Genomic DNA, 55,477 nt, shown 5'->3' on the forward strand with positions numbered 1-55,477 from the left:
GGCTCAGATGCTGGTAGATCGGCACGATCCCGGCGGCGATCGCTTCGGCCACCGAGCGGAAGGCGACGGGCTTCCCGGACAGAGCGACGCTGCCGCTATCGGGCTTCACCGCGCCGACGATGATCTTCACCAGGGTGGATTTGCCGGCGCCGTTCTCGCCGAGCAGAGCGTGGACGCGGCCGGCGCGCAAGGTCAGGTCGGCGCTGCGCAGTGCGCAGGTCGCGCCATAGCGCTTGGCGATGTCGCGCATGGCGAGCGCGATCGCTGGCTCGATCGTCATCGGCAGTTCCCCGTTCACCGGTGCCTTGCCCAGGGCAGGTCCGGCGTTGACGAGACGATGAAGCCGTCGCCCGGTCGTCACAAACGAATTGTTCGGCGCTCATGCATGATCTAGTCTCATGCATGAGAGAGGTGCTGCATGCGAAAGAGGCGTCTGCCGCCATTGAATGCGCTGCGCGGTTTCGATGCTGCTGCGCGCCATCTGTCGTTCACCAAGGCGGCCGAGGAGCTGAGCCTGACGCAGGGCGCCGTCAGCCGGCAGGTCAAGGAGCTCGAGCTCCATCTCGGGCAGGAGCTGTTCCGCCGCTTCACCCGCAGGATCGAGCTCACCGCCGAGGGCGAGCAGTTCTTCCGGAGCGTCGAGAGCATGCTCGACGAGCTCGAGCGCGCCGCCGGCCGCTTCAGTCGGCGCAAGGACAGGGCGACGTTGACGGTGTCGGTGTTGCCGACGATCGCCTCGGTCTGGCTGATGCCGCGGCTTCACCTCTTCACCAGCCTGCACCCGCAGATCGAGCTGCGCGTCGTCTCGTCGATCGAGCCGGCGGATCTGCTCGCCCATGAGGCCGATGTCGCGATCCGCGTCGGCCGCCTGCCGGGTCGGCATTACGAGCGCAACCAGCCACGGATCGAGCTATCCATGCTGACGCGCTGGGACGGGGTCCATGCCGACGAACTCTTTCCCGATCGGCTGGTCCCGGTCTGCTCACCGGGTCTGTTAGGTGAGACGGACGTCACTCCGGCCGATCTGGTGCGCTGGCCGCTGATCCATACCTCGACGCGCCGCCATGCCTGGCCCGACTGGCTCAAGGCTCACGGCGTGCGCGCGGCGGTCGAGATCGAGCAAACGCTGCAGTTCGGGCATTTCTTCATGTCGCTCGATGCGGCGCGCCAGGGCCGTGGCATTGCCCTGGTGCCGGACATCATCCTGGCGCATGAGGAGGGCATGCGCGGCTTAACCGTTCCGCTGACCAGCGAGCTCGACAGCGCCGGAGAATATTACCTCCTGATCCACGAAAGCCGTTTCGACGATCCGCGCGTGCAAGGTTTCAGGAACTGGGCTTTGAAGGAGTCGTTCAAAGTTCGCGGCAATCCACCGAAGCTCATCCCGGCCTGACAGGGCGAAGGGTGGCGGCTGGCGATGTTGTGATCAGGCGGGACCAGAAGAGCAAAAAGCGCGGGAATATCCAGCGCTTGCGTGCGTCTCAAATCAAGTCATCTCTTTTGGAACGGATATTCCGAGCGACGCCGCGCTGCCGCTGCCATGCAGCAGGTACTGCCTGCCGCACAGGCCGTGAACCATGAAGAGGCGGCGAACACGCATGTTCCGCCATCGCAAGATGGTCAGGGCAGGTCGGGGCTGCTTATCCGCAGCGCCATTCGCTTCGCTCGGGACAAGCCTTCAGAACCGTCGAGAGTGAGAACAGGACGGTTGCGCCGCGGCCGCCTCGGCTGGGCGAATTGTAGCTCAGTGGTGCAGCAACGGTGAGGCCCGCCTCGACGGAATCGTTGAACCGCAGGCGCACGCCGCCACCCACCGCGGAGAGGGACTGGACGATGTCTTTCGGCACCGCATAGCTGCGAACGGCTCCCCCCTCGACGAAGCCGAAAAGCTGGACGTTCTTCAGGAAAGACAGAGCCGGCCGGTAGTCGTAGCGCAGCTCGGCCGAACCGGCGATGCCGTTGTCGCCGGCGAGCCAGCCGCTCTGGAAAGCGCGGCCGAAGGCGGCGCCGCCAAGATAGAATTGCTGCGAGATCAGCAGCGCCTCGGAGCTGACCTGACCGGAGGCCGCAAGCCTCATCGACCAGTTGCCGCCAAGGCCCTGATAGCGCGTCAGCGCGCCCTGCAGGGCGTAGAAGTTGCCCGAGCCGTCGAAGCGCGAGAGCAGCGGGTCGTAGCGGCGTGAGGCGCCGTCGATGCCGAGGCCCTTGCGCAGGCCGAGCGTGGCATAGGTCGTCCCTTGCCAATCATCGCGAAGGCGATAGTCGGCGGTCAGGCTCGCGATCCGCAGGCGGTCGCGGTAGTTGACGCCGAAGGCGCTCTCCTCGGTGACGTTGCTCAGCCCGAACCCTGCGGTGAGCGAGAGCGACTGCCGCTGTGTCTGCAATGCGACGATGGTCGCTCTGGCCTCCAGGTTCTCGGCATCGGACCGAACACGGTCGAGGCGACGCAGGTCGCCGGGCCAGACCACGCTGCGCGAGGCCGAGACGCCGACCCGCAGCCAATCGCCGCCGAGCGGTGCGTCATAGGAGATGCGGCCATAGCGGAGCTCCCGCGTCGAGCCCGGTACCGATGAGAGATTGACCGCCAGCGTATCGCCGGGGATGAGCAGCGAATTCAGCGCGGCGCCGAAATAGGCCTGCCAGGGGCCGACGGCATTCGAAGCCGCATTGTCGAAGCCCGCGGAGACGAACACGCTCCAGCTGTCGAGCATCACGGTCAGGCGAAAGCGTCCGGTACCGGTGCCGATCTCCTCCAGCGTGGTGTCCTTGACGCGCACGCCCGGCAGATCGTTGACGAGCAGGAGCCGGCGCTCGAGCGTCTCCAACCTGGCCGGCGTCTCCTCGCTGATCGGCGCCAGCATGCGGCGCGTGCCGAAGCGGTTAGCCTCGTCGCCCTGCACCACGAGCTCGCTGATGGTACCGGCGATGATCCGGATCGTGACGATGCCGCCCTTGATGTCCTGGGGCGGGACGATCGCGCGTGTCAGATGATAGCCGGCGTCGCGATGGAGCTGGCCGATCTGGTTCGCGAGGGCGGCGAGGCCCGTTTGTGAGATCGGCCTGCCGAGCCTGTCCCGATAGACGGCAGCGATATCGCCGGAATCGAGTGGACTGTCGCCTTCGATCCTCACCGCGGCAAGCGTGAACAGCGCCCGGTCTTCGCCGGCCGGTTGGTCGGGCGCGGATCTGGCAGTCGGGACCGAGATCCCGGTTTGGGTTTCCTGCAGCCGCTCGGCCCGCCGCTGCTCGAGACCCTGGTCACTGGGCTGGATTGGCGGAACCGGACGGAGGCTGCCCTGGGCATGCGCCGGTGCGATCAAGACTGGCGAACACAGAGAGAGCAGAAGTATCGCTGCCCGCAAGCTGTCGCTGCACAGCTTGTCCGCCCGCCGCCGTGCCATGCCCAGTACGCATCCGCCTTTTTGGGCTCAGCCAGCCTGCACCCCACCAAAATCGGTAAATAGACATGGTTAATCAAAGCTTAATACGGCCTTCGATTATAGACGACTACGCTAAGTCAGAATTCAGAACTGGCTGTTAGCAAAGGGGCATAGCTGGCTTTCACCTCCAGGATGGAGACCGCCTACCCATGCCGCGAGCGATCCGCATACTCTTCGCTGCGGGCCTTTTGGCCCTCTTGGAAGCGTTGAGCCCGAGGCCGGCTTTGGCGGAGGACAATATCTGGCAGGTCAGCAAGGTCTCGGGCGAAGCCTGGATCGCCGGGGCCGGCGTGCAGCCGGTCTCGCTCGGCCAGGCCACGACGCTGAAGCCCGGCGATACCATCCGCACCGGACGCAATGGCCGCGTCCTCCTGGTCCGCGGCGCCGAAAGCATGCTGATCTCGGCGAACGCGCAGGTCGCCGTGCCGACGACGAGTGGCTCGGGTCGCTCGACCATCCTCCAGCAGGCGGGCTCGATCCTGCTCGACGTGGAGAAGAAGAACGTCCAGCATTTCGAGGTCGAGACCCCCTTCCTCGCCGCCGTGGTCAAGGGCACGCAGTTCCGCGTCACCGTGACCTCGGGCAGCGCCAAGGTCGACGTTCAGCGCGGCCAGGTGCAGGTCTCGGATTTCCGCTCCGGTCAGTTCGCGCTGGTCCAGCCCGGCCAGGCCGCCAGCGTGGCCGGAACCGGGGCCGCCGGCCTCAGGTTCTCCGGCAGCGGGCAGTTCAATCCGATCCAGCAGGGAGCGCCGCGCACCCCCTCGATCCGCGCGATTTCCGTCCCGCGTGACGGCCTGTCGCGGCCGCCTGCGGCAGGCAAGGAGGAGCGCCGGGCCAGCGCCGGCGAGCCTTCGCACCGCGCTGTTTCCAGCAGCGGCGGGACCGTACGCATCGGCACGGCGCTGGGCGAGGTCAATGTCAACGTCCAGGCGGTGACCAAGGGCTTGGCGCGCAATGCCGATGCGACAGCCAATGCCTCCGGGCGCAGGCAGGGCACGACCTGGTCGACCGAGGACCTGTCGCCCGCCGGCAGCAACTCGAACAATGTCCAGCGCGTCGGCAGTTCGGAGCTCGGTCGCTCCGAGGCTGCGCAGACTCTGGCCAGCGTCAACGGCCAGGCGAACGCCAAGTCCAGCGGCCCCGGCAGCATCGGCAATGGCAGCGGTAACAACGGCAATGGCAATGTCGGCGGGAACGGCCGCGGCAACAGCGGCGACGGCCATGCCTCAGGCAACGCCGGCAACGGCAATGCCTCGGGGAACAATCGCGGCAATGGCCGCGACGGGAATGCCGATGGCAAGAACGGCAACGGAAACGGCTGGGGGAACAGCGGCGGCAAGCCCGGAAATGCCGGAAACAGCGGAAACGGAAACGGCAATGGCAACGCTGGCGGCAACAGCAGCAATGGCAACAACAATGCCGGCGGCAACGGCAACGGCAACGGGAACGGCGGTGGCAACGGAAATGGTAATGGCAACGCTGGCGGCAACAGCGGCAATGGCAGCAACAATGCCGGCGGCAACGGGAACGGCGGTGGCAACGGAAACGGTAATGGCAACGCTGGCGGCAACAGCGGCAATGGCAGCAACAATGCCGGCGGCAGCGGGAACGGTGGTCGAAACGGCAATGGCAATGGTGCCGGTGGCGTGAATATCGGGCTGAACCTCGGCGGCCTCAGCGTGAGGGTGAATCTCGGGCGCTGATGTCTTGACGAAATCGTCAGCTTTTCCGCGCTAGGGTCGGGATGACTGAACTCGATACCCGGCAGGGTGGCAGACGGACGTGACGCTGTATCGGCCACACCTGATTGCCTGCGGGCTGCTTGCGCTGGCCTGGCTGGTCGGCCTGCCCGCAGCATTCGCGGATCTCATCAGCGACAAGCGTTTCCTCTGGCCGAAGCGTCCGGCCAGCGAAACCATAGCGCTGGTCGAGATTGACGCCCCCTCGCTGGCGCGAATCGGCGTCTGGCCATGGCCGCGCCGCCATCATGCCAAGCTGATCGAGCAGCTCGAGACGGCAGGCGCCACCGAGATCCTTTTCGACGTCGACTTCAGCGCCCGCTCCAATCCCGTCGACGACGCGGCTTTCGCGGAGGCGCTGGCGAAGGCCGGTGGCTCCGTCGTGCTGCCGACCTTCCAGCAGAGAGCCGGCGACCTCAATCGCGGGCTGACATTGCATGTGAACCGGCCATTGCCGGAGTTCGCGGCTCACAGCTGGTCGGCCGTGGTGAATGTTCTGCCCGAGACGGACGGGCTGGTTCGCCGCTATGGTCTCGGCGCACGCATCGGCGAGTTCCTGCCGTCGTTCGGCGCGCTGCTGGTCGGCCGCCATGACGAGCAGGGCGCACCGTTCCGCATCGATTTCAGCATCGGCACCGATACGGTACCGGCCGTGTCCTACATCGCGGTCCTCGACGGCGAGCCACAGGCACTGGCGCGCCTCAAGGGGCGCAAGGTCATCGTCGCCGGAACGGCCGTCGAACTCGGCGACCGCTTCAACGTCCCCAATGGCCGCGTCATCCCGGGCTCCATGCTGCAACTGCTGGCTGCCGAATCGCTGCTGCAAGGTCGCGCCCTGCAGAGCACCGGCCTGCCGCTGTCGCTCGTCGGCATAGTCGCCATTCTCATGGGGATGGTCGTGCTCTGGCGGCGCACCAGCGCAAGGGCGCGCGTCGCCATCGTGTTGTGGGCGGCAGCTTCACTGGAGGTCGGGGCATTCCTCATCCAGACGACCTGGCCGATCATCGTGGACACGAGCAGTTGGCTCCTTCTGCTCGGCGCCTATCTGATCGCCATCGCGCTTCACGAAATCGACTTGCGCGGGCTGTTGCGCGGGATCGCCGAACGACGCTTCCAGCGTATCGCGATGTCGCTGGGCGATGGGCTCGTCTGCCTCGACGATCAAGGTCGCATCGTCTTCTGGAACCCCGGCGCGGCCAAGATTTTCGGCTATCCGGAGGCGGATGCGCTCGGCAAGCCTTTCACGGCCTGCCTTGCCGACCCGGAGCAACTCGCCCGCCTGCAGCATGCCGCGGCGGTGGACGACCACGTCCTCGATCTCGTCGGGCTCAGGCGCAACGGCGAGCGCTTTGCCCTCGAGGCGAGCGTCTCCAGCTGGCAGGGCACTGACGGGCGTCAGTTCGGCCTCGTCCTGCGCGACATCACCATCAAGCAGCGCGAGCGCGAACGGATTCGTTATCTGGCCGAGCATGACGACCTGACCGGGCTGCTCAACCGGCATGCGCTCGCAGAGCGTCTGGCAGCAGAGTTCGATAAAGGCGGCGCGCCCGTATCGGCCTTGATCTTGATCGGCATCGACCGCTTCCATCACTTCAGCGACATCCATGGCCGGGAATTCGCTGATCAGGTGCTTATCGCGTTCGCCGCACGGCTGCGCGCGCTGATGCCTGCCGATGCCGAGGCCGCTCGTTTCGCCGACGACGAGTTCGCTCTGCTTGCGCCCAAGGAGTTCGCAGCAGCAGTGGCGAATGACGTTGCGCGTGATTTTGGGTCTGCTGCTCTTGTCTTCGGCGAATGGCGCCAGCGGGTGGCGGTACGCATCGGCTATGCCGTGGCAGAATCAGGCTGGAGTGCCGACCACCTGATCGGAAACGCCCATCTGGCGCTCGAGGCAGCCATACTGGCCCGCGACGAGCAACCGATCGGTTTCGCAGCTGCCATGCGCGACAAGATCGCGTCGCAACTGGCGCTCGAAGCCGAGCTCCGCCTTGCCCTCGAGAAAAATCAGTTCGAGCTGTTCTACCAGCCGCAAGTACTCCTTTCGGATCGGAGCGTGATCGGGGCGGAAGCACTGATCCGTTGGCGCCATCCCGTGCGCGGGCTGATCCCGCCGGGGCAGTTCATTCCGGTGCTGAACAATTCTCCTCTATCCGATGCGGTTGCGAACTGGGTTCTGGCCACGGCTTGCCAGCAGTCCCGGCAATGGCAGATGGCGGGCACGCCGGTCCGGGTCGGCGTCAACCTGTCGCCCTCGCAATTGCAGGGCAGCGAGCTGCAGGACACGGTCGCCACGCTTCTCGACGAAACCGGCCTCGCGCCGGAGCTGCTCGAACTGGAAGTCACCGAAGACATCCTGATCGAGGATGCCCAAAAGGCGCAGAAGACGTTCCGCGAAATCCGTGCGCGCGGCGTCAAGATCGCCTTCGACGATTTCGGGACCGGCTATGGCAGCCTGAGCTATCTCAAGGCGTTCCCGCTCGACACGTTGAAGATCGACCAGACCTTCGTGCGTCAGCTGCTGAATGACAGCGGCGACGCCGCCATCGTCCGCGCCACGATCGATCTCGGCCGCTCACTCGGCCTCTCGATCATCGCCGAAGGTATCGAGGACCTCGAAACGGCCAATCGCCTCAAGGGCATGGGCTGCGACGAAGGGCAAGGCTATCACTTCGGCCGGCCTCTTCCCGCGCCTGAATTCGAACAGCTGTTTCTGGCGCGTCGGTCCGTCGCGTGATTTGAGCTGGCGGCCTGACTTGGCCTGACGAAAGCTCGCTCTTGGTCTGCCGGCGTAGGAACGTCCGGTTGCCGGCAGTTCGTCAACGAAAGCTCCTGGCGCATCGCCGATGCGATGGCGATTAGCGCGGAACATCCAACCACCTGAGAGCGAGGCTGCGACGATCGTGCGCTTTGGAACCTCTGGCGGACGGGATGCGTTTGCGTCATGATAGAACATATAGTGAACATGGAGGCTTGCTTGGCGCAGCTCACCACGCTTCAGAAGCTGGAAATCCTCAGCGATGCCGCGAAGTACGACGCCTCCTGCGCGTCGAGCGGGACGGCGAAGCGCCATTCGGTCGGTGGGAAGGGCATCGGCTCGACCACGGGCTCGGGCATCTGCCATTCCTATGCGCCGGACGGGCGCTGCATCTCGCTGCTGAAAATTCTGCTGACCAATTTCTGCTCCTATGACTGCGTCTTCTGCATCAACCGCAGTTCGAGCAACGTCCAGCGGGCGCGCTTTTCGGTCGAGGAGGTCGTGGCGCTGACGCTGAATTTCTACAAGCGCAACTATATCGAGGGCCTGTTCCTCTCCTCCGGCATCATCCGCTCGCCGGACTACACCATGGGCGAACTGGTGCGCGTCGCCGAGAGCTTGCGGCTCGATCACGATTTCCGCGGCTACATCCATCTCAAGCTGATCCCGAGCGCGAGCCAGGAGCTGATCGACCGCGCGGCCCTGTTCGCAGACCGGGTCTCGATCAATGTGGAGCTGCCGAGCGAAACCTCGCTCAAGCGCTTTGCGCCGGAGAAGCAGCCGCTCGACATCCGCAGCGCCATGGGCGGGCTCAAGCTCAGGATCGACGAGGCCGCCGCCGAGCGCGAGCGCTCGAAACGGGCGCCGGCCTTCTCGCCGGCCGGGCAGAGCACGCAGATGATCGTCGGTGCCGACGATGCCACCGACGCGACCATCCTGCAGCGCAGCGCCAATCTCTATAGTGCCTATGGCCTGCGCCGGGTCTATTACTCCGCCTTCAGCCCGATCCCCGACTCGTCGAAGCAATTGCCGCTGTCGGAACCGCCGCTGATGCGCGAGCATCGCCTCTACCAGGCCGACTGGCTGACGCGCTTCTACGGCTTCGAGGTCGACGAGATCATGGATGCGGCGCCGGGCGGCATGCTCGACCTTTCCGTCGATCCCAAGCTCGCCTGGGCCTTGCGCCATCGCGGCCGCTTTCCCGTCGACGTCAACCGCGCCGAGCGCGAGATGCTGCTGCGCATTCCCGGGCTCGGCACGCGCAGCGTCGATCGCATCCTCGCCATGCGCCGCTTCCGGAGCTTGAGGCTGGAGGATGTCGGGCGGCTGGTGCGCTCCTTGCGCGTGCTCCGGCAGTTCATCGTCACCAGCGATTGGCGGCCGGGCTCGGCGCTCGACGGCGAGCGGCTGAAGGCGCAGCTGGCGCCGAAGCCGCAGCAACTGGCGCTGCTCTGATGTACGTCGCGCGTCTGTCCCATCCAGCCGATTTCGAGGGCTGGCGCGGCTTCGCCCGGCGCTTCGCTCAAGCGCTGGTCGCACCCTCGGCGATCGACTGGCGCGTCGGCGATCACGACACCGGCCTGTTCGGCGAGGATGTGGTCGAGGGCGGCGACGGCAGGGCGCTCAGCGTGCCGCGCGCCTTCGTCGGGCTGGCGCAGCAGGTGATCTGCCATAGCGATCCCGCGCGCTTCGACCTGCTCTACCGCCTGCTCTGGCGCCTGCAGGAGGAGCGCGAGCTGCTCCAGATCGCCTCCGATCACGACGTCCATCGCGCCGAGGCGCTGGCGCGCTCGGTCCGGCGCGACATGCACAAGATGACCGCCTTCGTGCGCTTCCGCGAGGTCGATGACGGGGAGGGCGGCGAGGCCTTCGTCGCTTGGTTCGAGCCCGAGCATCACATCCTGGAGAAGGTCGCGCCCTTCTTCGTCGAGCGTTTCACGACGATGCGCTGGACGATCCTGACGCCGCGCGGGACGCTGCTCTGGGACGGGCGCGAACTCAAGCTCGGCGAGGCGGCGACGCGGGCGCAGGCGCCGACCAGTGATGCGATGGAGGAGTGGTGGCGAACCTATTACGCCAGCATCTTCAACCCGGCCCGGCTGAAGCCGAAGGCGATGAAGGCCGAAATGCCGGTGAAATACTGGCGGAACCTCCCGGAGGCCGAACTGATTGCTCCCCTGATCGCCGATGCCGCCAGGCGAACGCAGGAGATGATCATGAGCGCGCCGACATCACCCCAGAAGCGACGGCCTGCTCCGGCGCCGGACCTGGCCGCTGCCGACCTTTCGGCAATCGAGAGCTGGGAGGATGCGGCGTTCGCTGCGCGCTCCTGCCGGCGCTGCGATCTCTGGTGCGATGCGACACAGACGGTTTTCGGCGAAGGCCCGCGCAATGCGCCGGTGATCTTCGTCGGCGAGCAGCCGGGCGATCATGAGGATCTCGCCGGCAAGCCCTTTATCGGCCCGGCCGGCAAGGTCTTCGATCGCGCCATGGCGGATGCAGGGCTCGATCGCACCCGAGCCTATGTCACCAATGCGGTGAAGCATTTCAAATTCCAGCTGCGCGGCAAGCGGCGCATCCACGAGAAGCCGAATGCCGGCGAGGTCAAGGCCTGCCGCTTCTGGCTCGATCTCGAGCTCGGCTTCGTCAAGCCGCAGCTGGTGGTGGCGCTGGGCGCGACCGCGCTCAAGGCGCTGACCGGCCATGCCGGCCCGCTGGCGGCAGCACGTGGGCGCGAGCTTGCGCTGCCGGATGGGACGCCGCTGCTGGCGACCGTCCACCCGTCATATCTGCTGCGCCTGCCGGACGAGGAGGCGAAAGAAAACGAGACCCGGCGCTTCCTCGACGATCTCAAGCATGTCGGCCGCCTCGCGCCGGGCTTGCGCCTGCCGAGAGCGGCTTGACCGGGGCCAACGCCGCCGGCACGACCGGAGCGGTGTGTCAGCCGGCCGCCGGCTCGCTCGCCAGGACGTTCGCCCTCTGCATATCGGCGATCTCCTCTTCCCTGATGCCGAGCTCGCGAGCGATTTCGACATTGTGCTGACCGAGCAAGGGTGCGACCCGCTGGGGTGTCGTGTCACAGTCCGAGAACCGGAACGGCAGATTGGGAAGCCTGACTTTGCCGAGCACCGGATGGGTTTGCTCGAGAATCATGTTCCGGGCCGCGACCTGCGGATCCGCGAGCACCTGGTCGATCGTCTGCACGGGCGCGGACGGAACGGACGACGCGTCGAGAGCCGCAAGGCATTCGCGCGTCGTGCGTGCCGAGCTCCAGGCCTTCACCAGCGCGGTCGCCTCCCGGTAATGCGTTGCACGGCCGGTCGGCGTCGCAAATTTCGGGTCTAGCGCAGCGCCGCCGATCAGGCTCGCCAGTCGGGCCCAGGCGTCGTCAACCTGGGCGGCGATCACAATATAACCGTCCGAGCTCGGGAAGACGCCATAGATCGGCGTTTCCGGCGAATCCGAGCCGGTGCGCCTGGGGAGCTCTTCGCCATCGGAGAAGGTGTAGCGCTGCACGGCATAATCATGGATCGAGATCATGCAGTCGTAGAGCGCCAGGTCGATATGCTGTCCCTTGCCGGTCGCGACGCGGCCCAGCAGGGCGGCGCAGATTGCGGCGACGCCGTGCATGCCGGCATACATGTCGGCGATGGGAATGCGCAGCAGCGGCGGCGCCTCCCCGTCCGTGCCGAGCTGCGCCATGGCGCCCGATTTCGCCTCGGCGATCAGGCCGAAGCCGGGCCTTGCGGCATCCGGCCCGGTGTGCCCGTAAGCGGATACCGAGCAATAGACCAGCCGGGGATTGCGCGCCGAGAGAGCCGCATAGCCGAGGCCGAGTTTTTCCAGCGCGCCGGGGCGGTAGTTCTCGACGAACACGTCCGCCGTCTCGACCAGCTTCATCATCAGGTCGAAGCCGCGCCGGTCCTTCATGTCGACGCAGATGCCGCGCTTGCCCATGTTCTGCTGAAGGAAATATCCGGATTGCCCGTCCTTGAAATAGCCGTGCGCGCGGCCGGCGTCGCCGCCGCCCGGGCGCTCGACCTTGATGACGTCGGCGCCCATCGCCGCCAGGCAACGCGACATGTGCGGCCCCGCCAGGAAGTGGCTGTAGTCGATCACGCGGATTCCGCTGAGGGGCAGGGTCTGTGGCATCTCAGGCCTCCGGCCGCTTCAGGATCATCAGCTTGTGCTCGCCGGTCTGCACGATCTCGCCTTTCTGGTTGATGAGGTCGGAGGCGATCGACACGATCCCCCAGCCCGGCTTGCGGGTTTCGCGCATGGAGGCAACGCGATACTTCACATGGATCGTGTCGTCGGCGCGGATGGGCAGTTTGAAATCCCAGTTCCAGCCGAGCGAAGCGCCCGGCGGGAACTGCAGCGAGCCGCGCGTCTTCAGGCCGTCCGCCAGCGAGAGGCCGAAGAGGCCATGAGCGACGATGCCGCCGAAATGCGAAGCCTTGGCGAAGTCTTCGTCGACATGCACGGGCGTATGGTCGCCGGTCAGGTCGGCATACGCCTTGATCATCTCCTTGGTCACGGTGACTTCGGGCGTGATGCCTTCGTCGCCCACCTCGACCTCGTCGAAGTAGCGTTCATGCGCTTTTTTGGGCGGGCTCTTGGCGTCCATGGCAGACCTCAAAGCGTGGAGTAGACAGCGGGCGCCTCTGGGCCCGCCGGGAGAAGCTCGACGACGAAGCCATCGGGCAGCTTGAGCCAATGGCTTCCGCGCGGATCTGTGGTCACGTCGGAAAAGGCATGGGCGGCCGCAATGGCCGCCGCGACGTCGCCGCACCGGATCCCGACATGATCGGCATGGCCTCGCGCACCGTCGAAATCCGCAGCCGCGATCAGTTGCATGCCGCCGATCCAGACCTGCTTCGGATCCGCGCTGTCGCCGTCGACCTGACGGACTTTCCATCCGAAGACGGCCTCGAAGAAGCGGATATGCCAGGCAAGATCGCGAACGCGAATGGCGACATGTTCGAGATAGGCCTGTGTCGTCATGCGGCGACCGCCCGTGCCGAGATGCCCGTTCTCGTCTCGACGCCCTTGACCAGCGCGACCAGCGTCGCGTTCACCGGGGTCGGAACACCCATCCGGCGTCCTTCGCGGACGACGGCACCGTTGATGAAATCGATCTCGGTCCGCCGGCCGTTTTCGAGGCTCTGCAGCATCGAGGTCTTGAACTCCGGCGGCAGGCCCGACGAGGCTTTTCTCCAGGGCGCGCGAGGGTCGCTCGTCGCCAGCCGGATTCCACAGGCCTGTGCCACCGCCATCGCCTCTGCGACCGCCGCGACGGCGGTCTCCTCGATCTCGGGCAATTGGTAGAGCTGGCCATAGGTCAGGCCGGTGACCGCCGCGAGCGCCCCGGTTGCGACATTGACGAGCAGCTTGTCCCAGATCACGGCGCGGATCTCGGCGCTGACGCGCGTGTCCAGGCCGGCCTCGGTCAATGCCTGCGCAAGAGCGGCGGCGCGTGGCGTTACCGCGCCGTCCATCTCGCCGATGATGGTTTCCTTGCCAGCGACGCCGCAGAGCACATGGCCTGGCCCGAGCATCACGCCGCCGGTATAGGTCCTGCCGGCGAGGACATGCCGCAGGCCCAGGATCGACGTCAGCAGTTCTTCCTGGCCGACGCCGTTCTGGAGAGAGATCACCAGCGTATCCGGCCCGACGATACTGCGGGCGGCCGAGACCGCCGCCTCGGTATCGGGAGATTTGACGAGCACGAGGACGAGGTCGACGGGCACCATCCCGGCGGTGTCGATGGCGGCAGCCAGATGCACGATCCGATCATGGCCATCGCCCCTCAAGACGAGCCCGCGCTCGCGAATGGCATCGACATGTCCACGATTGCGGTTGACGAGCGTGACCTCGTGCCCAGCCTCGGCGAGCGTCCCTCCGATAGCGGAGCCAAGAGCTCCCGCGCCAAGGATGCAGATCCGCACTGTCGACCTTCCCAACCGATCCGATCGCGAAAGGGCTATGACCGCGCGAGTGAGCTGTCTATGTAATGAAGGAAATCACCATCATAGCTTTTTTCAATGAGCCAGAACGATATCGACGTCCTCGACCTGCGGCTTCTGCGCCTGTTCGATGCGATCTACGCCACCAGCAGCATTACCAAGGCCGCGGACGCGCTCGACTTGTCGCAGCCGACCGTCAGCATTGGTCTCGGCAAGCTCCGGCGCCATTTCGGCGATCCGCTCTTCGTGCGGACGCCGGACGGCATGCTGGCGACACCGCTCGCCGACGGCCTTATCGTCGCGGTTCGCGACGCGCTCCAGGCGCTGCGCCAGGTCTCGGAATGGCGGAACGCGTTCGACGCCGGGACCTCCTCCCGCTCATTCGTCATCGCGATGACCGACGCGAGCCACATCACCCTGCTTCCCGAGCTCCTGTCGGCAGCCTGGGAGATCGCGCCGAGCATTCGGCTGGACGTTACGCGGATCGACGACCGGTTATCGGCCGCCCTGCAATCCGGCGATGTCGACCTGGCGCTGGGATTGATCCCGAGCCTCGAGAACGGCTTCTATCAGCAGAAGCTGTTCGAGCAGGACTGGATCTGTCTCGCGCGCCAAGGGCATCCGCAGCTGACGCAGGGGCTGTCGCTGCGCACCTATCAGGCTGCGGCCCATATCGGCATCATCTACGGAACCGGACAATTGCTGCTCGAGAAGGCCCTGGCGAGCCACGGCATCGATCGCCGGATCGTCCTGCGTCTTCCCGGATTTCTGGGGCTCTCGTCGATCCTCGCGGATAGCGACCTCATCGCGACCCTGCCCCGCCATATCGGCACGACGCTCGCCAAGCTCGGCGGCCTTGCCGTTCACGAATGCCCGTTCGCCATCGACGGCTTTTTCGTCAAGCAGCACTGGCACGCCCGCTATCATCGGGATCCGGCGAACCAATGGCTCAGGTCGTTGTGCGCGCGGGTGTTCACCGGGCAGGCCGAGCGGAAGCGACATTGATTGCTTCAATGACGATCATTGTCTTCATTGCATAGACATGGCGGCGACGCGCCCCGCTATTACCCCTGAGAACGTCCAGTCGACAGATGCGGCATCGCCCGGCTCCTGTCGGCAAGAGACCAAGGGGAGGGTTCCATGACTCTGCGCAACCTGTTGCTGTCATCGCTGTCAATCGTCGCCGTCGCGGCCTTCGCCGACCTGGCGCAGGCGCAGGTGAAGATCGCCTGTGTCAGCGAGCTTTCCGGGCCGGGAGCGACAGTCGGGATCAATTTCCGCAATGGGGCGAACCTCGCGATTGACGAGATCAACGCAGCCGGCGGGCTGCTCGGCCAGAAGATCGAGATGAACTGCGCCGACAGCCAGACCAATCCCGGCGTCGCGCGCGGCCTCGTGCAGAAGGCATTGGACGCAAATCCCTATGCGGTGCTCGGGCCGGTCTATTCGGGCTCAATCAAGGTCACCGCCCAGCTCACCTCGGAGTCGGGCGTCACCAACGTCATCGGCGGCGAAGCGGCCGAACTGACGCAGATGGGGCTGAAGACGCTGATCAGGACATCGTTCGGCCAGCAGATCTCCATGCCGAAACTCGCAGCCTATATGGCCGACGATCTCAAGGCGAAGAATGTCGCAGTCATCTGGGTGAACAACGATTTCGGCAAGGGCGGCCGCGACGGCATCACCAAGGAGCTCAAGGCGCGCGGCGTGACGATCAGCGCCGACATTTCCACGGAAGCGGCGCAGGTCGATTTCGCGGCGGACGTCGCCAAGCTCAAGCAGGCCGAGGTCGATGCCGTCTTCATCTACCTGCATGAGGAAGAAAGCGCGCGCATCCTCAAGGAGATCCAGAAGCAGGGGATCAAGAAGCCGCTGATCGGTGAAACGACGCTGCTCAACCAGAAGGTGATCGAGCTCGCCGGCGACGCTGCCAACGGCGTCCGCGGCCATGTCGGCCTGACGGCTGACGCGCCGATCCCCTCGATCGAAGCGTATCGGCGCAAGTTCATGGCGAAGTACAACTACGTGCCGGACCACAATTCGATGAAGGGCTATCTCGGCATCTACACGATCAAGGCCGGCACGCAGAAAATGGGCAAGCTCGACCCCAAGGGTCTGACCGCAGCGCTCAAGGGCCTGTCGGTCAAGGCTGCCGACGAGCCCGGCATGCTGATGGACGTCAGCATCGACCAGAACGGCGATCTCGACCGAATCGGCTTCCTCGCCGAGGTCCAGAACGGCACCACCGTTATCACCAAGACCCTTCCCGCGCTGAAGCCGTAGCCCGGCCGGCGCCGCTCCGGTGGCGTCTCGGAAACCCCTCGCGTCTCGAACGAGCCCATGTCGACATTTTCAACCCTGATCGTCGGTGGGCTTGCCACCGGCGCGATCTACGCCGTCGTCGCGATCGGCTTCGCATTGCTTTGGCAGGCGTCACAAACCATCAATTTTGCCCAGGGCGAGTTCGTCATGCTGCCGGCGTTTTTCGCGTTGATCGCGATGGGCATGGGCGCGCCCTATTGGCTCGCCGCTCTGGTGACGATCGGCATGTCCGTCGTGATCCTCGGCGCGATGTTCAAGCAGATGCTCGTCGATCCCATGATCAAGCACGGGGTCCTGCCCATGGCGATCGCGACGATGGCGCTGGCGATCTTCATGAAGGAAAGCGTCAAGGATCTCTACAGCGCCGAAGCCTACCCATTTCCTTCGCTGGTCCCCGACAGGAACCTCGCCATTCTCGGCGCCAACATCTCGCTGCAGCACATCGGCATCATCGTCACCGCGATCGGCGCGATCATCGGCCTGACCCTGCTGCTTGAGCGCACCTCCATCGGGCGCCAGATGCAGGCGACGGCGCAGAACCCCACCGTGGCGCGGCTGCTCGGCATTCCGGTCGAGCGCATGATCCTGCTGACCTTCGTCATCAACGCGGTGCTCGTCTCGATCGCCTCGCTGCTGGTCACGCCGATCTATCTGGCGAAATTCTCCAGCGGCGAGACCCTTGGTCTTGCGGCGTTCATCGCCGCCATCATCGGCGGGTTCAACCAGCTCCGCGGCGCCATCATCGGTGGCTTCCTGCTCGGCGTCGTCGACAATCTGGCCGCCGCCTACATCTCCACCCAGTACCGCAGCGCGGTGCCGCTCTTCATCCTGATCGCCGTGATCCTGTTCCGCCCGCACGGGATCGCGGGACGCAAGGAGGAGCGGACGGTATGATCGCCTTGCTGCGCTCCCGCCCCGCCGCTTGCGCCCTTGCGATCGGCGTGGCCTGTATCCTGCTTTTCCTGCCGCTGACGCTCTCGCGGTTCGGCAACTACATGCTCGCCATGTGGGCGGTCATGACCATCGCGGCGATGGGGCTCAACCTGACGCTCGGCTATGCTGGCCAGGTGTCGCTCGCGCAGGGCGCCTTCGTCGGCATCGGCGCCTACGCCACGGCGATCATGACGGTGAATGGCTGGCCGCTCTATGCGCCCCTGCTGCTGACCGTCGCGCTGTGCTTCGCGATCGGCTGGCTGCTCGGCTATCCGGCCCTGCGTGTCCAGCATCATTACCTCGCCTTCGTCACCCTGTCCTTCGCGACGCTGGCCTACCTCGTCTTCCGCAACGAGGAGTGGCTGACCAAGGGGACCTACGGGATCTTCGGCATTCCGCGTCCGACCCTCTTCGGGGTCTCGCTCAAGCACCACCTGAACTTCTATTATTTCTCGCTCGCCTGGCTCGTGATCTGCGCCGGCCTGATGCTGTGGCTGGTCAATTCCCCCTGGGGACGCGCCTTCACGGCGCTGCGTGAAAACCCTGCGCGGGCGCAGTCCCTCGGCGTTGACACCCGCCGCTACACGCTGATGGCCTTCGCGATCGGCTCGACGATGGGCGGGGTGGCGGGCGTGCTCTACGCGCCGCTGGTCGAGTTCATCGACCCCAACCCGTTCGGCCTGCCGCTGTCCTTCAGCCTGCTTCTGATGGTGATCGTCGGCGGCTCCGGCTATTTCCTCGGGCCGGCGCTCGGAGCCCTGATCGCCGTCCTCCTGCCCGAATGGCTGCGCGACTACACGCAAGGGTACTACCTCATCGCCTATGCGCTGCTGGTCATGGTCCTGCTGATCTACTCGCCTTCGGGCATCCTCGGCTGGGTCGAGCGCCGGACCGCGGACGCCCGCACCCGCCGCGCTTCGCTCGCCCGCCAGGCGGCCGTTCCGACCTATGATGCAGGCAGCGCCTCATGACCAAGGTTCTGGAGATCCACGGCATCAAGAAGCATTTTGGCGGCATACGCGCCGTGGATGGCGTCAGCTTCGATGTCAACAAGGGCGAGATCCTCGGCCTGATCGGCCCGAATGGCTGCGGCAAGTCGACCTTGTTCAACGCGGTCCTCGGTCAGCTCGAACCGACCGCCGGCCGCGTGATGCTGGATGGACACGACATCACCGGCATGAGGCCGGCCAGGCTGAGCCGGCTTGGCGTCAGCCGGACGTTCCAGCTTCTCCAGGTCTTCCCGGAGATGTCGGTGCGCGAGAATCTGATCCTGGCCGGACAGGAGCATCGCGGCACGATGGTCAGCCGGCTGTTCGGGCCGCGCGATGCCGGCCTCGGCGAGGCGGCGGACCGGATGATCGCATTCTTCAAGATGTCGCATCTGGCCGGCGAGAAGGCCGGCGGCCTGTCCTACGGCCAGCAGAAGCTCCTGGACGCGGCGATGGCCTTCATGGCGGGCCCGCGCCTCGTCCTCCTCGACGAGCCGGCCGGCGGCGTCAACCTCACCATGCTGGGCGCGCTGAAAGAGCGGTTGCGGGCGATCAATACCGAGCTCGGCGCCACCTTCGTCGTCATCGAGCACAATATGGAGTTCGTCATGAGCCTCTGTCAGCGCGTCGTGGTAATGGCGGAGGGACGCGTTCTGGCCATCGGCACTCCGGCCGAGATCAGGGCGAACCCGGCCGTGATCGATGCCTATCTCGGACATTGATCCTTCGATGAGCGAACCGGTCCTGGCCCTCGAGAACGTCACCGCCGGATACGGCAGGATGACCATTCTCAACGGCACGACATTCTCGGTCCCGCGCGGCGGCATCACGACGGTGATCGGACCGAACGGGGCCGGCAAGTCGACCGTCTTCAAGACGATCTTCGGCATGCTGCCCGCGCGCGCCGGCAGGATCGGCTTCGAGGGGAGGGACATCACCAACCTGCCGCCACGTGACCTGCTGGCGGCAGGGATTTGCTATATTCCCCAGGGGCGCAACATCTTCCCGCAGCTCTCGGTGCGCCATAACATCGAGCTCGGCGCCGTGACGGCGGCGCGGCGCCTCGACGATCTGCCGCGACGGATCGAGCGCGCGTTCGAGCGGTTTCCGGCACTGCGCGAAAAGGCGTCCGTCCAGGCATCCACCCTCTCCGGCGGGCAGCAGAAGCAGCTCGAGATCGCGCGCGGCCTCCTGCTCGATCCCAAGCTGATCCTGATCGACGAGCCCTCGATCGGCCTGTCTCCGAAACTCGTCCAGGAAACCTTCGCCGCCTTGCAGGAATTGCGCGCCGCCGGCGTCACCATCCTGCTGATCGAGCAGAATGCGCGTTCGGCTCTGGAGATCTCCGATCACGCGCTGGTGCTGGAGCTCGGGCAGGCACGGATCTTCGGGCCAGCGAAGGAGATCCTGCACGATCCTCGCGTCGCCGAACTGTTCCTGGGCGGCCTGGCGCATGACTGACCTGACCAGCCTCGAACACATCCTCGTCGAGGTCGAGGGGCCGCTGCTGTGGATCACCCTCAACCGTCCCGAGGTTCGCAATGCGATCCACCCGTCGGCGCACCGCGAACTCCACCGCATTTTCGACGCCTATGCCGCCGACCCCACCTTACGCGTCGCGATCCTGACGGGCGCAGGCGAGCGCGCCTTCTGCGCCGGCAGCGACATCAAGGCCCGGGCCCGGACCAATGCCGACGACTATCCGCCGACCGGCTATGGGGGACTGACCGCTCGCTTCGATCTCGACAAGCCCGTCATCGCTGCGGTGAACGGGTTCGCCCTGGGCGGCGGGGCCGAAATCGTGCTCGCCTGCGACATGGCCTATGCGGCCGACCATGCCGAGTTCGGTTTCCCGGAGCCTCGCGTCGGGTTGGCCGCGCTCGGCGGCGGCGGCCTGCAGCGCCTCGCGCGCAGCCTGCCGACCAAGTTCGCCATGGACCTCGCCCTGACGGGCCGGCGGGTTTCGGCCGCGGAAGCGAAGACCCTCGGCCTGATCAACGATCACGTCCCTGCAGCGGAACTGCGCAGCAAGGTGCGCGACGTCGCCCATATGATCGTCGCCAACGCCCCGCTGGCGATCGAAGCGTCCAAGGCCATCATCCGCGACTGCCTCGCGAGCCCCGATCTCGCGGCCTCGATGAGCCGGTCCTACCCGGCGGCGATCCGGATGCTCGAAAGCCGTGACGCGATCGAGGGCCAGAGCGCCTTCCTGGAGCGCCGGGAGCCGAACTGGCTGTACGAGTAGCCGCGCGGGGCACACCGAGAGGCGTCAACCGAGCGAGACGATCGTCCCGGTTGCCGCCGAGCGCTTGACGGCGTCGATGACGGCGAGCGTCGCCAGGCCTTCGCGCCCCGAGGCGATCGGTGCGGCGCCATTGCGAATGACATCGCAGAAGTGCCGGATCTGGAGCTTGAGCGGGTCCTCGGGGACGAACGGCACCCGCTCGCGCTGCAACGGCTCCCACCAGCTGCGCTTGTCGCGGTTCGACCAGACCTCGAGCTGTGGCACCGTCAAGGCGCCATGGGTGCCGCCGATCTGGTAACAGCCCTGGTCCTGCTGCGGATAGACGGGGTTCTCCCCGGTGGTGAGCTCCCAGCTCCACGGCGCCACGATCGAATCCGAGACGTTCACCGTGCCCAGCGCGCCGCTGGCGAAGCGGAGCAGGATGACGGCCGTCTCCTCGACGGCATGCCCTCGGACGGCGTTCGAGCTTTGCGCCTGCACGGAGACGACTTCGCCGCAGAGGTAGCGGAACAGATCGACATCATGGATCAGGTTGAGGAGCACGGGACCCGCGCCTTCCTCCCGCCGCCAGCCGACATCGAAATAGTCATCCGGCTTCATCAGCCAGAAATGCCCGTGCAGGGACAGGACGCGGCCGAGCCTGCCGCTGTCGATGATTTCCTTGGCCTTGGCGATCATGGGGTTGTAGCGACGGTGATGGCCGACCAGGAGCGGAACCGAAGCCCGCTCCGCAGCCTCCACCAGCCTGGCGCCGCCGGCCAGATCGTCGGCGATCGGCTTTTCGACGATGGCGGGGATGCCGGCCTCGATCGCCTCCAGCCCGTTCGCGACATGGAGCTGGTTCGGGGTCGCGATGATCACGCCTTCCGGCCGATCCTCGGCGATCATATCGCCAAAGCTGCGATACCAGCGCGCGCCCAGCCGCTCGGCCAGTGTCCTGCCGATCTCGGACGGATCGACGATGGCGCAGAGCGTGGCGCCGGCTTCGCTGGCGACGTGCTCGGCGTGACGCTTGCCGATCAGCCCGGCTCCCATCACCGCGATCTTCACGGGCGTCATCGGATCGATCCTCACGCGGCCTTCTCGTCGATGAGCCTGGCGACGCGCCGCAAAGCGAGCTGGTAGCCCTGCGTGCCGAAGCCGGCGATGACGCCGTCGGCGCGCAGCGAGACATAGGAATGGTGCCGGAAGGCCTCGCGCTTGTGCACGTTCGAGATGTGGCACTCGATGACGGGCGCCTCGAAGGTGTTCAACGCGTCGAGGATCGCGACCGAGGTATGGGTGAAGGCAGCCGGGTTGATGACGATGCCGCCGGCGGTCTCACGCGCCTCGTGGATCCAGTCGATGATCTCGTATTCGCGATTGGACTGGTGAAAGCGCAGCTCGAGCTTCAGTTCCTCGGCAAGCTTGCGGCAGTCGCGCTCGACATCGGCCAGCGTCTCATGGCCATAGATGTGCGGCTGGCGCTTGCCGAGCAGGTTGAGGTTCGGTCCGTTCAGGACATAGACGAGGCGTGACATCTGCGATCCGTTCAGTTGGGGTTGTCAGTGCTTGTGCAGGATTTCGCCGAGGAACCGCCGGGTCCGTTCGTGACGCGGATTGCCGAAGAACTCTTCCGGCGGCGCCTCCTCGACGATCGCGCCAGAGGCCATGAAGATGACGCGGTTCGCCACCTGCCGGGCAAAACCCATCTCATGGGTGACGCAGATCATGGTCATGCCCTCCTCGGCGAGCGTGATCATGGTGTCTAGCACCTCCTTGACCATCTCCGGGTCGAGCGCCGAGGTCGGTTCGTCGAACAGCATCACCTTGGGTCTCATGCAGAGCGCCCGCGCGATGGCGACGCGCTGCTGCTGGCCGCCGGAGAGTTGCGCCGGATATTTCTCCGCCTGTTCGAGTATCTTGACGCGGCCGAGCAGCGTGCGGGCGGTCGCCTCGGCCTCCGCCTTGCTCACCCCGAGCGAGCGCATCGGCGCCAGCATGCAGTTCTGCAGCACGCTCAGATGGGGGAACAGGTTGAAATGCTGGAAGACCATGCCGACCTCGCGGCGCACCGCGTCGATCGTCTTCGCATCGTCTCCGAGCTTGGTGCCGCCGACCCGGATTTCGCCCTTCTGGTAGCCTTCCAGATGGTTGATGCAGCGGATCAGCGTCGATTTGCCGGACCCTGACGGCCCGCAAAGCACGATGCGCTCGCCTTTGCGGACCGCGAGATTGATGTCGGTCAGGGCCTTGAACTCGCCATACCATTTCTCGACATGGTTCATCGCGATCATGGCGTCCGCCCCGCCCAAGGGCGCTTCGGCATTCGGCTGGTTCATGGCCCCGGTTCCGATCGGTCGCTCGCTCAGCTCACGACGAAGGGCACGCCTTCGACGCTGGCCGGGAATTCGGGCAGGGGCACCTTCATCCAGGTGGCATAGGCCTTGGCGAGCTCGCCATTGGCCTTGACCTTGTCGATGAAGCTGTTGAGCGTCGCGTTGATCTCCTTTTCGCCGAGGCGGGTGCAGGCGCCGTTGTAGAGGCGCTGGAATTCGAGCTTGTCCTCGAAGGTATCGGGCTTCTGCGCGTTGAGCCGCTGGACATAGAACATGTTGGCACCGACCGCCTGCACCTGCCCGGACAACAGCGCCTGGAGGGTTGCGGCGTCGTCGTCATAGCGGCGGATCGTCGTGCCCTCTGGCGCATTCTTGGTGATCTGCGTGTCCTGCGTGCTGGATCGAGGCACGCCGATCACCAGCTTGCCCATATCGGCATTGGTCTTGACGACGGTGCTCTTCGCCGCGACCAGCGTGATGTAGTTAGCCGCGTAAGGCTTGCTGTACTGAACGGCCTTGGCGCGCTCGGGCAGCATCGCCATGGTGGCGAACAGCACGTCGACGCGGCCCGCGGTCAGTGCCGGAATCCGATTGGCGACTGCGAGCGGCGTGAACTCGACCTGGACGCCGAGCTCCTTGGCGAAGAGCTCGCCCATCGCAGCGTCGAGACCTTCCTGCTTGCCGCTGGTATTCACAAAGCCGAAGGGCGGGTTGTCGCCCTGGATGCCGACGATCACCTTGCCGCGTTTCTTGATCTCATCCGGCGTGGTGGCGAAGGCCGCGCGGGTGAGCACGGCCGGCATCGCGAGGCTCACCGCTCCGGTCACGAGCAGGCTGCGGCGGGTGGGCTTGAAGATCGACATGTTTCTCTCCCTTGGTCGTTGTTGACGGGTAGGCGGTGAAGGAGGTCTGCTCAGCGCGTGGCGATGGCCATGCGCCGCTCCAGATGCGAGCCGTAGAGCGAAAGCGGCCAGCACAGCAGGAAGTAGAGTGCGCCGACGATCCCGAAGACGAGCAGCGGCTGGAAGATCTGGTTGGAGACGATGTTGCCGGCGCGCGTCAGCTCGGTGAAGCCGACGATGGCGGCGAGCGAGGTGCCCTTGATCAGCTGGACCAGGAAGCCGATCGTCGCCGGCAGCGAGATGCGGATCGCCTGCGGCAGGATCACGTCCTTCATCCGCCAGACATAATGCAGGCTCAGCGCCTTGGCGGCCTCGGTCTGCCCCTTCGGCACGGCCTCGATCGAACCGCGCCAGATCTCGCCGAGATAGGCGCTGGCATGGAGCGTGAAGCCGATCGCGACGGCGACCCAGGCATCGAGCTTCAGCCCCACCAGCGCCAGCCCATAATAGACGACGAAGAGCTGCATCAGCAGCGGCGTGCCCTGGAACAGGGCGATATAGCCGGCCGTGACCCGCTCGAGCAGCGGCCGGCCGGAGGTCCGCGCCAGCGCGATGGCGAGCCCGAAGACGCCGCCGCCGATGAAGCCGACGATGGACAGCAGCACGGTCCATTTCAGGCCGGTGAGCAGGAAGAGGAACTCGTTCGCACCCATCGCGCCCTCACTTCACCGGATAGCTGAAGTAACGGGTCGAGATCGCCGCGAAGAAGCGCATCATCACCCAGGAGATGACGAGGTAGAACAGCGTGATCGTGCCGTAGACCTCGAAGGAGCGGAAACTGTCGGACTCGATCCGCTGCGCCACCGAAGTCAGCTCATAGGCCGAAATCGCCGAGGCGACAGACGTGGTCAGCGTCAGCAGCACGAACTGGCTGGTCAGCGACGGGAAGATCGCCCTGAGTGCCGGCTTCAGCACGATCAGCCGGAAGACCTGCGCCTTGTGCAGGCCGAGCGCGAGACCAGCCTCGATCTGGCCCTTGCCGATCGACTGCACGCCGCCGCGGATGATCTCGATCGCATAGGCACCGCCATTGATGCCGAGCGCGATGATCGCGGTGGGCGTCGGATCGAGCCTCACGCCCGCCAGCGGCAGCGCGAAATAGATGAAGAAGATCTGGACCAGGAAGGGCGTGTTGCGGATCAGCTCGACGAAGGCCTTCACCAGCCAGCGCACCGGAGCGATCTTCGAGTCGCGCAGTATCACGCCGCCGACGCCGATGACGATGGCGAGCGCCATCCCGCCCAAAGCGAGGCCGAAAGTGCCCAGGCACGCCATGAGCAGGGCCGGCATGCCTTCGATCACAGGCGTGAAATCGAGCGTGTAGTTCATAACCTCTCCCGGGACGGCCGATCTTCTGAAGGATCAGTCCGGTGATGTCAGTGAGCGCCGCGCAGGGCGGACGGGTTACGCGGCGGATCTTCTTGTGTGGAGTATCCTCGTTGTCGCGTCGAAGAGCGCTCGCAGATGAACCTCGCCGGGTTCAGCACCTTTCGGCACTTCGACCGAGATCACGGCGTCCTGTGGAATGACGCCGAGGAGGTCGCCGAGCGGCAAAGCTCCGAACCCCGGGAGCAGCCGCCCGCCGCGCGCCTCGGCAATCAGAGCTACAGTGTCCTCGGGGCGCTCGGCCTGTGCATCGCAAAGCTGAACGCTTCGGATCATGCTCGGCGGCAGCCTGATCAAATCGCCCGGGCTGCCGCCCGAACGCGCCAAATGCAGCGCATCGACGAGCACGCCGACATTCGTCATTCTTGTCGCGGCGACAGCCCTGACCGCGGTCTCGAGCGTCCCGATCTGCCGCCACGGCATGATCTCGAGATCGACTGCCATGCCGACAGCGGCCGTCAATTCTGCCAAGGCCGAGAGGTTCGCGACGAAGCGCCCATTGTCCGGATCATCACCGCAGACGCTCAATCGGCGTGCACCGAGCTCCGCCGCAGAATCCAAGACGGCGGAGAGATTCGTCGGAGAGAATGCGCCGTCGACCACGACGAACTCGATGTCATAGACGCCGATCCCGGCCTGCCGAAGGGCGGTCTTGGTTTGACGCATCTCTGCACTGCCCGGGGCCAGCGTATAGAATGGCGCTCCCGGGAAGGCGGGGTGGAGCCGCAGGCCGACGGAGGCGTATCCGACCTGCCCAGCCAAATCGACGAAATCGGCCGGACGCATCTCGATGCAGGAGAAATGCGCGATACCCAGGGGCGGCGAGGTTCGGCTCACGGCGCTATCCTGTCCGAGAGATGTGCGGCCAGATTGCTCCCCGTCCGATGGATATGCTCCCGCAGGCGTTCGCAGGCGAAATCGGCGTCCCGCGCCACCGCGCCCTGCGCAATCTCGCTGTGCTCGACGCTGACATTGCGATCGCCGGATGTGCGAACGAGAAAGCTGCGGCGATAGCGGTCGTTGAGATTGAGAAGGGTTCGGCAGAAGCCGAGCAGGAGCGGCATCTGGCAGCCGGCGAGCAAGGTGAGATGGAATTCCCGATGTAGCGCCTCCCAGCGCTCGAGCGTCGCCGGATCCGCCGGGTTTCGTTCAGCGGTGTTCAGCCTGTGGAGGGCTCTCATCACGTCGCCCTCCCACTCGGGAGGGGCAACCGACGTCGCCTGGCGCAAGGCCAGCGTCTCGAATTCTTCCCGTAGCCTCGTGATCTCGCGAAGATCGGTGACCGACACCGGCGCGACGCGATAGCCGCGATTGTCCTCGAAGATGACCAGGCCATCCGGGATGAGCCGGGCCAGAGCCTCCCGCAGCGGACTGAGGGAGACCGCGAAAATCTCGCGGGCCCGGTCGAGATTGATCTTGGCACCGGCCTCGAGCTGTCCCGAAACGATCGCTTCGCGCAGGCGCTCGACCAGCTGGCTCGCGATGGTGTTCTTGCCGTCGTCGACAAACACGCTCTGCCAAGCCCCGGCGCCATCCACTCCAGCGTTCAGCGCGGCCGCAGCGCGAGCCTCCGACACTGTTCTTTTGGGAGCGCCGTCAGCGGTCACTGCGGGGAGCCTCTTGCGTCATGTCACTCGGCAGGTCATAAATAAACGATTATCCTAAGTCAACTCTGCCTCGGTCTGATCTGGGATCCTGAACGAGAGTACGGTATTTCAATATGATCGCAAGAATTTTGACGCAGGGCGCCGGCTCCGTGAGCACCAAGGATTGACAAATCATCGATTATTTTTGATAAGCCGCAGCCGCCTGCAAAAAAATGCCAGGGGAGGTGAGGCATGCTTATCGAGCGACAGCAGGACGTCACGCCGGCCGTGCTGGAGGTGATGAAGCGAACGCAGGATCCGCGGATGCGCGAGATCATGGTTTCGCTCGTGACGCATCTGCACGGCTTCATCCGCGACGTCCGCCTCACCGAGGCCGAATTCCGTGACGCGACGGCGATCCTGAACGAGATCGGCGCGCTCGCATCCGACACCCACAACGAATTCGTGCTGATGTCCGGCTCGCTCGGCGTGTCCTCTCTCGTCTGCCTGCTCAACAATGGCGACCGCGGCAACACGGAGACGTCGCAGTCCCTTCTGGGTCCGTTCTGGCGGCTGAATTCGCCGCGGGTGGCCAATGGCGGCACGATCGTCAGATCGGACACGCCCGGGCACCCCTTGTTCGTCAATGCCCGCGTCGTCGATGGGGCAGGCCGCCCGATCGCGGGCGCCGAGGTCGACGTCTGGCACGCCTCGCCAGTCGGGCTCTACGAGAACCAGGATCCCGAGCAAGCCGAGATGAACCTGCGCGGCAAGTTCACGACCGACGCCGATGGCCGCTTCTGGTTCAGCTCGGTGATGATGGTCGGTTATCCCATTCCGACGGATGGGGTGGTCGGCCGCCTTCTGAAGGCACAGGACCGCCACCCGATGCGGCCGGCGCATCTGCATGCGCTGATCTTCAAGCCGGGCTTCAAGGTGCTGATCTCGCAGGTCTACGACTCCAACGATCCTCACATTGAGTCAGACGTCCAGTTCGGCGTGACGAAGGCGCTGCTCGGCGATTTCGTCCGGCATGACGAGCCGCATCCTTTCGAGCCCGGCGTGAGCGCTCCCTGGTATTCTCTCGACTACACCTACGTCATGGAGCCGGGCGAAGCGGTGCTGCCCCGGCCGCCGATCAAGTAAGCCCCATCGTTCGAAGTCCGGAAGGAAGCGCTGCCGTGTTGACCGACGAAGACCACCGCAAGGCCGCCGAAGCCATCCTGAAGGCCGAGCGCGAGCGGGTGCCATGCCCCCAGCTTTCAAAGACATTTCCCGGGATGGAGATCGCCGACGCCTATCGCGTGCAGGATCTCTGGGCTGAAGCGCGGATCGCCAATGGCGCCCGGCTCGCCGGCCACAAGATCGGCCTGACCTCGCGCGCCATGCAGATGGCCTCCAAGATCACCGAGCCCGATTACGGCCGCATCCTCGACGACGCGCTCTACAATGACGGCGCCCGGATCAAGGCAGACACGTTCATCAAGCCCCGGCTCGAGGTCGAACTCGCCTTCATCATGGGCGAAGACCTCTCCGGCCCCGCCTGCCGGGTCCACGACGTGATGCGCGCGACCGAATTCGTCGTTCCGGCGCTGGAGATCATCGACTACCGCACCGAGGTTCCGCGAGCCATCGTCGACACCATCGCCGACAACGCCGCCTTCGGCGCCATCGTCCTCGGCGGCCGCACGATCCGCCCTTTCGACGTCGACGTGCGCTGGATCGGCGCGACGCTTTCGCAGAACGGCATCATCGAGGAATCAGGCGTCTCGGCAGCCATCATGGGCCATCCCGCCGCGGGCATCGCCTGGTTGGTCAACAAGCTGCACGACGTCGGAGCAGGATTGAAGAAGGGCCAGATCGTGCTGGGCGGCTCCTTCACCCGGCCGGTCGACATCAAGACGGGCGACGTCATCCATGCCGATTACGGTCCGCTCGGCGCCATCGGCGTGTCGTTCATCTGAGGTGCCGACATGAACCTGCCGGAAAACCGCTTCAAGCGCGCTCTGCGCGAAGGCCGCCAGCAGATCGGCCTCTGGTGCAGCCTGCCAGGCAGCTATGCGGCGGAGGCCGTGGCCGGATCCGGCTACGACTGGCTGCTCTTCGACACCGAGCATTCGCCCGGCGATCCGCTGACGGTCCTGGCCCAGCTCCAGGCCGTCGCGCCCTATGATGTCTCGGCGGTCGTCCGCCCTGCGAGCAACGACACCGTCCTGATCAAGCGCTTCCTCGATCTTGGCGCACAGACCCTGCTGATCCCCTATGTGCAGAACGCCGACGAAGCGCGCGCCGCCGTCGCGGCGATGCGTTATGCGCCCGACGGTGTTCGCGGCGTCTCCGGCCTGACCCGGGCAACGCGCTTCGGCCGGGTTGCCGGCTATGCCAGAAAGGCCGCGGAGGAGCTCTGCCTGCTCGTGCAGGTCGAGACCGGCGAAGCGCTCGATCGGCTCGAGGAGATCGCCTCGGTCGAGGGAGTCGACGGTGTATTCATCGGGCCGGCGGATCTCGCCGCGAGCCTGGGCCATGCGGGCGAGCCCGGACATCCAAATGTTGTCGCTGCCGTCGAGGACGCGATCCGCCGAATCCGGACCATTGGGAAGCCTGCAGGCATCCTGACACCGGACACGGCCTTCGCCCAGCGCTGCATCGAGATCGGCACCCACTTCACCGCCGTCGCGATCGACGTCGGCATCCTGGCACGCGGCACCGAGGCCGTAGCGCGCCAGTTCAAACCGAGCTGAAAGTTCGGATTCCGAAACCAAGCTGGTGAGAATCCCGAGGGTGCAACCGCAAGGTAACCGGCGCACCGAGATGATGGCCGACAAGACTCGTCTCGATGCCATCCCCCAGATGATGAAGGGTCAGTGTCCAACGAGAGCTTCGGCCTCGATGGCTTCGGGATCCTCGCCGACTTTCTGTAGCCACGAGAACACCGGCGGGAGCCGATCGGCAATCGACTCGACGACGATGTCGATGAAGACCGGCTCCTCGAGGGCAAAGGCTTCCGCGAAAGCCTGCTCGAGCTCATCGGCGGTTTCGACGCGGTAGCCGCGGATTCCGTAAACCTGGGCCAGGCGGCTCATGTCGTAGCGACCGAAATCGACCCCGAAGGTCGGATCATTGGTCTGCGCAGTTTGCAGTCCATCTTGCTTTCTCTCGGCCGCGTGGTGTCGGTCCGTCACACGCTGAAGGGCCTTGATCCAGCCGAAGCAGGCATTGTTGAAATGCAGCATGACGACAGGCACCTGAAGACGCGACAGCGTTTCAAGCTCGCCCGCCGACATGCCGAGCGATCCGTCACCGAACAGGGCGACGGGCCTCACATCGGGAGCCGCGAGCCAGGCGCCGACCGCAGCCGGAAGGGCATAACCGAGGCCGCCGAAGAAGCGCGGGATGACGAGCTTCGACACCGCGTCGCGCTGGCGCAGATAGCGCGTGGCATAGGGCGTGGGCGTCCCTGCATCCGAGACGACGTGGGACGGCGTCGGCAGATGCCGGTTCAGGGTCTCGATGATCCGCTCGGGCCGAAGCGGCGTGGCGTTGTCCTGAAGGCGCCCGGAGAGCACGGTCCAGAACCGCTCCCGCCGCTCGTTGATCTGGCCGATCCACCGGGCGGTCCTGCCGGCGCCGGATGTCGGCGCACGTGCCAGGAGCGCTTCGACGACGGCCTTCGCGTCGCCGGCCAACGGAAAATCGATGGGATAGGTGTTGCCCATGATTTCGGGGTCGACATCGATCTGGATGATGCGCGTCTCGCCCGCCGGGTCCGGCCAGCGCCAGTTCATGGTCGCGACCGATCCCATGCGGCAGCCGACATAGATCGCAAGGTCGGCCCGGCCGAGCGCCCAGAGCGCGTGCGGGTGGAAGCCGTTGTCCCCGATGATGCCGATGCCGAGGCGATGATCGTCCCGGATCACGCCCTGACCCGTAATTGTCGTCACGACGGGAATGCCGAGCTTCTCGGCCAGCGCGACGATCGCCTCGCCGGCCTGGGATCGATTGGCGCCGCCGCCGGCGACGATCAGGGGCCGCTCCGCCGCCAGGATTGCATCGAACGCTGCCGCGATCTCCGCATCGGCGGGACGGGTGCGAAACGCCGGGGCGCGCGAGCATGAGGCCTCGACATGGAGCGAGACGCCGCTCGCAGGCACGTCCTCGTAGAGAACGTTCTCAGGCAGAGCCAGCACGACGGCGCCGGGGCAGCCGGCCGTCGCCTGCCTGAAAGCCCGCCGCACAAGCTCCGGCAGCTTGCCGACATGACCCAGCGTTTCCGTGTGCTTCGCGATCGGCGCGAACAGCGCCTCGACCGGCAGTTCCGTCAGCGTCCCGCGGCCAACGCCGGGTTGGGGGATGTCGTTGACCAGCAGGATCAGCGGAACCGACGACCTGTTCGCCTCCGCCACACCCGGCAGCCCGTACATTGCGCCCGCACCGCTGGGAACCTCGGCGAGACCGGGCTTGCCCGAGATGCGCGCATAGCAGTCGGCCATGAAGACAGCCGAGCGCTCGTCGCGGCAGACGATGTGGCGCGGCGCGCCGGGCGTGTTGCGGAGTGCTTCGTAGAACGCGACGTTGGTGTCGCCGGGAACGCCGAAGATCACCTCGACTCCGTAGTCACGCAGCATCGAAACCAGGGCGGTGGCACCGTTCATCTGCTTGCTCCTTGCTCTGGCGTGCAAGGTGCGGAAAGCCGGTGACGACGCCTACCGTCGAAGTGCCGCCAGAACGGCCTTCGTCCGGCGAAATCTCCAAGCAAGTCGACAGAACGACGGGTGCTCCGGACCGTCGCCCTGAGCCACCTGGGGAAGGCTATACCGCGTCGTATGAGAAGCGGCCGCCGCGATCGCAGGAGGGGAAGCGATAGAGATAAAGCACCCGCGTCTCTTCTTCAGGGTCGGACTCGAGCTGGTATGGCGTCCTGTTCGGCACGAAGAACCAGTCGCCCGGGCCGAAGCGGACACCGTTGCAAACCAGCGATCCTGACAGCACGACGCGCAGCGCACCGCCAGGCTCTTCCTCCGAGACCAGCGGCTGCATTTTGCGTGCGAGGCGGGATCCGGGAGGGAACGAGATCATGACGGGCCTGAACGGCAGCATGTCGACGGGCAATTGCCATTTCTCGATCTTGCTGGGATGGGGCGACCCCACCGCCAGCGCCTGCCGCGCGCTTTCGCTGGCTGCATCCTTCGAGCTCGCGAAGCCCGGCGTGAAGCCCGCTTCTGCCAACTCGGCGCGGTTGAAGGCCTCCCGGACCAGGCCGGCCGCCACGAGCTGGGCCTTCGTATGGCGGGTGCCGGCCGGTGCGGGCTGGCCGCGCTCGGCGGCGGAACGCCGCAGAACCTCCAGCTCCTCCGCCGACAGCTCGTAGATCGTATCCTCGGCTTCAAGCCACATTCTCAACCCCTGGAAGCTATGGTTGCCGTGAAGGCCGGGGTCGCCTGCGCGAACGCCGCGAACCAGGCGAGCAGCGCCGGATGGTCGCCGCGCCACTCCAGCGGCTTGCGCCGGTCGAGCTGGTTCAGCATGCAGGCGACGGTGATCGTTCCGGCATCGACGAGCAGGTGCGGCGGCGTGGCATCGAGCGCGGACAGGCCGCGCCGGATCTTGTCGCGCTGCCGTTCCAGCCAGGCCGGGCTTCGCTCGGCCTCGGGGCGGCGTTCTTCGTAGAGCACGAGCAGCGAGGCATCGAGGATGCCGTCGGCCAGGGCCTGCAAAGTCAGGCAGGCCAGCCGCTCGTCCCAGTCGGCCGGCAGGATGCGTCCGCCACCGGCGAGATGGTCGAGATGTTCGAGGATGACACGGCTATCGTAGATGCGACGGCCATCGTCGAGGATCATGACCGGCATCTTGCCGAGCGGGTTGTCCTGCCGCAGCGGGTCAGCGGGGTCCAGCGTGTCGGCCGCGACGAATTCGATCCGGTCGATAAGACCGAGATGATGCGCCGCGACCTGAACCTTGCGACCGAATGGCGATGTCAGCGAACAGCGCAGCAACATGGCGGTCTCAGGCGGCCATCGACCACAGGACGGGCTCAGCCAATCGCTCCGCGAGCCGGCGCGGAAGCGCCTCGAGCAGCGCCTCGCCCGTTTCTCGGGTTGCAGCCTCGGGGCGACCGAGCACGCCGGAACCCGTGCTGGCTGCCATGCTGCGCCAGCGATAGAGGCCGGCCGACGCAGCGCTTTCCTCGGAATCGGATGCATCGAGGCCCGACACGATGCGGTCATGTGCGACAAGCTCGGGGCGCAGCGCCATCATCAGCGAGGTTTCGGCCTCGCAGGCATGCCCGACATTGGATTGGCTTTTCAGGAGCGGTTTGACGACCTCCGCAGCGGCCAGCCAGTAGGTCAGCTGGACCAGCGCGGCGCCGAGATTGGGAGAAAGGTCGCGCGCGATGGCGCGCAGCGGCGCCTCGTTGCCGCCATGGGCGTTGAACAGCACGATCCGGCGGAAGCCCTGGCGTGCGAGCGATCGGCAGATGTCGCCGACCACCGCGGTCATCGCGGCCTGGGACAGGGTGATCGTGCCGCCAAGGCTCATGTGATGCTCGGAGACGCCGGCCCAGAGCATGGGGAGCACCGTGACAGCTATGCCTTGTTGGTCCAGCAAACGCGCCGTCCGCAGCGCGACCTCCTCACCGAGCAATGCGTCGACCTCGACCGGGAGGTGCGGTCCATGCTGTTCCAGCGCACCGATCGGGACGATCGCGATCGGATCGCGCTTTGTGAGGGCGTTCAGTTCCTCGGCACGCATGCGCCGCCATTCGACTTCAGCCATCGTACCGCTCTCAGGTCAGCAGCCATTCGCGGAAGCGCTGCGTCAGTTCGTCGACGCGCGAGTCCCACCAGGCCGGGTTGATGAAGAGGTTGTTGCGATCGGCGAGGTCGGGAATCCATTTTCGGATCGCCGGATCGACCTTCTGGAGTGCATCGACATAGCAGGGCGCGGTGGTCGCGAGATTGGACAGCCTGACCTGCACATCCGGGCGGCACATATAGGCGCAGAACTGCATCGCGGCATCCTTGCGCCGGGTGCCCTTCACGATGCCGGCCCAGCCGACGCCCATGATGTTCTGCCGGAAGGAATAGCCCATCGGCACGCCCGCTTCCTGCATCGTCTTGACGCGGATCGTATAGGTATAGGTGAAATCGAGCTCGTTTCGCTGGATCAGCGACACCGTCTGCTCGGTGGCACCGATCCACTGCACGACATGGGGCTTGATCCTGTCGAGGGATTTGAAGGCGCGCTCGACATCGCAGGGATAAACCTCGGAGGCCGGAACGCCATCGGCCATCAGCGCGATCTCGAGGATGTCGCCGACGCGGTTTCGCAAGCCTCGGCGGCCGGGCAGCGCCTTGACATCCCAGAAATCCTTCCAGTCGCGCGGCACCTTGTCTCCGAGCCTGTCGGTCGGAAAGGCGATGCCGCCCGAATAGATGCTGGCGGCCACGGCGTAGTCGTGCCGCGTCTCGGGGATGCTGCCCTCGCGGTTGACGATGCCGTCGTCGATCCTCTCGACGAGCCCGAGCCGGGCGGCAGCGGGAACCCAGCCGTCGAGGAGGTCGGTCACGTCGATCTCGACGTCGCCGGTGCGGACCTGCGCCCTGATCTTCGAGATGTCGGGTGCCGGCGTGGTCAGGATCTCGATGCCGGTTTCCTGGGTGAAGGGGGTGTAGATCGCGCGTTGCTTGGCATCGCCCATCGCGCCGCCGGAATTGCCGACGACGAGTCGCGTGGCGCCGAACGCCCGGCCGGGGATGATGACGGCCGGTGCCGCGAGAGCGGCAGCCGCGCCTTTCAGGAGGGTGCGACGGTCGAGTGCGCTGGATTTGAAGGCTGGCATGTGGGCGGGCCTTTCCAAGCTCGAGGATGGGGCCGGCATCCCGCAGAGCGCCGGTTTGGGCCAGGCATCGATGATCAGTTTTCGAGGAAGCGCCCCGTCTCCGGAGGCCAGGAAACCTGCACGCGCAGGCCGGGCTCCAGCCGCGTCGTCGAGGGGTCGGTGAGTTCCTGGATGGCCAGCGTCGCGCCGTTGTCGAGGGTGACGAAATGCTTCGAGGTCGCGCCGGTGACGAGCGTATTGTCGAGATGGCCGTGCAGGACGTTGTGCCCCGCCGTCACTTGACCGTTTTGCACGAGACGCAGGGCTTCCGGACGGAGCAGCAGCTTGCCCACGGTTCCGACCGGTGCGGCGCTGTGCAGGCGGACACGGCAGCTCTCGCTTGCGGAGAGGCGCAGGAGGGCCGGCTCGCCGGTCTCGGCAACCGTTGCGTCGAGCAGGGTCGAGGCACCGATGAAGTCCGCCGCGAACTGGGTGCGCGGCGCGAAATAGAGCTGGTCCGGCGTGCCGATCTGCTCGACCCGGCCGGCATTCATCAACATGATCCGGTCGGACATGTTGAGCGCCTCCTCCTGATCGTGCGTCACATAGAGCATGGTGATGCCGAGCTCCTTGTGGATGCGCCGGATCTCGAGCTGCATCTGCTCGCGCAGCTTCTTGTCGAGGGCGCCGAGCGGCTCGTCCATGAGGATGAGATCCGGCTTGTAGACGATGCAGCGCGCGATCGAGATGCGCTGCTGCTGCCCGCCCGACAGCTCCTTCGGCTTGCGATCACCGACATGCGGCAGCCGGACGAGATCCAGCACCTCGGCGACCCGTCGCCGGATCTCGGCCCGTGGCACCTTGCGGATCTCCAGGGGGAACGCGATGTTCTCGGACACCGTCATGTGCGGCATCAGCGCGTAGTTCTGGAAGACCATGCCGAGGCCGCGCTTCTCGGCTGGCACCTCGGTGACGTCGCGACCATTGATCACGATGCGGCCGCGCGTCGGCGACGCCATTCCCGCGATCAGGTTGAGCAGCGTCGTCTTGCCCGAGCCCGATGGCCCGAGCAGCGTCAAAAACTCGCCCGTCGGGACCGACAGCTCGGTGTCGTGCAGGGCGACGACGGAGCCGTAATCCTTGCGCAGGCCGCTGATCTCGATCATCGCGGCTTTGGTTCCGCTGCTGTCAGTCACTGCGCGCTTCCTTCTGAACGGTGGCGACGATCACGCAGACGACGATCGAGAGCGCCGTCAGCATCGTCGAGATCGCGGCCAGGACCGGCGAGACCTCGAACTGGATCGACGAGAACATCTTGATCGGCAGCGTGGTGTCGCCAGCTCTGGCGACGAACCAGGAGATCACCACCTCGTCGAAGGAGATCAGGAAGGCGAACAGGCCGCTCGCGATGATCGAGGGCGTGAGCAGGGGCAGCGTCACGCGTCGCAGCACGGTGAGGCGCGAGGCGCCCATGACGGTCGCCGCGCGTTCCAGCGCCGGGTCGATATGGCGCAAGCCGGCGCTCGCGGTGACGACAACAAAGGGCAGGGTCGCGATGGCGTGGGCGAAGACGAGGCGCAACTCGCCGTTCGTCAGCCTGATCTCGGTGAAATAGATGTAGAGCGCCAGCGCGACGGCGACATGCGGCACCATCACCGGGCTGAGGAGGAACAGCGCGAGGATCTTCCGACCCGGGAAGCTGCCGCGCGTCAGGGCATAGGCGGCCGGGATGCCGAGGAGGAGTGCGAGCAGCGTCGACCAGATCGCGACGCGGAAGCTCAGCCAGGTCGATGCCACCCAGCCCTCCTCGGCAAAGAAGCGCCTGAACAAATTCAGTGAGAACCCCGTCGGCGGAAAAACGATCTGATTGGACGAGCCGAAGGAAATCACGGCGGTGATGAGGCTCGGCAGGAGCAGAAAGGCCAGGATGACCGTGACCACGGCGCCCAAGGCGATGCGCCAGCCGCTGATGCGCGTTTCCATCAGTGGCCCTCCTCCGAGAGAATCGAGGAGCCGCCCCTGACCTTCGACAGCAGCATGGCGGCGAGCGCGGCGGCGGCGACCAGCAGCACCGCGACCGCGGAGGCCATCGGCCAGTTCAGCGCCTCGCGGGTGTAGAAGTCGACGAGATTGGCGAACATCATGTCCTGCCGCCCGCCGAGCAGGGCCGGGATGATGTAGAAGCCGAGGCTCAGGATGAAGACGAGCAGCGCTCCGGCCATGACGCCGGGCAGGCTCAGCGGCAAGGTGACACGCAGGAAGATTCTGAGCTTTCCCGCGCCCATGATCGCGGCCGCCTTGGCGAGCTCCGGCGGCTGGCTGCGCAGGCTGGTCAGGATCGGGAAGACGAAGAACGGGATGAGGAAATGGCTCATGCCGACCATCACGCCGAAGCGGTTGAACAGCATCTTCACAGGCGCGATGCCGAACGCGCCGAGCATCTGGTTGATGATTCCGGACTGGCCGAGCAGCACCATGAAGGAGAAGCTCTTGACCAGCGAACTCGTCCAGAACGGCACGAGGACGAGTATCATGTAGAGAGCCCGCCGACGCGGCGACTGCTTCGCCAGGAAATAGGCGATCGGATAGGCCAGCAGCAGCGAGAAGACGGTCGCGCTGATGCTGACCTCGAGCGTCGTATAAGCGACGCGGAGGAACAGCGGGGTCGTGAAGATCTTGGCATAGGCCTGGATCGTCAGCCCGCCGCCGTTCTCCTGCTGCAGACTCTGATGCAGGACGCTGAAGAGCGGCAGAGCGAAGAGCAGCGCCATGAACAATGCCGCCGGCATCGCATAGGCTGCGTCGCGGACGTGCGCGTTTGTCGTGCGAATTTGCATGTCAGCACCCCGACCTGTCACCTGCCGTGCCGGCAGCGTAAGCGGTTCGCGAGGAGATCCGCTACGCTCCGGACGGCCATCTCAAGGGCGTTGGACCCTGTCGGTCAGGTCAGCAGCCATTCCTTGAAGCGGGTGTTGAGCTCCTCGATCCGGCTGTCCCACCAGGCGGCGTTGACGAAGAGATTATCGGGGTCGGCGATGTTCGGCAGCCATTTCCGGGTCGCGGGATCGACCTTGGCAAGGGCGTCGGCATAGGTCGGCGCGTCGCCCGACAGGTTGGAGAGCTCGACCTGCCGGTCCTTGTCCATGGTGAAGGCGAGGAAGCGCATCGCCGCGTCGCGGTTCCGTGTGCCCTTCAGCGCGCCGATCCAGCCGATGCCGAGGATATTCTGCTTGAAGGAATAGTCGATCGGAACGTTGACCGCCTGCAGGTCCTTCACGCGCGTTGTGTAGGTGTAGGTGAAGTCCGTCTCGTTGCCCTGGATGAGGGCAACCGTCTGAGCGGTCTGGGCGATCCAGTGGGAGACGGCGGGCTTGATCCGCTCCAGCGCCTTGAAAGCCCGTTCGACGTCGCAGGGATAGACCTGGGAAGCGGGCACCCCGTCGCCCATCAAGGCGATCTCCAGCGTGTCCGTCACCCGGTTACGCAGGCCGCGCCGGCCCGGAAATCCCTTCGCATCCCAGAATTCCGGCCAGGTCTTCGGCGCCTTGCCGCCCAGCCGGTTGGTCGGAAAGGCGATGCCGGCGGCATAGACGGTGCCGCCGACGGCATAGTCGTGCTTGGACTGCGGAATGGCGTCGGCGCGATTGACGATGCTCTCGTCGATCTTTTCGAGCAGGCCGAGCCGCGCGGCGGCCGGCACCCAGGCATCGTTGAGGTCGGTGATGTCCCATTCGACATCCTTGCGCTCGACCTGCGCCTTGATCTTTGCGAGATCGGGGCCCGAGGCGGTCACGATCTCGATGCCGGTCGCCTTGGTGAAGGGGTCGTAGAGCGCCTTGCGCTTGGCATCGCCCATGGCGCCGCCGGAATTCACGATGACGATGCGTTTGCCCTGCGCCCAGCCCGGGCGGATATAGGCCGGGCTGGCGATGGCGGTCGCAGTGAGGCCGCCGATCACGGAACGGCGGGAGAGCGGCTGCAGGTCCGGCATTTGACGATCCCCTGTTTTTTGTTTGATGCCGCAGGGTCTCGCGCCGCAGCATCGAAATCCACGGGCTGAATAGTGGGTTTCAGCACAACTTCCGTTGAATCGACGGCTGCGACCGTCATATCAACGGGTGATCTTCCATGCGGAGCGTCAGCCCGGTGCGTCGATCACTGGCGAAAGCAACTCCGCGATCTGCAGAAGGACGGTATCGTCGAGCCGTCTTGCGGCGAGCGTCACGCCTACCGGCATGCCATGGCGGCCGCAGCCGGCCGGTATGCCGACACAGGGAGCGTGCAGGATCGACCAGTAGCCGTTGAAAACCGAGCTTCCGGTGTTCTCCAGACCCATAGGCGCCTCGCCGGGGGCGCTCGGCGTCAAGACAACATCGAGCGCCTCCCCGAACAGACCATCGAACGAGAGCCGGCACCGATCAGCCACGGCATAGGCTTCGCGCAGGCGGTCTTTCGTCAGGGCACGCCGGTTTTTCGCCTGATCGCGGAGCGGCTCGGCCAGCAGCGACGGCGCTGCCAGCAACTCGGGCTGAAACGACCGGCCGCCCTCGCTGTAGTAGATGTCGAGATATGCCTCGAACAATCCATCGAAGACGTCCGGCAGAGCGAGGTCTTCCACGACGACGCCGGCCGCCGCGAGCCGCGAGGCGGCGTTGAGCAAGGCTTCCTCTCCGGCCGGCTCGATCTTGGCCCAGGACGGCGTCCGGCAAAGCCCGACGCGCAAGCCGCGAAGCGTTCGAACCCGCGGCGTGTCGTCGGCCAGGAAGCGGAATGCGCTCGCGACCAGATTCAGGTCGGCGACCGAGCGACCGTACCAGCCGACAGTGTCCATCGAGGCGGCATTCATCTTGAGGCCTTCGCGACTGACGGCCCCCCAGCTCGGCTTGAAAGCGTAGATTCCGGTGAAGGAAGCCGGTCGCAGATGGGACCCGATCGTCTGCGATCCGAAGGCCAGCGGCACGTGGAAGTCGGCGACGGCCGCTGCGGAGCCGGACGAGGATCCTCCTGGCGTTCGGGCCAGGTCAAAGGGGTTGCGCGTCAGAGCCTTGCGTCCGTTCGCGGCGAACTCCACGGTATCGGTCTTGCCGAGGATCAAGCCGCCGGAACTTCGGACCGTGGCAACGCAAGCCGCATCTCGGCCGGCCTGTGTCGCCGGGTATATCGCCGAGTTCTGCGTGGTCGGCAGGTCCGCGGTGTCGAAAACATCCTTCACGCCCCATGGCAGGCCATGCAGCGCGTGACGGGGGGCCGCCTTGTCGCATTCGCGCGCCGCGCGCAGGGCCCGCTCCGGCTCGATGTGCAGCCAGGCACGAACGTCGTGCTCCCGCTCCTCGATGCGTTCGAGGCACGAGCGGAGCAGTTCCTCGCAGCCGAGCCGGCGGGAGCGGATGCTCGCGGAGGCCTGGCTCGCGGTCAGGAAGCAGGGCTCCGTTCCCACCCCTGGACGCGACAGCGTGTCTGCCATGATTCCACCTTTCATATCCGGAAGTCGGACAACCCGATGCGCGGCCGGGATTGTCCGTTGCCCCCGGGTCAGATCGCCGGCTGCCGCAGTCCGCCTGCCGGTTCCTCAGCCCAGCTCGCCGCGGCCGAGCGCGGTTGCCTGCTTGGTGGCCAGGGTCTGCGGCTCCGCGTGGCTATGATCGAACACGGTGGAAAGGACCACGATCGAGCGCACGCGCTCGATACCTGCGATCTCGTCGATGCTGTCCAGGACGGGCTGCACGTCTTCCATGTGCGGGACGCGAATACGACAGATCAGCTCCAGATCACCGCTTGTCATCTGGCAGAGGACAACTTCCGGAAATTCCTGCAGCTTCTCGACGACCAGCTTGGCCTTGCGATGGGCGGTCCCGATGAGCACCACGACTTCGACATATTGGTTGAACGGGTCGCGCCGCAGGACGACGGAGTATCCGGCGATCGTGCCGTTCCGCTCCATGCGGGTGATCCGCTCCTGCACCGTCGTTCGTGCGACGCCGAGCTTGCGTGCGAGCGTAGCGACACTCGCACGCGCATTCGTCTGGAGCAGCGCCAGCAGCCGACGGTCGGTAGCGTCGTTGTCTCGTGCCATGAGTTTCTCGTGAACTCGATGGCTCAAAGTAACCCGCTGCAAGCACGCCGAAAAGCCGGCATGTTAAAAATGCCGGATTATCCCGTCGTATCGCCGGAATTTCGGCGAACCCTGTCGAATTGGAGCCTGTCAAATGAAGCGGCCGCGTGATGGATTTTCGGCATCGAAGCTAGGTATTTCCGCTGTCGTGACGGACATCTCTGCCGATCGCATTTTCGGGCTGACCGAAGACCTTCCGACCACCGGTCGGCATGCGGGCTTCGTGAAGATCCCGCATTCCTCGGACCGTTCCGCCTACGGATTCGTGCCCGTGCCGCTGGCCATTGTCGGCGGAGGGGCAGGACCGACGATGCTCCTTCTGGGCGGCGTCTTCGGCGATGAGGTCGATACGCAGATCGCCGTCGCCCGGCTGCTGCGATTGCTCGATCCGAAAACGATGAACGGACGCGTCATCGCGATGACGATGGCGAACCTGCCAGCCGCGATCTCCGGCACACGGAATTCGCCGATCGACGGCCGGAATCTGAACAAGTCGTTCCCGGGCGATGTCTTCGGCAGCCCGACCAGCATGATCGCCGAGTATATCGAACGCCATCTGATGTCGCTGTCCGACCTCGTCATCGATCTTCACAGCGACGGGCGCTCTCTCGGCTACCTGCCTTGCGTCACCCTGGTCGATCATCCGGATCCGGACGTCCAGGCCAGGCGACTCGCCATGGCCCGGGCCTTCGGGGGCGAGAATCTGTTGCGCTTCCGCAGCTTCGAAGATCGAAGCACGTCGGGGGCGGCGCGCCGGGCAGGCGCGACGAGGATCGGTACCGAGATCGGCGGCGCGCAGCCCGTGACCACGATCATGGACGGCATCATGCGGGTGCTCGCATGGGCGGGCATGATACCGCAGCTCATGCCTGTGTCCGGCGATGCGCGGTTGCTCGTCACCCAGCGCGAGGATGATTTCGTCTACGCTTTGGCCGACGGTGTCTTCGAGCCGGCTGTGCAGCTCGGCGACGAGGTCGCGGCCGGCGATCTCGCGGGACACATCCACGACCTGACCCGGCCCTTCGCGGTGCCGATCGCCGTCACCTTCGCCCTGCCCGGCGTCGTGATCTGCACGCGCGGCCGGGGCCATGCGTCGCGCGGCGACTGCCTCGTTCACCTGGCTGCCGACGCAGATGCGGAAGCCCGGGCAGAGCTCGATGCCGCCGCCGATCTGCGCTGGCTGAGCACGCAGGTTGCGCCGCCGGCCAAGCGATCCCGTGGCGGCGCACGCGCTCAGCCTGCCGCCAAGGCCGGCCGAAAGCCGAACAAGACGACCCATCAAGAGGAATAAGGTCATGACGCAGATGCCGGCCTATCGCTGGGCTGATCGAGCCCAGAACACCGTCGCTTCGGCAGCGCCCGCAACGGCGCACGGGAACATCATCCAGCTCGGCGGGGGCTACGGCTTTCCCGACGAATTGCCGGATATCGTCACCGAAGCGATCGAGGCCGGCAATGCCCGAGAGGAAACCCTGCAATACGGCCCGCTCTATGGGCTCGACGACCTGCGCGACGCAATCGTCGACTATCTGCGCGATGACGGGATCACGGCCACTCGCGAGAACATCCTGATCGTCAACGGCGCCAAGCACGGGCTCGATCTCGCCTGCCGCGTCTTCCTCGAGCAGGGCGATGCGGTGATCGTGGCGGCTCCCAGCTACCTCACGGCGATCTCGATCCTGAAGGCTGCCGAAGCGACCTTCATCTCCGTGCCGATGGATGACGCGGGAATGCAGACGCAGGTCCTCGAGGAGATTCTGCTGGCTCGCCGCGAGAACGGCCTCGCCATGCCGAAATTCCTCTTCGACATCCCCGATTTCCACAATCCCAGCGGCATCACCATGTCGGCCGATCGCCGCAGGAAGCTGGTGGAGCTGGCCGAGGCGTTCGATTTCATCATCATCGAGGACGACCCCTATCGCCGCATCCGTTTCGAGGGCGAGCCAGTTCCGCCGATCAAGGCCTTCGACACCGCTGGCCGCGTCATCGGCCTGGGAACGGTCTCGAAGATCCTGGCGCCGGGCTTGCGTATCGGCTGGGTCAATGCCGATCCGGCAATCGTCCGGCGCATGGCGGCGCACAAATCCGACCACGGCACCAGTCCCTTGCTGCAGCGGATCGTCGCGCAGCTCTTTCGCAACGGAAAGGTCGCGCATCACATCGAGACGCTGTCGCATGTCCTGCGGGAGCATCGCGACGCCATGGTCGAGGCGATCGGCCGCGAGCTGCCCGGCGCGAAGGTTCGCAAGCCCAATGGCGGCTATTTCCTCTGGGTGGAGCTGCCCGAGGGGGTGGATGCGGATGAACTCGTCCGCCGGGCAGGCAAGGAGGGCGTCGCGATCTTCACCGGCAAGCTCTGCTTCGCAGAGGAGCCTCCGGGCCAGTTCCTCCGGCTGGCCTACAGCTTCAGCACGCCCCGGCAGATCACCGAAGGTGTGAAGCGCATCGGGCGTGTCTATGCCGCCATGCGCGCCAGTGCCGAGGAGACGCGCGTTTCGGCGTGAGGCGATGGAGATCCGCATCGATCTCGGTAGCGACACGGCGACCAGGCCAAGCAAGGCCATGCTCGCCTTCATGATGGGCTGCCCCGTCGGCGACGATCAGAAGCAGGAAGACCCCACGGTCAACCGGCTGCAGGACCGGGTTGCCACGCTTGTCGGCATGGACGCGGCCCTGTTCCTGCCGTCGGCGACGATGGCCAACGAGATCGCGCTGAAGGTTCATACGCGGCCGGGCGACGAGGTGATCGTCGAAGCGGATGCTCATTTCGTCACCGCGGAAGCTGGCGGCCCGGCTTTTCTCTCCGGCGTGATGATGTCTCGCCTGGGCGGCAAGCGGGGCATCTTCGATGCCGCGCAGGTCGAACAGGCGATCCGTCCCGACGGTCCGCACTATCCGCGGACGAGCCTTGTCTGCGTCGAGCAGACGACCAATCTGGGCGGCGGCGCCGTCTGGCCGCAACAACGGCTTCGCGAGGTCGTCGCCATGGCTCGGCAATATGGGCTCGCGACGCATATGGACGGGGCCCGGCTGATCAACGCCGCGGTCGCCTCGGGGATTCCCGCGCATCGCCATGCGCAGGATTTCGATTCCGTCACGCTCTGCCTGAGCAAGGGGCTAGGCTGCCCGGTCGGCGCCCTGCTGGCGGGTAGCAAGGACTTCATCGGGGAAGCGCGCCGCTACAAGCATCTCTTCGGCGGCGCCATGCGCCAGGCCGGCATCATCGCGGGCGCGGCGCTCTTCGCGCTCGACAACAATGTCGAAAGACTGGCCGAGGATCACGAGAATGCGCGACTGCTGGCGCGCCTGCTGTCGGAGATTCCCGGCATCGCGATCGATCCCGCCGAGGTCGAGACCAACATCGTCTTCTTCGACGTCGCCGCGACCGGCATGACGGGGCAGGACCTTGCCGATGCGCTATGCCTGCGCGGCACGAGGGTCGGAGCGCGCTGGCGCGGAACGACGATCCGGGCTGTCACCCATTGCGATGTCGGCCGCGCCGACATCGAGACAGCCGCTCGCCAGATCCGCGAGATCGTTGTCGAGCGGGCAGCGTAGCGCGCGTCTGGCCATGGCCGTCGCGGAGCTCAGGCCGAGGCGCGGGCGAAGGCCGGAGCCAGCGCGGCCCTGACCCGCTCTATCGTCCGCTCATCGTCGCGGAAGGACATCACCAGGCGATGCCGCGTCGGGTGCCGGTGATCCCAGGCCCGGAACCGGACGCCCGATCTCTCCAGCAGCGCCGTGACGTGCGGGTCGATGTCGGCGAAGATCTGGTTGGTCTCGACCGGATGGCTCAGACGGACGCCCGGAACCCTTGCGAGGAGCGCCGCGACGGCTCTCGCCATATCGTTGGCGTGCCGCGCATTTCGTAGCCAGAGCCCATCTGCGAAAAAGGCGTGAAGCTGGGCAGAGACATAGCGCATCTTGGACGTCAGCAGCCCGGCTCGTTTCTGCCGGTAGGCGAGATCGCGGGCGAGCGCCTGGTCGAAGACGATCACGGCCTCGGCATTCATGGTCCCGTTCTTGGTGGTGCCGAGGCTCAGCACGTCGATGCCGGCCCGCCAGCTCATCGCGGCCGGCCTCGCCCCCAGCGCGACGAGCGCATTGGTGAAACGTGCGCCGTCCATATGCACGCGCAGACCGCGCGCATGGGCGGTTTCCGACAAGGCCTCGAGTTCGGCGAGCGTATAGAGCGTGCCGAACTCCGTCGCCTGGGTCAGCGACAGGGACGAGCAAGCGAGATGGTGACGGCTCGGCCGCATGCGCTCGTCCAGTACGCGGCGCAGGTCATCGGCTGCGATCTTGCCGTTGCCGCCGGGGATACCGACCAGCCGCGAGCCGCCCGCATAGAATTCCGGCGCGCCGCCTTCGGTCGTGAGGATATGTGCCGCTTCATGGCAGATCGTCTCGCCATAGGGCGGGGTGATGGCCGCGAGGCCGAGCGCGTTGGCGGCGGTTCCGGTCGCAGCGGAAAAGACGAAGGCTTCGTGCTCGAACACCTCCGAGAAGGCGGCATTCAGCCGCCCGCTATGGATGTCGTCGCCATAGGCGACCGCGATCCCGTCGTCCGCCCGCCGGATCGCGTCCATGACCTGGGGGCTGACACCGGCCTGATTGTCGGAGCCGAAGAGGATCTCGGTCATTGGCAGTCGTGCCCCCGGGCTGGGCGCAGGTCCAGCATCTCGTCGATGCCGTACAACCCTGGCGGCCTGCCGACCAGCCAGGCCGCGGCGCGCATGGCTCCTGCAGCAAAGATATTGCGATCGAAGGCACGATGCGACAGCGTGATCTGCTCGCCGAGCGCGGTGAAGCTCAACGAATGCTCGCCGACGATCTGGCCACCCCGCAAGGATGCGAAGCCGATGGCGCCGGTCGCACGCGCGCCACAATGGCCGTCGCGACCGCTCTCCATGACTGCAGCGAGCGTGGTGCCGCGACCCTCCGCGACCGCCTGGCCCAGCAGCAGCGCGCTGCCCGAGGGGGCATCGACCTTTTGGCGATGGTGCATCTCGACGATCTCGGCGTCGTAGGTCTCCGCAGGCAGAATCGCCGCGAGCTGGCGTGCCACGGTCATCAGGAGATTGATGCCGAGCCCGAAATGAGCCGCCTGCAGGACGGCGATGCGGTGCGAGGCCGCCTCCACCTGCAGCTGCTGTTCCGGCGCGATTCCGGTCGTTCCCAGAACCCATGCCGCCCGCCCGGTGGACAGGACCCTCGCATGCTCGGCCACCGCATCGGCATGGGTGAAGTCGATCACGACATCGCTCTGCCCGGCCAGATCGGGCAGGCCCAGAGTCGGAATGCCGTTTCGATAGGCGCGAGCGGACGCCGGATTCAGCGTCCCGCCGATGACGTCGTGACCCGCGGCCCGCGCTTGCGCGACCAGTTCCTGGCCCATCCTGCCGGCGATCCCAAGAATTCCGACGCGCATTTGCGATCCCTTATCGTCTTTCCAGGCTCGCCGCGCTCCGCGGCCAGAAGCCGTTGAATCGCCGGGGTGAGTAGGGCTCCAGATTCCATTGGCCAGCCCGGCCCAGAAGCAGGTCGCGAACGATCTGAGCCGTCATCGGCGCACTGGCCATGCCGACATGCCCATGACCATAGGCGTGGAGAATATCGGAGCTGGCGCTGGACGGGCCGATGACCGGTAGCCCATCCGGCGTCGATGGGCGGTGCCCCATCCAGCGCTGGAGCCGATCTTCCGCCAGCGTCTCCGGCAGCCCGGGGTATGAGCGCTTCAGATGGGCCTGGACGATGTCTGCGCGGCGCCAGTCCGGCGGCGCGCCTATGCTGCAGAGTTCGACCTGACCGGCCCCGCGGAGACCGGCGGCAACCGGTGTCGTGCCGATCCGGCTGTCGCTGGTCTGGACCGGCAGCGTCGGCATCGCGTCGGGCGCAGCGACGACGACATGGTAACCTCTTTCGCTCTCCAGCGAGACGCGGTCGCCGGCCTTCCGTGCGAGGTCGCGGGACTGGATGCCGGTGCAGATCACCGCCCTGTCGGCTGGCACGAGGCCGGAATCGGTCAGAACGGCAGCGAGCCGCCCCTGCCGGAGGTCGAACCCGCTCGCTCGTGCCCGGATGCGCCGGGCGCCGAGACGGATCGCATGGTCCGCCAGGGCCCGGACGTAGGCACCCGGATCCAGGCAATGTCCGGTCGCGCCGACCAGAACACCGAAGGCGTATCGCGGTGAGAGCGCCGGAACGGCCCGCCGCAGCGCATCGCCTTGCAGCTCGGTCCATGACACGCCGTTGTCGCGGCGCAGCCGCCAGGCCAAGGCTTCGGCCTCGAAGTCGGCGCGTGTCGGATAGGCGTAGACGGCACCGCTCCTGCAGACCAGCTCGGGCACGCCGGCGGCGGCGGCGAGCTCGGCATGCATGGCGGGCCCTGGCTCCAGCAGTGGCCGCAAGGCGCGCGCCGTCGCCTCGACGCGCGCAGTCGTCGCTCCGGCATAGAGGAAGCGCAACAGCCAGGGCAGCAGGCGAGGCAATGCGGTCCAGCGGATGGTCAGAGGTCCGAGCGGATCGGTCAGCATGCCAGGCACCTTGCGCCATAGCCCCGGCATCGACATGGGCACGACCGATGCAGGACTGAACCAGCCTGCATTGCCATAGCTGGCGGCCTGCTGGCCGCCCGGTTCGGCGGCCTCGATCAGACGAACCTCGAAACCTGCCTGCTGCAAGGCGATCGCCGTGGTGACGCCGATGATGCCGGCGCCGATGACGGCGACGGACGTGTGCGTCTGCGCAGGCAGGCTCATGCCGAGCGCCGCAGCGGCGACTGGATTGCTTCGACGATACCCATGACCAGGCGCACCTGATTGATGGTCGAGGCCTCGGTCCAGAAGCCGCAATGCGCGGTCAGCGTCACATTCGGTGCCGTGCGCAAAGGATGATGCTCGGGCAGGGGCTCGGTCTCGAAGACATCGAGGGCGGCATGGCCGATCTGGCCGCTTTCCAGCGCGCCGACCAGAGCCGCCTCGTCCAGCAATGCTCCGCGCGCTGTGTTGACCAGCAGGACGCCGCGCTTCATCGCGGCGATCCTGTAGGCATCGAGAAAGCCGCGTGTATCATCGTTCAACGCCAGATGCAGGCTGACCACGTCGGAGGTGGCGAGAAGTTCGTCCAGCGAGACACTGGCGGCATATGCGTCGGCGAGGGGCGAGCGGTTCCAGGCAACGACGTCGAGGCCGATGCCGGCGCAGATTCGTGCCATTTCGCGGCCGATGCCGCCGAGCCCGATCAACCCGATCCGTCGGCCGCGCAGCTCGACGCCCTGCAGCTTTGTCCAGCCGCCGCCACGGATGATGTGGTGCTGCGGCGCGATATGGCGCGCTGCGCCGAGCATGAGCCCGGCGGCGAGCTCGGCCACGGTCGTGTCGCCGTAGTTCCGGATGGTATGGACCTCGATGCCCATCTGGCCGGCGAGAGCCAGATCAAGAATGCTGGCCGCGCCTGTTCCGAAATAGACGAAATGGCGCAGGTCGGTGCAGCGCGAGAGCACCTCTTGCGGAATCTTCGTGTGATCATCGATGCAGATGTCGTAGCCATCGAGCATCGCAGGCAGATCCTCGACGGAGAACGGCTCGGTGTTGACGTCGACCTCTATGTCGAAATCGGCGAGCGCTGTGCGCCACAATGGGATCTGGTTGGGCCCGCAATCGATATATTTCGCACGCATGCTTTCGTCCTTAGTGGTTCGGCGCAGATCACGGGGCGTGCTCAACCGAGCGTCAGGCCGCCATCGACATGCAGCAGCGCGCCGGTGATCTGGCGAGCTTCGGCAGACAGCAGGAACTGGATCGCTGCCGCGACTTCGTCAGTCTCATTGAGCCGACCGGTCGGGGTCCTGGCCGCTGCTTCGATCCAGCCCTGAGCCGAGAGCGTTCCGGCTTTTCCGGCGTCCTTGCGGGTGAAGCCGGGCACGACCGCGTTGACGGTGATGTCCTGGTTCGCCAGCGACAATGCCAGGCAGCGGACCAGGGTTTCCATCGCTGCCTTGGCGATGGCCGATGCCGGTGCCAGCGTCCGCGGCTCGAATTTGTGAGCGATGAACGAGCTCACAGCGACAATGCGACCGGCACCGCTTGACGCCAAAGCGGGGAGGGCCGCTGTCGCCAGCTCCAGCAACGCTCCCGGCATCAGAGCGATGCTGCGATCAAGGCCGCCCCGCGTCAGCTCGCCGATCGGCGTCTTGTCGACATGGCCGGCGCAATGGACCAACTGGTCGAGCCGTCCAAAATAGTCGATGGCCGCCCTGACGGCGGGGTCGCCATGTCCGGCCTCCATCAGGTTGCCGTGCGTGATCAGGCACTGCGCTCCCAGTTCGCGACAGGCTGCGATCACGCCATCGAGGCGCGATCGGCTCTCCGCAGTGCTTCCACCGCTATGCAGGACGATGCCGACCGAAGGAGCAGCAAGGCGCCGCGCCAAAGCGGCGCCGATGCCGGAGGCGGCGCCTGTAATCAGAATGACGCGTGCGATGCCGTCCATGTCGTGACGAGGTGCGCTTGAGATCGGGCCAGGTTTCGGCCCTCAGCGCTAGGTCAGCTCAGTTGCCGTACGGATCACACCCTCAGAATGAGGCGCTGGGCCGGAAAACCCGTCATTCTGGCGGTGGAATCACTCAACTTTGTGCGATCCACCGTCAGCGCCTCCCATTGTCCTGATCCACCTCGGTGCGGCGGTCGCTGCTTTGATGCATAGGTCGCCCAAATGCATGCACACCGACCGCCGAGGGCTCCTGAGTGATTTCGCGGTGCCGCTGCCATGCTGTCGCGTGCCTTCCCGGGGGCGGAGCCGTCAGTCATGGTTCGATCTTGCCAGTTCGACGCTGGGCCGTTTCGAGGACCGCGGCACGCGGCTGGCCGGTTACTTTGCGGCAGACGCCGCCTGCCGAGCGGCCTGGTCGATCACATCGGCCACGACCTTCGGCTGGGTCATGAAGAGTGCATGACTGGCCGAGACCTTCGTGACCTTGGCGCCGATGCGCTTGGCCATGTGGTCGAGCATCGCCTGGTCGAAGGCCTTGTCCTCGCTGGCGATCACAGCCCAGCTCGGCTTGGTCCGCCAGGCGGCGTTCTTCAGCTTGGTGCCGAAGGCGGACAGGTTGATGGGCACCTGCGAGTCCCGCATGAAGGCGACATCCGCATCGGAGACATCGTGAGCGAAGCCGGCCTTGAACTTCGCGCTATCGACGAAGGCGAAACCGTCCTGCGCCTTGTCGAGCACGAACTCGGTCGCCGGGGCGAAGCCTTCGTATTGCTGGGCCGTCGTCTCGCCGGCATCCGGCGACAGGGCCGAGACGTAGACGAGCCCTGTGACCTTCGGATCGACGCCAGCTTCCGTGATGACAGTGCCGCCCCAGGAATGGCCGACGAGGATCGTGGGGCCGTCCTGCCGGTCGAGTGCCCGCTTGGTGGCTCCGATGTCGTCTTCGAGCGAGGTCAGCGGGTTCTGGACGATCGTCACGCGATAGCCGCGCGCCGTCAGCAGGTCATAAACGCCCCGCCATCCCGATCCGTCCGCGAAAGCGCCGTGAACCAGGACGACGTTCTTGGCAGGCTGCGCCGTGGTCGCGGGCTGGGCGAGAGCGGCTTGCGACAGGCTGCCGATAGCGGCTGCGGCGAGAAGGGTGTTGCGGATGGACTTGGTCATGACAGCGTTCCTTTGATCGATTGTTGCGCTAATTGTTATTGCAATAACAGTTGTGCCGATTGCGGCCATTCTTGTCAATCTGACATTTGTCGCGATATATGTTTTCGAGATCACGGTTCCGTGAACCGTAACGGGAGGCCTGCCGATGACCGAAGCCACCACAGCTCCGCCAGTCCCGCTGGAGGATCAGCTCTGCTTCTCGATCTACTCCGCGGAGATCGCGATCCAGCGGGCCTATAAGCCTCTGCTGGATGACCTCGGCCTGACCTACCCGCAGTATCTCGTGCTCAACGTGCTCTGGCGCGAGGATGCCCAGACCGTCGGCGGCATCGCCCAGCAGCTGGCCCTGGAGTCCAGTACGCTGACGCCGCTGCTCAAGCGGATGGAAGCAGCCGGCCTGCTGCATCGCACCCGCAATCCCGAGAACGAGCGCCAGGTGATCATCGCGCTCACCCCGGGCGGCGACAGCCTTCGTTTCCGTGCGGGCTGCCTGAACGAAAGACTGCTCCTGGCCTCCGGAGAGACGCCCGGCCACCTCGCCGAGCTCAATCGCCTGGTCAGGCAGCTTCGCGACGCGATCTACAGCCATGCCGGCGGCGCGGCAGGGGCAGCGCCGGGGCCGGTCGCTGCCCCGGAGAGCACAACGTCGTAGCAAGCTTCACCTAGACCGTCGGCACGGTCCCGCCATCGATGACGTACTCGGTCCCGGTGATGCTTCCCGCTCGATCCGAGGAGACGAACGCGATCAGGTTCGCAACCTCATCGGTGCTGGCCGGGCGGCCGATCGGAATGCCGCCGAGCGCATCCATGATCATCTTCTTGCCGGCCTCGACACTGACGCCGTGTTGCCCCGAAAGGCGCTCTGCGAACGCGATAGAACCCTCCGTGGCGATCCATCCCGGCGAGACGCGGACGACCCTTACCCCTTTGGGCGAAACGAGCTTGGAGAGGCTCTTGCTGTAGGACGAGAGTGCGGCCTTGGCTGCAGCGTAGCCGATCGTCGACTCTGGCAAGGGCATGACACGCTGGATGGACGTGACGTGGACGATGACGCCGCTGCCTTGCGCGGTCATCGCCGGCACCAGCTCGCGATCCAGGCGGACGGCCGGCATCAGGTTGAGGTCTAGCTCCTTGCGCCATTCCTCGTCGGTCAGGGCCTCGTATCCGCCCGCCGGGGCGGAAGAGCCGCCCAACATGTGCACGATGATATCGACGCCGCCGAGGCGCTGCCGAACGGTCTCCGCGAGCTGCGCACAGCCCTCCGGAGTCGTGAGGTCGACGCCGACGAACATCTCTGCCGGCAGGTCCTCCGGTCTCGACCTGGCGCTGGTCAGCACCTCGGCGCCCAGCTCTCGAAAGAGCTTGACGGTTGCGGCGCCTGCGCCACGCGTGCCGGACGTCACGAGCGCCCGCTTGCCCTCGAGGCTGATGAACGGGCTCATACGGTAATCTCCAGCTCGCTGATCAGGCCGCCTTCCACCCGAAAGAAGAATCTGAGATCGATCGGGCTGCCTGGGAAATCCCCTTCGACATGGCAGGTGACGACCGTCCGGCCGCGGTCCTGGGCGACCGAAACAGGCGTCGACTGAGCCGTATACTTCTTGGAATAATCGACTTTCCACTGACGAATTTCGTCTCGGCCCGTATGGATATTGTTTTCGTCCCGGACGATCGCTCTATCCGAAAAGCAATCGGCCATGATCTGAGGGTTGGGATCAAGATCCGCGGTAAAATAGCGCGCGATGGGTTCAGGAAGTTCGAGTGACATGTTTCATCATCCTTGCAGAACGGAGTCCGTAATTTTTCTCGCAAGCCCATCCTCTTGGATATGACGTCTGCGATTGCTTCTACGGAGTCGAACGTAGCGATGGACAGTCAGGGGGATAACTGGGATAAAGTGGGATGAAGCGTTTCGAAATTCGGGACAATGATCGGCCATAACCTCATCGAGCTCGACGCCGTGATGGCGGTCGCGCGGCGCAAGTCGTTCCGGGCGGCGGCGATGGAACTGCAGATTTCCACGACGGCTCTGAGCAATCTCATCGCGAAGTTTGAAAAGCAGCTCGGCGTACGCCTGTTCAATCGGACGACACGGAGCGTTTCGCTCACCGATGCAGGACGAAACTTCGTCGAACAGATCGGGCCCGCTCTTGTCGAGATTCACAGCGCGATGGACAGCGCCATGTCCCAACAGGAGGTGCCGTCCGGGACAATCAGGATCAACGCGTTTCCGACCGCCGCCCGCGAGATCCTGGAGCCGGTGATCCTGGAATACCTGCGCCGATATCCGCAGGTTCATATCGATCTCGTGACGGAAGGTCGTCTGCTCGATGTCGTTGCCGACGGCTTCGATCTCGGCGTCAGAAGCGCCGATTTCGTGCCCAGCGACATGATCGCCGTTCCGATCGGCCACGCCCGATCCTACGTCGTGGTGGCGTCGCCAGCCTATCTGGAGATGCACGGCAAGCCGCGCGTTCCCCTCGATCTGCTCAATCAGACCTGCATCCGCATCCGACTGCCCGATGGCGGCATCTATAAATGGCACTTCGAGAAGGATGGCGAGCCGATCCAGATCGACGTCAAAGGACCCATCACCCTCGATGAGGCCAGCCTCTCACGTACCGCGGTACTCCACGGGATCGGCCTGGGCCTATTCATGGAGTCGGACGTCCGTGACGACATCGATGCAGGCCGCCTGATCAAAGTCCTCGAGGACTGGATGAAACCGGTCGCGCCGCTGTGCCTCTATTACCCTGGCCGGAAGAACCCATCCGCTGCGTTCAAGGCATTCATCACTCTCGCACGCGAGTTTACCGCGGCTTCAAGCGCTGATCCCGAACCACGTCGCGGTTCGGCCTCCTAATTCTGAAAGTCCGGTGTCGGCGGGCAGCGATGGCAGCTCGTGGTGCCGAGCACTGATGAGGACTGCTATGATCTCGGCGGATGCGGCATCCGGACGAGGATGTCGAAAGTCGCGATGTCGACGGCGTCGTGACTGCATGGAGCCAGCGGCTGAACCCGTTCCGTCACCCAATATCCGTTCTTGATTGCATCACGGGAGCAGGACGTGCCTCGCGTTCGCTCGGGCGCGCTCACGCCTTCGATTCACCCGGCCCGAGCCGAGAATCGCTCCAGCACCGATGTCAGGCTGTGGCTGTCGCCCTGCGCCTCGTCGAGGATGAGCCGGTGTTCGAGATCGTCGAGATGCTGGCTCATCAGCCTGCGCGCGGCCGGCTGATCACCGGCGGCGACGGCCTCGATGATGTCTCGATGATGGTTGGCGCCGCACTGGTCGCCGTGATCGCGGCGGTACATCGCGTTGACCAGCGAGATGCGGGCGAGCACCTTTTCCAGCGCCTCGAGCAGGACGGGGTTGCCGGCGAGCTTTGCCAGTTCGACATGGAAGCGCCCTGACAGCTTTTCCTTGGCGGCATCATCGGGCGCGGCGTGGATCCGGTCCTCCTCGATCGTCAGCGCTCGTAGTGCTTCAAGCTTCTCTGCGGAGGCGCGCTCGAAGGCGTGGTCCAGCATCAGCATTTCGAGCGAGCGCCTCGCCTCCAGCAGGGCGCGCGCCTCGTCGATGCCGGGCTCGGCGACGAAGGCGCCGCGGTTGCGCTTGCGTTCGACCAGCCGGTCGCGCTGAAGCACCGCGATGGCGCCGCGCACGACCGTGCGGCTGACACCGAAATGCCCCCCGACGACATCTTCGGGAAGCTTCATGCCAGGGCGCAGCGCGCCTTCGGCGATGGCTTCCGCGAGCGTGTCGCAGATGCGCTCGACGATGTCGTCGCCCGTTGCATCACCATTGCGCTCGGCCATCCGCATTCAATCCTCGAAGCAAATCGGTTCCGCGATTTTACCCCGCCGATGCGTCATCTCGATAGGCCATTTTGTGTGCAGGCAGCGCTATCATTTAAGCATTCAGAATTGAAAGCAGAATTGAAAGCAATTTATGTCGCAGATATGAAACCGATCGTGAATCATAAAATTCCCAGATATATCAAAATCTTGGGAAGTTATCCGCGAGATGTATGCGCTCTTGGCACGCCACTTGCCAGCATGTGGAGCAGCGATCTTTCGTTGGCCACAGAAGCGGGCGGCGCATGCAAGCGATCATGGAGAAGCCGGTTTCGACCTCGCCGCTCGGCCAAACTTTGGCCGTCAGCGGCGTCAGCCACAGCTATGCCGGTGCCCAGGCCGTCGATGATGTCAATTTCGTCGTGCCGGCCGGCAGCATCGCCGCCATCCTCGGGCCGAGCGGCTGCGGCAAGTCGACCATGCTGCGGATCGTCTGCGGGCTGCTGAGGCCGGGCGTCGGCAAGGTCATGATCGGCGACCGTGACGTGACGGACGTGCCGGCTCGCGAACGCAAGGTCGGCATGGTCTTCCAGAACTATGCGCTGTTCCCGCACATGACGGCCGCCGAGAACATCGCCTACGGGCTGTCCGGCCTGCCGCGCGAGGAACGCCGCGAGCGCGTCGCGCAGATGATGTCGATCGTGCGGCTGGAGCCCTTTGCGAACCGCCTGCCGCGGCAGATGTCGGGCGGGCAGCAGCAGCGGGTCGCGGTTGCCCGTGCGCTGGCGCCGCGTCCGGCCCTGCTGCTCCTCGACGAACCTTTCGCGGCGCTGGACCGCTCGCTGCGCGCCGACCTCCAGTTCGAGTTCGTACAGCTCCAGCGCAGCCTCGGCATCACGGCGATCATCGTGACGCACGACCAGGAAGAGGCGCAGTCGGTTGCCGAACAGCTCATCGTCATGAACAAGGGCCGGGTCGAGCAGTCGGGTCCGCCGGCGGAACTCTACGACAAGCCCGCCAATCTCTTCGTCAACGGCTTCGTCGGCCACGCCTCGCTGTTGAAGGCGACGGTCGCCAGGGCTGACGACGGGAACGGCCTGTTGCGCCTCGTATCGGGTTCGCAACTGGCGATGCCGGGCCCCATCGGCTTTGTGCCGACTTCGGACGTCGTCCTCGCCGTCCGGCCCGAGCATGTGAAGCTCGCCGCGTCACCCACGCCCGGCGCGCTGCCGGCCAAGCGCGTGCTGTCGGTGCCGCTCGGCCATCTGATGGTCCACGACCTGCTGGTCGAGGGTGCGACGCCCGTCAGGGCGATCGCGGACCGCGCCTCCGAATCTACCGAACTGCCGCGCGACGTCTTCGTCAGCTTCGCGCTCGATCGCTGCCGCCTTTTCCCTGCTCCCTGATCTTCCGAAAGGATCGCCGCCATGACCAGCGCTCTCAGCCGCCGCCAGTTCGCCGCCGGCCTCGCCAGCCTTCCAGCTCTTAGTGTGTTTTCCACCCGACAGGC

The 55,477-nt window shown here is 65.6% G+C and carries 56 protein-coding genes (2 of these 56 running past the window's edge); 22 read left to right on the forward strand and 34 right to left on the reverse strand.

Going from position 1 to position 55,477, the window contains the following annotated elements; all coding sequences use genetic code 11:
• On the reverse strand, positions 1-280 hold the 5' portion of the coding sequence (locus V7S63_RS13130; protein ID WP_336530534.1) for a sugar ABC transporter ATP-binding protein. The gene continues 1,223 nt to the left of window position 1, outside the view; the window shows 280 of its 1,503 coding nt (coding positions 1-280); its start codon is at positions 278-280; its stop codon lies off the left edge, out of view.
• Positions 281-418: 138 nt separating this feature from the next.
• Here V7S63_RS13130 and V7S63_RS13135 point away from each other — a divergent pair, with 138 nt between their 5' ends.
• Complete coding sequence (locus V7S63_RS13135; protein WP_336530535.1) at positions 419-1,393, forward strand: LysR substrate-binding domain-containing protein; 975 nt, start codon at positions 419-421, stop codon at positions 1,391-1,393.
• 247 nt (positions 1,394-1,640) lie between these two features.
• Here V7S63_RS13135 and V7S63_RS13140 read toward each other — a convergent pair whose 3' ends face one another.
• Positions 1,641-3,401: a ShlB/FhaC/HecB family hemolysin secretion/activation protein gene (locus V7S63_RS13140; protein ID WP_336530536.1), complete on the reverse strand. Its 1,761-nt coding sequence runs from the start codon at positions 3,399-3,401 to the stop codon at positions 1,641-1,643.
• 263 nt (positions 3,402-3,664) lie between these two features.
• Here V7S63_RS13140 and V7S63_RS13145 point away from each other — a divergent pair, with 263 nt between their 5' ends.
• The 4 genes from V7S63_RS13145 (at position 3,665) to V7S63_RS13160 (ending at position 10,837) form a co-directional block, all read left to right on the forward strand.
• Positions 3,665-5,143 carry a FecR family protein gene (locus V7S63_RS13145; protein ID WP_336530537.1) on the forward strand — a complete coding sequence of 493 codons (1,479 nt, stop codon included), beginning with the start codon at positions 3,665-3,667 and terminating at the stop codon, positions 5,141-5,143.
• Positions 5,144-5,222: 79 nt separating this feature from the next.
• Positions 5,223-7,913 carry an EAL domain-containing protein gene (locus V7S63_RS13150; RefSeq protein WP_336530538.1) on the forward strand — a complete coding sequence of 897 codons (2,691 nt, stop codon included), beginning with the start codon at positions 5,223-5,225 and terminating at the stop codon, positions 7,911-7,913.
• Positions 7,914-8,141: 228 nt separating this feature from the next.
• Complete coding sequence (locus tag V7S63_RS13155) at positions 8,142-9,389, forward strand: putative DNA modification/repair radical SAM protein (protein ID WP_336530539.1); 1,248 nt, start codon at positions 8,142-8,144, stop codon at positions 9,387-9,389.
• The gene (locus tag V7S63_RS13160; protein ID WP_336530540.1) at positions 9,389-10,837 is read left to right on the forward strand and encodes a UdgX family uracil-DNA binding protein; all 1,449 of its coding nucleotides are present in this window, start codon (positions 9,389-9,391) and stop codon (positions 10,835-10,837) included. Before V7S63_RS13155 ends, V7S63_RS13160 begins: the two co-directional genes overlap by 1 nt.
• Positions 10,838-10,874: 37 nt before the next feature.
• Here V7S63_RS13160 and V7S63_RS13165 read toward each other — a convergent pair whose 3' ends face one another.
• The 4 genes from V7S63_RS13165 to V7S63_RS13180 are packed head-to-tail and all read right to left on the reverse strand — an operon-like array spanning position 10,875 to position 13,882.
• Complete coding sequence (locus tag V7S63_RS13165) at positions 10,875-12,086, reverse strand: CaiB/BaiF CoA transferase family protein (protein ID WP_336530541.1); 1,212 nt, start codon at positions 12,084-12,086, stop codon at positions 10,875-10,877.
• Position 12,087: 1 nt separating this feature from the next.
• Positions 12,088-12,561, reverse strand: coding sequence for a MaoC family dehydratase (locus tag V7S63_RS13170; RefSeq protein WP_336530542.1), 474 nt, complete (start codon positions 12,559-12,561; stop codon positions 12,088-12,090).
• A gap of 8 nt (positions 12,562-12,569) precedes the next feature.
• Positions 12,570-12,938, reverse strand: coding sequence for a VOC family protein (locus V7S63_RS13175; protein WP_336530543.1), 369 nt, complete (start codon positions 12,936-12,938; stop codon positions 12,570-12,572).
• A complete protein-coding gene (locus V7S63_RS13180) occupies positions 12,935-13,882 on the reverse strand; it encodes a ketopantoate reductase family protein (protein ID WP_336530544.1) in 948 nt (315 codons plus the stop codon). The genes V7S63_RS13175 and V7S63_RS13180 overlap by 4 nt, the downstream gene beginning before the upstream one ends.
• Before the next feature lie 96 nt (positions 13,883-13,978).
• Here V7S63_RS13180 and V7S63_RS13185 point away from each other — a divergent pair, with 96 nt between their 5' ends.
• From V7S63_RS13185 to V7S63_RS13215, 7 genes are all read left to right on the forward strand, one after another.
• Positions 13,979-14,905, forward strand: a complete 927-nt coding sequence (locus tag V7S63_RS13185) for a LysR family transcriptional regulator (protein WP_336530545.1) — start codon at positions 13,979-13,981, stop codon at positions 14,903-14,905.
• A gap of 141 nt (positions 14,906-15,046) precedes the next feature.
• On the forward strand, positions 15,047-16,183 hold the full coding sequence (locus tag V7S63_RS13190; protein ID WP_336530604.1) for an ABC transporter substrate-binding protein: 1,137 nt from the start codon (positions 15,047-15,049) through the stop codon (positions 16,181-16,183).
• Positions 16,184-16,240: 57 nt separating this feature from the next.
• Positions 16,241-17,116 (forward strand): branched-chain amino acid ABC transporter permease, encoded by an 876-nt coding sequence (locus V7S63_RS13195; RefSeq protein WP_091837242.1) that lies wholly within the window; start codon positions 16,241-16,243, stop codon positions 17,114-17,116.
• The gene (locus V7S63_RS13200) at positions 17,113-18,126 is read left to right on the forward strand and encodes a branched-chain amino acid ABC transporter permease (protein WP_091837240.1); all 1,014 of its coding nucleotides are present in this window, start codon (positions 17,113-17,115) and stop codon (positions 18,124-18,126) included. Before V7S63_RS13195 ends, V7S63_RS13200 begins: the two co-directional genes overlap by 4 nt.
• On the forward strand, positions 18,123-18,866 hold the full coding sequence (locus V7S63_RS13205) for an ABC transporter ATP-binding protein (RefSeq protein ID WP_100961554.1): 744 nt from the start codon (positions 18,123-18,125) through the stop codon (positions 18,864-18,866). The genes V7S63_RS13200 and V7S63_RS13205 overlap by 4 nt, the downstream gene beginning before the upstream one ends.
• Positions 18,867-18,873: 7 nt before the next feature.
• Positions 18,874-19,605, forward strand: coding sequence for an ABC transporter ATP-binding protein (locus V7S63_RS13210; RefSeq protein ID WP_091837235.1), 732 nt, complete (start codon positions 18,874-18,876; stop codon positions 19,603-19,605).
• Positions 19,598-20,389, forward strand: coding sequence for an enoyl-CoA hydratase-related protein (locus V7S63_RS13215; RefSeq protein WP_336530546.1), 792 nt, complete (start codon positions 19,598-19,600; stop codon positions 20,387-20,389). The genes V7S63_RS13210 and V7S63_RS13215 overlap by 8 nt, the downstream gene beginning before the upstream one ends.
• A 24-nt stretch (positions 20,390-20,413) precedes the next feature.
• On the opposite strand, the gene V7S63_RS13220 is transcribed toward V7S63_RS13215, so the two are convergent.
• The 8 genes from V7S63_RS13220 to V7S63_RS13255 form a co-directional block, all read right to left on the reverse strand.
• A complete protein-coding gene (locus tag V7S63_RS13220; RefSeq protein ID WP_336530547.1) occupies positions 20,414-21,448 on the reverse strand; it encodes a Gfo/Idh/MocA family protein in 1,035 nt (344 codons plus the stop codon).
• An 11-nt stretch (positions 21,449-21,459) separates the two neighbouring features.
• Positions 21,460-21,909 (reverse strand): type II 3-dehydroquinate dehydratase, encoded by a 450-nt coding sequence (gene aroQ, locus V7S63_RS13225; protein ID WP_091837231.1) that lies wholly within the window; start codon positions 21,907-21,909, stop codon positions 21,460-21,462.
• 24 nt (positions 21,910-21,933) lie between these two features.
• Complete coding sequence (locus V7S63_RS13230; protein ID WP_336530605.1) at positions 21,934-22,665, reverse strand: amino acid ABC transporter ATP-binding protein; 732 nt, start codon at positions 22,663-22,665, stop codon at positions 21,934-21,936.
• 71 nt (positions 22,666-22,736) lie between these two features.
• Positions 22,737-23,564, reverse strand: a complete 828-nt coding sequence (locus V7S63_RS13235; RefSeq protein WP_336530606.1) for a transporter substrate-binding domain-containing protein — start codon at positions 23,562-23,564, stop codon at positions 22,737-22,739.
• A 56-nt stretch (positions 23,565-23,620) separates the two neighbouring features.
• Positions 23,621-24,262 carry an amino acid ABC transporter permease gene (locus tag V7S63_RS13240; RefSeq protein ID WP_336530548.1) on the reverse strand — a complete coding sequence of 214 codons (642 nt, stop codon included), beginning with the start codon at positions 24,260-24,262 and terminating at the stop codon, positions 23,621-23,623.
• A 7-nt stretch (positions 24,263-24,269) separates the two neighbouring features.
• Positions 24,270-24,938 carry an amino acid ABC transporter permease gene (locus V7S63_RS13245; RefSeq protein ID WP_091837225.1) on the reverse strand — a complete coding sequence of 223 codons (669 nt, stop codon included), beginning with the start codon at positions 24,936-24,938 and terminating at the stop codon, positions 24,270-24,272.
• 75 nt (positions 24,939-25,013) lie between these two features.
• Positions 25,014-25,832, reverse strand: a complete 819-nt coding sequence (locus V7S63_RS13250; RefSeq protein ID WP_336530549.1) for a sugar phosphate isomerase/epimerase family protein — start codon at positions 25,830-25,832, stop codon at positions 25,014-25,016.
• Complete coding sequence (locus V7S63_RS13255; protein ID WP_336530607.1) at positions 25,829-26,545, reverse strand: GntR family transcriptional regulator; 717 nt, start codon at positions 26,543-26,545, stop codon at positions 25,829-25,831. The genes V7S63_RS13250 and V7S63_RS13255 overlap by 4 nt, the downstream gene beginning before the upstream one ends.
• A 288-nt stretch (positions 26,546-26,833) precedes the next feature.
• Between V7S63_RS13255 and V7S63_RS13260 the strand changes: the two genes are divergently transcribed.
• Genes V7S63_RS13260 through hpaI form a run of 3 tightly spaced genes read left to right on the forward strand, consistent with a single transcriptional unit; the run spans position 26,834 to position 29,322 of the window.
• Positions 26,834-27,727 carry a dioxygenase family protein gene (locus V7S63_RS13260; protein ID WP_336530550.1) on the forward strand — a complete coding sequence of 298 codons (894 nt, stop codon included), beginning with the start codon at positions 26,834-26,836 and terminating at the stop codon, positions 27,725-27,727.
• A gap of 35 nt (positions 27,728-27,762) precedes the next feature.
• Positions 27,763-28,545, forward strand: coding sequence for a 2-oxo-hept-4-ene-1,7-dioate hydratase (gene hpaH, locus V7S63_RS13265; RefSeq protein ID WP_336530551.1), 783 nt, complete (start codon positions 27,763-27,765; stop codon positions 28,543-28,545).
• Positions 28,546-28,554: 9 nt separating this feature from the next.
• A complete protein-coding gene (gene hpaI / locus V7S63_RS13270; protein WP_336530552.1) occupies positions 28,555-29,322 on the forward strand; it encodes a 4-hydroxy-2-oxoheptanedioate aldolase in 768 nt (255 codons plus the stop codon).
• Between the two features lie 120 nt (positions 29,323-29,442).
• Here the strand turns inward: hpaI and V7S63_RS13275 are convergent, their stop codons facing one another.
• The 11 genes from V7S63_RS13275 to V7S63_RS13325 all read right to left on the reverse strand — a co-directional run bounded on the left by V7S63_RS13275 (position 29,443) and on the right by V7S63_RS13325 (position 40,473).
• Positions 29,443-31,233 carry a thiamine pyrophosphate-binding protein gene (locus V7S63_RS13275; RefSeq protein ID WP_336530553.1) on the reverse strand — a complete coding sequence of 597 codons (1,791 nt, stop codon included), beginning with the start codon at positions 31,231-31,233 and terminating at the stop codon, positions 29,443-29,445.
• Positions 31,234-31,390: 157 nt separating this feature from the next.
• Positions 31,391-31,975, reverse strand: coding sequence for a cupin domain-containing protein (locus V7S63_RS13280; RefSeq protein ID WP_336530554.1), 585 nt, complete (start codon positions 31,973-31,975; stop codon positions 31,391-31,393).
• A 2-nt stretch (positions 31,976-31,977) separates the two neighbouring features.
• Positions 31,978-32,577, reverse strand: a complete 600-nt coding sequence (locus tag V7S63_RS13285; RefSeq protein WP_336530555.1) for a glutathione S-transferase N-terminal domain-containing protein — start codon at positions 32,575-32,577, stop codon at positions 31,978-31,980.
• A gap of 7 nt (positions 32,578-32,584) precedes the next feature.
• Positions 32,585-33,355 (reverse strand): creatininase family protein, encoded by a 771-nt coding sequence (locus V7S63_RS13290; RefSeq protein WP_336530556.1) that lies wholly within the window; start codon positions 33,353-33,355, stop codon positions 32,585-32,587.
• 10 nt (positions 33,356-33,365) lie between these two features.
• Positions 33,366-34,421: an ABC transporter substrate-binding protein gene (locus tag V7S63_RS13295; protein ID WP_158673385.1), complete on the reverse strand. Its 1,056-nt coding sequence runs from the start codon at positions 34,419-34,421 to the stop codon at positions 33,366-33,368.
• Positions 34,422-34,495: 74 nt separating this feature from the next.
• Positions 34,496-35,566, reverse strand: a complete 1,071-nt coding sequence (locus V7S63_RS13300) for an ABC transporter ATP-binding protein (RefSeq protein ID WP_442896468.1) — start codon at positions 35,564-35,566, stop codon at positions 34,496-34,498.
• A 22-nt stretch (positions 35,567-35,588) separates the two neighbouring features.
• On the reverse strand, positions 35,589-36,383 hold the full coding sequence (locus tag V7S63_RS13305; protein ID WP_336530558.1) for an ABC transporter permease: 795 nt from the start codon (positions 36,381-36,383) through the stop codon (positions 35,589-35,591).
• Complete coding sequence (locus V7S63_RS13310; RefSeq protein ID WP_199777413.1) at positions 36,383-37,237, reverse strand: ABC transporter permease; 855 nt, start codon at positions 37,235-37,237, stop codon at positions 36,383-36,385. Before V7S63_RS13310 ends, V7S63_RS13305 begins: the two co-directional genes overlap by 1 nt.
• Positions 37,238-37,341: 104 nt before the next feature.
• Complete coding sequence (locus tag V7S63_RS13315; RefSeq protein WP_091837199.1) at positions 37,342-38,391, reverse strand: ABC transporter substrate-binding protein; 1,050 nt, start codon at positions 38,389-38,391, stop codon at positions 37,342-37,344.
• Between the two features lie 147 nt (positions 38,392-38,538).
• A complete protein-coding gene (locus V7S63_RS13320) occupies positions 38,539-39,864 on the reverse strand; it encodes an amidase (protein WP_336530559.1) in 1,326 nt (441 codons plus the stop codon).
• A 105-nt stretch (positions 39,865-39,969) separates the two neighbouring features.
• Positions 39,970-40,473 carry an Lrp/AsnC family transcriptional regulator gene (locus V7S63_RS13325; protein ID WP_091837196.1) on the reverse strand — a complete coding sequence of 168 codons (504 nt, stop codon included), beginning with the start codon at positions 40,471-40,473 and terminating at the stop codon, positions 39,970-39,972.
• Between the two features lie 349 nt (positions 40,474-40,822).
• On the opposite strand from V7S63_RS13325, the gene V7S63_RS13330 reads away from it, so the two are divergent.
• The 3 genes from V7S63_RS13330 to V7S63_RS13340 are packed head-to-tail and all read left to right on the forward strand — an operon-like array spanning position 40,823 to position 44,070.
• Positions 40,823-41,803 (forward strand): succinylglutamate desuccinylase/aspartoacylase family protein, encoded by a 981-nt coding sequence (locus tag V7S63_RS13330; RefSeq protein ID WP_336530560.1) that lies wholly within the window; start codon positions 40,823-40,825, stop codon positions 41,801-41,803.
• Between the two features lie 4 nt (positions 41,804-41,807).
• The gene (locus V7S63_RS13335; RefSeq protein WP_336530561.1) at positions 41,808-43,016 is read left to right on the forward strand and encodes an aminotransferase-like domain-containing protein; all 1,209 of its coding nucleotides are present in this window, start codon (positions 41,808-41,810) and stop codon (positions 43,014-43,016) included.
• Positions 43,017-43,020: 4 nt separating this feature from the next.
• Positions 43,021-44,070 carry a threonine aldolase family protein gene (locus V7S63_RS13340; RefSeq protein ID WP_336530562.1) on the forward strand — a complete coding sequence of 350 codons (1,050 nt, stop codon included), beginning with the start codon at positions 43,021-43,023 and terminating at the stop codon, positions 44,068-44,070.
• Positions 44,071-44,099: 29 nt separating this feature from the next.
• Here V7S63_RS13340 and V7S63_RS13345 read toward each other — a convergent pair whose 3' ends face one another.
• The 6 genes from V7S63_RS13345 to V7S63_RS13370 all read right to left on the reverse strand — a co-directional run bounded on the left by V7S63_RS13345 (position 44,100) and on the right by V7S63_RS13370 (position 50,169).
• Positions 44,100-45,155 (reverse strand): threonine aldolase family protein, encoded by a 1,056-nt coding sequence (locus tag V7S63_RS13345; RefSeq protein ID WP_336530563.1) that lies wholly within the window; start codon positions 45,153-45,155, stop codon positions 44,100-44,102.
• Positions 45,152-45,943, reverse strand: coding sequence for a 4-hydroxy-tetrahydrodipicolinate reductase (gene dapB / locus V7S63_RS13350; protein WP_336530564.1), 792 nt, complete (start codon positions 45,941-45,943; stop codon positions 45,152-45,154). The genes V7S63_RS13345 and dapB overlap by 4 nt, the downstream gene beginning before the upstream one ends.
• Before the next feature lie 10 nt (positions 45,944-45,953).
• A complete protein-coding gene (locus V7S63_RS13355; RefSeq protein WP_336530565.1) occupies positions 45,954-47,273 on the reverse strand; it encodes an NAD(P)/FAD-dependent oxidoreductase in 1,320 nt (439 codons plus the stop codon).
• Complete coding sequence (locus V7S63_RS13360) at positions 47,270-48,193, reverse strand: 2-hydroxyacid dehydrogenase (protein ID WP_336530566.1); 924 nt, start codon at positions 48,191-48,193, stop codon at positions 47,270-47,272. Before V7S63_RS13360 ends, V7S63_RS13355 begins: the two co-directional genes overlap by 4 nt.
• A gap of 41 nt (positions 48,194-48,234) precedes the next feature.
• On the reverse strand, positions 48,235-49,005 hold the full coding sequence (locus V7S63_RS13365) for an SDR family NAD(P)-dependent oxidoreductase (protein WP_336530567.1): 771 nt from the start codon (positions 49,003-49,005) through the stop codon (positions 48,235-48,237).
• Between the two features lie 378 nt (positions 49,006-49,383).
• Complete coding sequence (locus V7S63_RS13370; RefSeq protein WP_336530568.1) at positions 49,384-50,169, reverse strand: alpha/beta fold hydrolase; 786 nt, start codon at positions 50,167-50,169, stop codon at positions 49,384-49,386.
• Positions 50,170-50,314: 145 nt separating this feature from the next.
• Between V7S63_RS13370 and V7S63_RS13375 the strand changes: the two genes are divergently transcribed.
• On the forward strand, positions 50,315-50,821 hold the full coding sequence (locus V7S63_RS13375; protein ID WP_336530569.1) for a MarR family winged helix-turn-helix transcriptional regulator: 507 nt from the start codon (positions 50,315-50,317) through the stop codon (positions 50,819-50,821).
• 10 nt (positions 50,822-50,831) lie between these two features.
• On the opposite strand, the gene V7S63_RS13380 is transcribed toward V7S63_RS13375, so the two are convergent.
• Positions 50,832-51,611 carry an SDR family oxidoreductase gene (locus V7S63_RS13380; RefSeq protein WP_336530570.1) on the reverse strand — a complete coding sequence of 260 codons (780 nt, stop codon included), beginning with the start codon at positions 51,609-51,611 and terminating at the stop codon, positions 50,832-50,834.
• A complete protein-coding gene (locus tag V7S63_RS13385) occupies positions 51,608-51,937 on the reverse strand; it encodes a nuclear transport factor 2 family protein (protein ID WP_336530571.1) in 330 nt (109 codons plus the stop codon). Before V7S63_RS13385 ends, V7S63_RS13380 begins: the two co-directional genes overlap by 4 nt.
• A 159-nt stretch (positions 51,938-52,096) precedes the next feature.
• On the opposite strand from V7S63_RS13385, the gene V7S63_RS13390 reads away from it, so the two are divergent.
• Positions 52,097-53,032 (forward strand): LysR family transcriptional regulator, encoded by a 936-nt coding sequence (locus V7S63_RS13390; protein WP_336530572.1) that lies wholly within the window; start codon positions 52,097-52,099, stop codon positions 53,030-53,032.
• 242 nt (positions 53,033-53,274) lie between these two features.
• On the opposite strand, the gene V7S63_RS13395 is transcribed toward V7S63_RS13390, so the two are convergent.
• On the reverse strand, positions 53,275-53,988 hold the full coding sequence (locus V7S63_RS13395; protein ID WP_248307447.1) for a GntR family transcriptional regulator: 714 nt from the start codon (positions 53,986-53,988) through the stop codon (positions 53,275-53,277).
• A gap of 284 nt (positions 53,989-54,272) precedes the next feature.
• Here V7S63_RS13395 and V7S63_RS13400 point away from each other — a divergent pair, with 284 nt between their 5' ends.
• Both V7S63_RS13400 and V7S63_RS13405 read left to right on the forward strand, forming a co-directional pair.
• Entirely contained in the window at positions 54,273-55,373 is a 1,101-nt protein-coding gene (locus V7S63_RS13400) for an ABC transporter ATP-binding protein (protein ID WP_336530573.1), read from the forward strand.
• 21 nt (positions 55,374-55,394) lie between these two features.
• Positions 55,395-55,477: the start of an extracellular solute-binding protein gene (locus V7S63_RS13405; RefSeq protein WP_336530574.1), read on the forward strand. 955 nt of this gene lie beyond the right edge of the window; 83 of the gene's 1,038 nt are visible here — the first part of the coding sequence; it begins with the start codon at positions 55,395-55,397; its stop codon lies off the right edge, out of view.

The sequence above is a fragment of the Allobosea sp. CCNWLY174 genome, from assembly GCF_037120455.1.
Classification (GTDB): domain Bacteria; phylum Pseudomonadota; class Alphaproteobacteria; order Rhizobiales; family Beijerinckiaceae; genus Allobosea; species Allobosea lupini.

What these genes read in the sequence shown, in the direction of transcription:
- V7S63_RS13160 (WP_336530540.1), top strand. Translation starts at nt 9,389, where the DNA reads ATGTACGTCGCGCGTCTGTCCCATCCAGCCGATTTCGAGGGCTGGCGC.
- V7S63_RS13220 (WP_336530547.1), bottom strand. Translation starts at nt 21,448, where the DNA reads ATGACGCCCGTGAAGATCGCGGTGATGGGAGCCGGGCTGATCGGCAAG.
- V7S63_RS13185 (WP_336530545.1), top strand. Translation starts at nt 13,979, where the DNA reads ATGAGCCAGAACGATATCGACGTCCTCGACCTGCGGCTTCTGCGCCTG.
- V7S63_RS13400 (WP_336530573.1), top strand. Translation starts at nt 54,273, where the DNA reads ATGCAAGCGATCATGGAGAAGCCGGTTTCGACCTCGCCGCTCGGCCAA.
- V7S63_RS13345 (WP_336530563.1), bottom strand. Translation starts at nt 45,155, where the DNA reads ATGACCGAGATCCTCTTCGGCTCCGACAATCAGGCCGGTGTCAGCCCC.
- V7S63_RS13335 (WP_336530561.1), top strand. Translation starts at nt 41,808, where the DNA reads ATGACGCAGATGCCGGCCTATCGCTGGGCTGATCGAGCCCAGAACACC.
- V7S63_RS13280 (WP_336530554.1), bottom strand. Translation starts at nt 31,975, where the DNA reads ATGTGGCTTGAAGCCGAGGATACGATCTACGAGCTGTCGGCGGAGGAG.
- V7S63_RS13205 (WP_100961554.1), top strand. Translation starts at nt 18,123, where the DNA reads ATGACCAAGGTTCTGGAGATCCACGGCATCAAGAAGCATTTTGGCGGC.
- V7S63_RS13295 (WP_158673385.1), bottom strand. Translation starts at nt 34,421, where the DNA reads ATGCCAGCCTTCAAATCCAGCGCACTCGACCGTCGCACCCTCCTGAAA.
- V7S63_RS13320 (WP_336530559.1), bottom strand. Translation starts at nt 39,864, where the DNA reads ATGGCAGACACGCTGTCGCGTCCAGGGGTGGGAACGGAGCCCTGCTTC.
- V7S63_RS13260 (WP_336530550.1), top strand. Translation starts at nt 26,834, where the DNA reads ATGCTTATCGAGCGACAGCAGGACGTCACGCCGGCCGTGCTGGAGGTG.
- V7S63_RS13175 (WP_336530543.1), bottom strand. Translation starts at nt 12,938, where the DNA reads ATGACGACACAGGCCTATCTCGAACATGTCGCCATTCGCGTTCGCGAT.
- V7S63_RS13170 (WP_336530542.1), bottom strand. Translation starts at nt 12,561, where the DNA reads ATGGACGCCAAGAGCCCGCCCAAAAAAGCGCATGAACGCTACTTCGAC.
- V7S63_RS13370 (WP_336530568.1), bottom strand. Translation starts at nt 50,169, where the DNA reads ATGACCAAGTCCATCCGCAACACCCTTCTCGCCGCAGCCGCTATCGGC.
- V7S63_RS13285 (WP_336530555.1), bottom strand. Translation starts at nt 32,577, where the DNA reads ATGTTGCTGCGCTGTTCGCTGACATCGCCATTCGGTCGCAAGGTTCAG.
- hpaI (WP_336530552.1), top strand. Translation starts at nt 28,555, where the DNA reads ATGAACCTGCCGGAAAACCGCTTCAAGCGCGCTCTGCGCGAAGGCCGC.
- V7S63_RS13310 (WP_199777413.1), bottom strand. Translation starts at nt 37,237, where the DNA reads ATGCAAATTCGCACGACAAACGCGCACGTCCGCGACGCAGCCTATGCG.
- V7S63_RS13330 (WP_336530560.1), top strand. Translation starts at nt 40,823, where the DNA reads ATGCTCCTTCTGGGCGGCGTCTTCGGCGATGAGGTCGATACGCAGATC.
- V7S63_RS13195 (WP_091837242.1), top strand. Translation starts at nt 16,241, where the DNA reads ATGTCGACATTTTCAACCCTGATCGTCGGTGGGCTTGCCACCGGCGCG.
- V7S63_RS13155 (WP_336530539.1), top strand. Translation starts at nt 8,142, where the DNA reads ATGGAGGCTTGCTTGGCGCAGCTCACCACGCTTCAGAAGCTGGAAATC.
- V7S63_RS13390 (WP_336530572.1), top strand. Translation starts at nt 52,097, where the DNA reads ATGATCGGCCATAACCTCATCGAGCTCGACGCCGTGATGGCGGTCGCG.
- V7S63_RS13305 (WP_336530558.1), bottom strand. Translation starts at nt 36,383, where the DNA reads ATGGAAACGCGCATCAGCGGCTGGCGCATCGCCTTGGGCGCCGTGGTC.
- V7S63_RS13365 (WP_336530567.1), bottom strand. Translation starts at nt 49,005, where the DNA reads ATGGACGGCATCGCACGCGTCATTCTGATTACAGGCGCCGCCTCCGGC.
- V7S63_RS13245 (WP_091837225.1), bottom strand. Translation starts at nt 24,938, where the DNA reads ATGAACTACACGCTCGATTTCACGCCTGTGATCGAAGGCATGCCGGCC.
- V7S63_RS13375 (WP_336530569.1), top strand. Translation starts at nt 50,315, where the DNA reads ATGACCGAAGCCACCACAGCTCCGCCAGTCCCGCTGGAGGATCAGCTC.
- V7S63_RS13210 (WP_091837235.1), top strand. Translation starts at nt 18,874, where the DNA reads ATGAGCGAACCGGTCCTGGCCCTCGAGAACGTCACCGCCGGATACGGC.
- V7S63_RS13385 (WP_336530571.1), bottom strand. Translation starts at nt 51,937, where the DNA reads ATGTCACTCGAACTTCCTGAACCCATCGCGCGCTATTTTACCGCGGAT.
- V7S63_RS13325 (WP_091837196.1), bottom strand. Translation starts at nt 40,473, where the DNA reads ATGGCACGAGACAACGACGCTACCGACCGTCGGCTGCTGGCGCTGCTC.
- dapB (WP_336530564.1), bottom strand. Translation starts at nt 45,943, where the DNA reads ATGCGCGTCGGAATTCTTGGGATCGCCGGCAGGATGGGCCAGGAACTG.
- V7S63_RS13355 (WP_336530565.1), bottom strand. Translation starts at nt 47,273, where the DNA reads ATGAGCCTGCCTGCGCAGACGCACACGTCCGTCGCCGTCATCGGCGCC.
- V7S63_RS13315 (WP_091837199.1), bottom strand. Translation starts at nt 38,391, where the DNA reads ATGCCGGACCTGCAGCCGCTCTCCCGCCGTTCCGTGATCGGCGGCCTC.
- aroQ (WP_091837231.1), bottom strand. Translation starts at nt 21,909, where the DNA reads ATGTCACGCCTCGTCTATGTCCTGAACGGACCGAACCTCAACCTGCTC.
- V7S63_RS13300 (WP_442896468.1), bottom strand. Translation starts at nt 35,566, where the DNA reads ATGATCGAGATCAGCGGCCTGCGCAAGGATTACGGCTCCGTCGTCGCC.
- V7S63_RS13215 (WP_336530546.1), top strand. Translation starts at nt 19,598, where the DNA reads ATGACTGACCTGACCAGCCTCGAACACATCCTCGTCGAGGTCGAGGGG.
- V7S63_RS13140 (WP_336530536.1), bottom strand. Translation starts at nt 3,401, where the DNA reads ATGGCACGGCGGCGGGCGGACAAGCTGTGCAGCGACAGCTTGCGGGCA.
- V7S63_RS13135 (WP_336530535.1), top strand. Translation starts at nt 419, where the DNA reads ATGCGAAAGAGGCGTCTGCCGCCATTGAATGCGCTGCGCGGTTTCGAT.
- V7S63_RS13240 (WP_336530548.1), bottom strand. Translation starts at nt 24,262, where the DNA reads ATGGGTGCGAACGAGTTCCTCTTCCTGCTCACCGGCCTGAAATGGACC.
- V7S63_RS13230 (WP_336530605.1), bottom strand. Translation starts at nt 22,665, where the DNA reads ATGATCGCGATGAACCATGTCGAGAAATGGTATGGCGAGTTCAAGGCC.
- V7S63_RS13395 (WP_248307447.1), bottom strand. Translation starts at nt 53,988, where the DNA reads ATGGCCGAGCGCAATGGTGATGCAACGGGCGACGACATCGTCGAGCGC.
- V7S63_RS13275 (WP_336530553.1), bottom strand. Translation starts at nt 31,233, where the DNA reads ATGAACGGTGCCACCGCCCTGGTTTCGATGCTGCGTGACTACGGAGTC.
- V7S63_RS13340 (WP_336530562.1), top strand. Translation starts at nt 43,021, where the DNA reads ATGGAGATCCGCATCGATCTCGGTAGCGACACGGCGACCAGGCCAAGC.
- V7S63_RS13200 (WP_091837240.1), top strand. Translation starts at nt 17,113, where the DNA reads ATGATCGCCTTGCTGCGCTCCCGCCCCGCCGCTTGCGCCCTTGCGATC.
- V7S63_RS13165 (WP_336530541.1), bottom strand. Translation starts at nt 12,086, where the DNA reads ATGCCACAGACCCTGCCCCTCAGCGGAATCCGCGTGATCGACTACAGC.
- V7S63_RS13290 (WP_336530556.1), bottom strand. Translation starts at nt 33,355, where the DNA reads ATGGCTGAAGTCGAATGGCGGCGCATGCGTGCCGAGGAACTGAACGCC.
- V7S63_RS13380 (WP_336530570.1), bottom strand. Translation starts at nt 51,611, where the DNA reads ATGAGCCCGTTCATCAGCCTCGAGGGCAAGCGGGCGCTCGTGACGTCC.
- V7S63_RS13360 (WP_336530566.1), bottom strand. Translation starts at nt 48,193, where the DNA reads ATGCGTGCGAAATATATCGATTGCGGGCCCAACCAGATCCCATTGTGG.